The 50816-nt window shown below is 51.7% G+C and carries 50 protein-coding genes; 29 read left to right on the plus strand and 21 right to left on the minus strand.

The features are described from left to right. Nucleotides 1–159 precede the first annotated feature (159 nt). On the minus strand, nucleotides 160–1245 hold the full coding sequence (rseP, locus tag C7B82_RS23960) for an RIP metalloprotease RseP (RefSeq protein WP_106259217.1): 1086 nt from the start codon (nucleotides 1243–1245) through the stop codon (nucleotides 160–162). Nucleotides 1246–1450: 205 nt separating this feature from the next. On the opposite strand from rseP, the gene C7B82_RS23965 reads away from it, so the two are divergent. Further along, entirely contained in the window at nucleotides 1451–2890 is a 1440-nt protein-coding gene (locus C7B82_RS23965) for a serine hydrolase (protein WP_106259219.1), read from the plus strand. Nucleotides 2891–3050: 160 nt separating this feature from the next. On the opposite strand, the gene serS is transcribed toward C7B82_RS23965, so the two are convergent. The 3 genes from serS to C7B82_RS23980 form a co-directional block, all read right to left on the minus strand. Further along, nucleotides 3051–4328, minus strand: coding sequence for a serine--tRNA ligase (gene serS / locus C7B82_RS23970; protein WP_106259221.1), 1278 nt, complete (start codon nucleotides 4326–4328; stop codon nucleotides 3051–3053). Between the two features lie 182 nt (nucleotides 4329–4510). Next, entirely contained in the window at nucleotides 4511–4711 is a 201-nt protein-coding gene (locus C7B82_RS23975) for a DUF2283 domain-containing protein (RefSeq protein ID WP_106259223.1), read from the minus strand. Continuing rightward, nucleotides 4711–4971 carry a DUF4258 domain-containing protein gene (locus tag C7B82_RS23980; RefSeq protein ID WP_106259224.1) on the minus strand — a complete coding sequence of 87 codons (261 nt, stop codon included), beginning with the start codon at nucleotides 4969–4971 and terminating at the stop codon, nucleotides 4711–4713. Before C7B82_RS23980 ends, C7B82_RS23975 begins: the two co-directional genes overlap by 1 nt. A gap of 45 nt (nucleotides 4972–5016) precedes the next feature. Between C7B82_RS23980 and C7B82_RS32645 the strand changes: the two genes are divergently transcribed. Beyond that, the gene (locus tag C7B82_RS32645) at nucleotides 5017–5154 is read left to right on the plus strand and encodes a hypothetical protein (protein ID WP_181357641.1); all 138 of its coding nucleotides are present in this window, start codon (nucleotides 5017–5019) and stop codon (nucleotides 5152–5154) included. A 293-nt stretch (nucleotides 5155–5447) separates the two neighbouring features. On the opposite strand, the gene C7B82_RS23985 is transcribed toward C7B82_RS32645, so the two are convergent. Beyond that, on the minus strand, nucleotides 5448–5888 hold the full coding sequence (locus C7B82_RS23985; protein ID WP_106259226.1) for a hypothetical protein: 441 nt from the start codon (nucleotides 5886–5888) through the stop codon (nucleotides 5448–5450). A 71-nt stretch (nucleotides 5889–5959) separates the two neighbouring features. Beyond that, nucleotides 5960–6175 carry a DUF2283 domain-containing protein gene (locus C7B82_RS23990; protein WP_106259227.1) on the minus strand — a complete coding sequence of 72 codons (216 nt, stop codon included), beginning with the start codon at nucleotides 6173–6175 and terminating at the stop codon, nucleotides 5960–5962. Nucleotides 6176–6310: 135 nt separating this feature from the next. Here C7B82_RS23990 and C7B82_RS23995 point away from each other — a divergent pair, with 135 nt between their 5' ends. From C7B82_RS23995 to C7B82_RS24010, 4 genes are all read left to right on the plus strand, one after another. After that, complete coding sequence (locus C7B82_RS23995; RefSeq protein WP_106259229.1) at nucleotides 6311–6586, plus strand: hypothetical protein; 276 nt, start codon at nucleotides 6311–6313, stop codon at nucleotides 6584–6586. Beyond that, the gene (locus C7B82_RS24000) at nucleotides 6576–6881 is read left to right on the plus strand and encodes a type II toxin-antitoxin system PemK/MazF family toxin (RefSeq protein ID WP_106259231.1); all 306 of its coding nucleotides are present in this window, start codon (nucleotides 6576–6578) and stop codon (nucleotides 6879–6881) included. The genes C7B82_RS23995 and C7B82_RS24000 overlap by 11 nt, the downstream gene beginning before the upstream one ends. Before the next feature lie 192 nt (nucleotides 6882–7073). After that, nucleotides 7074–7385 carry a hypothetical protein gene (locus C7B82_RS24005; protein WP_219904666.1) on the plus strand — a complete coding sequence of 104 codons (312 nt, stop codon included), beginning with the start codon at nucleotides 7074–7076 and terminating at the stop codon, nucleotides 7383–7385. A gap of 176 nt (nucleotides 7386–7561) precedes the next feature. After that, nucleotides 7562–10849 (plus strand): HEAT repeat domain-containing protein, encoded by a 3288-nt coding sequence (locus C7B82_RS24010; RefSeq protein ID WP_106259234.1) that lies wholly within the window; start codon nucleotides 7562–7564, stop codon nucleotides 10847–10849. Nucleotides 10850–10892: 43 nt separating this feature from the next. Here the strand turns inward: C7B82_RS24010 and C7B82_RS24015 are convergent, their stop codons facing one another. Continuing rightward, nucleotides 10893–11105: a type II toxin-antitoxin system HicA family toxin gene (locus tag C7B82_RS24015; protein ID WP_106259236.1), complete on the minus strand. Its 213-nt coding sequence runs from the start codon at nucleotides 11103–11105 to the stop codon at nucleotides 10893–10895. Beyond that, nucleotides 11095–11316 carry a type II toxin-antitoxin system HicB family antitoxin gene (locus C7B82_RS24020; protein WP_106259237.1) on the minus strand — a complete coding sequence of 74 codons (222 nt, stop codon included), beginning with the start codon at nucleotides 11314–11316 and terminating at the stop codon, nucleotides 11095–11097. Before C7B82_RS24020 ends, C7B82_RS24015 begins: the two co-directional genes overlap by 11 nt. Nucleotides 11317–11458: 142 nt before the next feature. Between C7B82_RS24020 and C7B82_RS24025 the strand changes: the two genes are divergently transcribed. Next, nucleotides 11459–12370, plus strand: coding sequence for an alpha/beta fold hydrolase (locus tag C7B82_RS24025; RefSeq protein WP_106259239.1), 912 nt, complete (start codon nucleotides 11459–11461; stop codon nucleotides 12368–12370). Nucleotides 12371–12469: 99 nt separating this feature from the next. Here the strand turns inward: C7B82_RS24025 and C7B82_RS24030 are convergent, their stop codons facing one another. Further along, nucleotides 12470–13846, minus strand: a complete 1377-nt coding sequence (locus tag C7B82_RS24030; RefSeq protein ID WP_106259240.1) for a DNA double-strand break repair nuclease NurA — start codon at nucleotides 13844–13846, stop codon at nucleotides 12470–12472. 611 nt (nucleotides 13847–14457) lie between these two features. Here C7B82_RS24030 and pilM point away from each other — a divergent pair. From pilM to C7B82_RS24055, 5 genes are all read left to right on the plus strand, one after another. Then, nucleotides 14458–15573, plus strand: a complete 1116-nt coding sequence (gene pilM / locus C7B82_RS24035; RefSeq protein WP_106259242.1) for a type IV pilus assembly protein PilM — start codon at nucleotides 14458–14460, stop codon at nucleotides 15571–15573. A 1-nt stretch (nucleotide 15574) separates the two neighbouring features. Further along, nucleotides 15575–16405 carry a PilN domain-containing protein gene (locus C7B82_RS24040; protein WP_106259244.1) on the plus strand — a complete coding sequence of 277 codons (831 nt, stop codon included), beginning with the start codon at nucleotides 15575–15577 and terminating at the stop codon, nucleotides 16403–16405. Continuing rightward, a complete protein-coding gene (locus tag C7B82_RS24045) occupies nucleotides 16402–17280 on the plus strand; it encodes a potassium-transporting ATPase subunit F (protein ID WP_106259245.1) in 879 nt (292 codons plus the stop codon). Before C7B82_RS24040 ends, C7B82_RS24045 begins: the two co-directional genes overlap by 4 nt. Nucleotides 17281–17379: 99 nt before the next feature. Then, nucleotides 17380–19722 (plus strand): type IV pilus secretin family protein, encoded by a 2343-nt coding sequence (locus C7B82_RS24050; protein ID WP_245940068.1) that lies wholly within the window; start codon nucleotides 17380–17382, stop codon nucleotides 19720–19722. 140 nt (nucleotides 19723–19862) lie between these two features. Then, complete coding sequence (locus C7B82_RS24055; protein ID WP_106259247.1) at nucleotides 19863–21215, plus strand: PQQ-dependent sugar dehydrogenase; 1353 nt, start codon at nucleotides 19863–19865, stop codon at nucleotides 21213–21215. A gap of 191 nt (nucleotides 21216–21406) precedes the next feature. On the opposite strand, the gene C7B82_RS24060 is transcribed toward C7B82_RS24055, so the two are convergent. Further along, nucleotides 21407–22168: an SH3 domain-containing protein gene (locus C7B82_RS24060; protein ID WP_106259249.1), complete on the minus strand. Its 762-nt coding sequence runs from the start codon at nucleotides 22166–22168 to the stop codon at nucleotides 21407–21409. A gap of 474 nt (nucleotides 22169–22642) precedes the next feature. Here C7B82_RS24060 and C7B82_RS24065 point away from each other — a divergent pair, with 474 nt between their 5' ends. Together C7B82_RS24065 and C7B82_RS24070 are read left to right on the plus strand one after the other, a co-directional pair. Continuing rightward, entirely contained in the window at nucleotides 22643–24013 is a 1371-nt protein-coding gene (locus C7B82_RS24065; RefSeq protein ID WP_219904667.1) for a glycoside hydrolase 100 family protein, read from the plus strand. A 284-nt stretch (nucleotides 24014–24297) separates the two neighbouring features. Next, complete coding sequence (locus C7B82_RS24070; protein WP_106259285.1) at nucleotides 24298–25584, plus strand: MSMEG_0569 family flavin-dependent oxidoreductase; 1287 nt, start codon at nucleotides 24298–24300, stop codon at nucleotides 25582–25584. Nucleotides 25585–25678: 94 nt separating this feature from the next. Here the strand turns inward: C7B82_RS24070 and C7B82_RS24075 are convergent, their stop codons facing one another. From C7B82_RS24075 to C7B82_RS34405, 3 genes are all read right to left on the minus strand, one after another. Continuing rightward, on the minus strand, nucleotides 25679–26110 hold the full coding sequence (locus C7B82_RS24075) for a PIN domain-containing protein (RefSeq protein WP_479687793.1): 432 nt from the start codon (nucleotides 26108–26110) through the stop codon (nucleotides 25679–25681). 52 nt (nucleotides 26111–26162) lie between these two features. Beyond that, nucleotides 26163–26414: a UPF0175 family protein gene (locus tag C7B82_RS24080; protein ID WP_106259252.1), complete on the minus strand. Its 252-nt coding sequence runs from the start codon at nucleotides 26412–26414 to the stop codon at nucleotides 26163–26165. Nucleotides 26415–26582: 168 nt separating this feature from the next. After that, a complete protein-coding gene (locus tag C7B82_RS34405) occupies nucleotides 26583–26714 on the minus strand; it encodes a hypothetical protein (protein ID WP_281259038.1) in 132 nt (43 codons plus the stop codon). A 76-nt stretch (nucleotides 26715–26790) separates the two neighbouring features. Here C7B82_RS34405 and C7B82_RS24085 point away from each other — a divergent pair, with 76 nt between their 5' ends. Further along, entirely contained in the window at nucleotides 26791–27015 is a 225-nt protein-coding gene (locus tag C7B82_RS24085; RefSeq protein ID WP_106259254.1) for a hypothetical protein, read from the plus strand. Continuing rightward, the gene (locus tag C7B82_RS24090; protein ID WP_106259255.1) at nucleotides 27012–27296 is read left to right on the plus strand and encodes a type II toxin-antitoxin system RelE/ParE family toxin; all 285 of its coding nucleotides are present in this window, start codon (nucleotides 27012–27014) and stop codon (nucleotides 27294–27296) included. Before C7B82_RS24085 ends, C7B82_RS24090 begins: the two co-directional genes overlap by 4 nt. 12 nt (nucleotides 27297–27308) lie before the next feature. On the opposite strand, the gene C7B82_RS24095 is transcribed toward C7B82_RS24090, so the two are convergent. Continuing rightward, nucleotides 27309–31109: a tetratricopeptide repeat protein gene (locus C7B82_RS24095; protein ID WP_106259257.1), complete on the minus strand. Its 3801-nt coding sequence runs from the start codon at nucleotides 31107–31109 to the stop codon at nucleotides 27309–27311. A 167-nt stretch (nucleotides 31110–31276) separates the two neighbouring features. Here C7B82_RS24095 and C7B82_RS24100 point away from each other — a divergent pair, with 167 nt between their 5' ends. The 12 genes from C7B82_RS24100 (at nucleotide 31277) to C7B82_RS24155 (ending at nucleotide 42270) form a co-directional block, all read left to right on the plus strand. After that, nucleotides 31277–31696: a hypothetical protein gene (locus tag C7B82_RS24100; RefSeq protein WP_106259259.1), complete on the plus strand. Its 420-nt coding sequence runs from the start codon at nucleotides 31277–31279 to the stop codon at nucleotides 31694–31696. Between the two features lie 418 nt (nucleotides 31697–32114). Next, nucleotides 32115–32480 (plus strand): hypothetical protein, encoded by a 366-nt coding sequence (locus C7B82_RS24105; RefSeq protein WP_106259260.1) that lies wholly within the window; start codon nucleotides 32115–32117, stop codon nucleotides 32478–32480. A gap of 973 nt (nucleotides 32481–33453) precedes the next feature. Further along, nucleotides 33454–34815, plus strand: a complete 1362-nt coding sequence (locus tag C7B82_RS24110; RefSeq protein WP_245940070.1) for a diaminobutyrate--2-oxoglutarate transaminase — start codon at nucleotides 33454–33456, stop codon at nucleotides 34813–34815. 58 nt (nucleotides 34816–34873) lie between these two features. Continuing rightward, nucleotides 34874–36397, plus strand: a complete 1524-nt coding sequence (locus tag C7B82_RS24115; RefSeq protein ID WP_106259263.1) for a pyridoxal phosphate-dependent decarboxylase family protein — start codon at nucleotides 34874–34876, stop codon at nucleotides 36395–36397. A gap of 242 nt (nucleotides 36398–36639) precedes the next feature. Then, nucleotides 36640–37143, plus strand: a complete 504-nt coding sequence (locus C7B82_RS24120) for a MarR family winged helix-turn-helix transcriptional regulator (RefSeq protein ID WP_245940071.1) — start codon at nucleotides 36640–36642, stop codon at nucleotides 37141–37143. Nucleotides 37144–37410: 267 nt separating this feature from the next. Continuing rightward, nucleotides 37411–37743 carry a ribbon-helix-helix domain-containing protein gene (locus C7B82_RS24125; RefSeq protein ID WP_106259265.1) on the plus strand — a complete coding sequence of 111 codons (333 nt, stop codon included), beginning with the start codon at nucleotides 37411–37413 and terminating at the stop codon, nucleotides 37741–37743. Nucleotides 37744–37757: 14 nt separating this feature from the next. Continuing rightward, on the plus strand, nucleotides 37758–38489 hold the full coding sequence (locus tag C7B82_RS24130; protein WP_181357642.1) for a class I SAM-dependent methyltransferase: 732 nt from the start codon (nucleotides 37758–37760) through the stop codon (nucleotides 38487–38489). A 128-nt stretch (nucleotides 38490–38617) separates the two neighbouring features. Continuing rightward, nucleotides 38618–40249, plus strand: coding sequence for a hypothetical protein (locus tag C7B82_RS24135; RefSeq protein WP_106259269.1), 1632 nt, complete (start codon nucleotides 38618–38620; stop codon nucleotides 40247–40249). Nucleotides 40250–40590: 341 nt separating this feature from the next. Continuing rightward, entirely contained in the window at nucleotides 40591–40941 is a 351-nt protein-coding gene (locus C7B82_RS24140) for a hypothetical protein (protein WP_106259271.1), read from the plus strand. A gap of 69 nt (nucleotides 40942–41010) precedes the next feature. Continuing rightward, nucleotides 41011–41283: a hypothetical protein gene (locus C7B82_RS24145; protein ID WP_106259272.1), complete on the plus strand. Its 273-nt coding sequence runs from the start codon at nucleotides 41011–41013 to the stop codon at nucleotides 41281–41283. A gap of 72 nt (nucleotides 41284–41355) precedes the next feature. Beyond that, a complete protein-coding gene (locus tag C7B82_RS24150) occupies nucleotides 41356–41730 on the plus strand; it encodes a hypothetical protein (RefSeq protein ID WP_106259288.1) in 375 nt (124 codons plus the stop codon). 159 nt (nucleotides 41731–41889) lie between these two features. Further along, on the plus strand, nucleotides 41890–42270 hold the full coding sequence (locus C7B82_RS24155; RefSeq protein WP_181357643.1) for a hypothetical protein: 381 nt from the start codon (nucleotides 41890–41892) through the stop codon (nucleotides 42268–42270). 141 nt (nucleotides 42271–42411) lie between these two features. Here the strand turns inward: C7B82_RS24155 and C7B82_RS24160 are convergent, their stop codons facing one another. The 7 genes from C7B82_RS24160 to C7B82_RS24190 all read right to left on the minus strand — a co-directional run bounded on the left by C7B82_RS24160 (nucleotide 42412) and on the right by C7B82_RS24190 (nucleotide 49859). Further along, nucleotides 42412–43149 carry a dienelactone hydrolase family protein gene (locus C7B82_RS24160; RefSeq protein ID WP_106259274.1) on the minus strand — a complete coding sequence of 246 codons (738 nt, stop codon included), beginning with the start codon at nucleotides 43147–43149 and terminating at the stop codon, nucleotides 42412–42414. Nucleotides 43150–43198: 49 nt separating this feature from the next. After that, nucleotides 43199–43591, minus strand: a complete 393-nt coding sequence (locus tag C7B82_RS24165; protein WP_106259275.1) for a hypothetical protein — start codon at nucleotides 43589–43591, stop codon at nucleotides 43199–43201. A 115-nt stretch (nucleotides 43592–43706) separates the two neighbouring features. Beyond that, a complete protein-coding gene (locus C7B82_RS24170) occupies nucleotides 43707–44792 on the minus strand; it encodes a fatty acid desaturase (RefSeq protein WP_106259277.1) in 1086 nt (361 codons plus the stop codon). A 185-nt stretch (nucleotides 44793–44977) separates the two neighbouring features. Beyond that, entirely contained in the window at nucleotides 44978–47425 is a 2448-nt protein-coding gene (locus C7B82_RS24175; protein ID WP_219904668.1) for a glycosyltransferase, read from the minus strand. Nucleotides 47426–47755: 330 nt separating this feature from the next. Further along, entirely contained in the window at nucleotides 47756–48280 is a 525-nt protein-coding gene (locus tag C7B82_RS24180; protein ID WP_106259278.1) for a hypothetical protein, read from the minus strand. Between the two features lie 243 nt (nucleotides 48281–48523). Then, nucleotides 48524–49129: an ExbD/TolR family protein gene (locus tag C7B82_RS24185; RefSeq protein ID WP_106259280.1), complete on the minus strand. Its 606-nt coding sequence runs from the start codon at nucleotides 49127–49129 to the stop codon at nucleotides 48524–48526. Nucleotides 49130–49217: 88 nt separating this feature from the next. Next, nucleotides 49218–49859 carry a MotA/TolQ/ExbB proton channel family protein gene (locus C7B82_RS24190; RefSeq protein ID WP_106259281.1) on the minus strand — a complete coding sequence of 214 codons (642 nt, stop codon included), beginning with the start codon at nucleotides 49857–49859 and terminating at the stop codon, nucleotides 49218–49220. A 541-nt stretch (nucleotides 49860–50400) separates the two neighbouring features. Between C7B82_RS24190 and C7B82_RS24195 the strand changes: the two genes are divergently transcribed. Further along, nucleotides 50401–50709 carry a YkvA family protein gene (locus tag C7B82_RS24195; protein ID WP_106259282.1) on the plus strand — a complete coding sequence of 103 codons (309 nt, stop codon included), beginning with the start codon at nucleotides 50401–50403 and terminating at the stop codon, nucleotides 50707–50709. Nucleotides 50710–50816 lie beyond the last annotated feature (107 nt).

The following is a 50816-nucleotide window of genomic DNA, read 5'->3' on the forward strand; positions in this document are numbered from 1 at the left end:
CGTCATTCAATTGAAGGCAAGGGAATCCTTCTCAACTTTACCCCCTTGTGACCCGTCAACAATTAATTGACAGACCACTAGCTTGTCGGCGTAAAGCGCTACTCAAAACTTTCCCTCACTCCTCACCCCTCACCCCTCACTCCTCTCACCTCTCATCTTCTACCGAAACAACTTTTGTACTGACTCTAGCTGGCTGGTATCGCGGACAATCAGGAAGATGCCGAGTCCCAGGAGCAGCATTAAGCCTGTTTGCATCACACCGTCTTGAATTTTGGTTGGCAGAGGTTTGCCGCGCATCCCTTCGATGAGGAGGAACGCGAGATGACCACCATCCAACGCTGGCAAGGGCAAGATGTTGATGATTGCCAGGTTGATGCTAATGAGTGCGCCAAAGGTGAAGAGATTGAAGGCGTCCGATCGCGCCAGTTTTGCTCCTTCATCCACAATCCGCACGGGACCCGAAATCTGGTCGGCAACGGCTCCAAAATTGGTGATGAGCTGTCCAAACCCCTGCACTGTTAAGACAGTAATGCGCTGAAACTCATTGGCGGCAATTGCCAACACTTCAAGTGGATTGCCTACGCGGCGACGGTCGATCGTCACATTAGGCGACAGCTGTACGCCAATTTTGGCATTGGCATCGGGCGTGACCACCAGTTGATCAGGCAGTACCTTGCCGTCCCGCTGCACTTTGAGCGCGATCGGTTCATTCGGACGGTTCTGAATCGTCGTCATCAATATCTTGATGGCGTCTTTAGAGGCTCCCAAGTCCTTACCATCTACGGCCAGCACAATGTCGCCTGGCTTAACGCCCGCTTTTGCCGCTGCCGAACTGATCTCCGACTTCACTTCCGGCACCAGCACACCTGGTTGAAAATTGACCTCCTGCGTGCCAGCAATACCAATCTGCGTGACAAGCAGGAAGTAAGCGAACACCAAATTCGCAATGACACCTGCACTGATCACGATCGCCCGATCCAGCACCGGGCGATTCTTGAGCAGATTTGGATCGTTGGGCGGAATGGTGCTGTCTGGATCATCATCGGGAAAGCCAACAAACCCACCAAGGGGAAACGCTCTCAACGCATACTCGGTTTCCGGGCCTTGATACTTCCACAGAATCGGACCAAACCCAATGGAAAAGCGGTTGGCATAAATACCCTGAGCGCGGGCGGCTGTAAAGTGCCCTAGTTCATGAACCACAATGAGGATTGCCAAAACGGCGATCGCAGCCAAAACTGACATACCAAACTTCCAAGAAACGGTGGTTTCGCGGTTGCAACCATAGCAACGCACTTCCAACTATTCTAGAAGCTACCACTCGGTAAATGTTAATTGGCACAAAATCGCCATCGATCGCAACCATTTGCCAACAAAATAATTTCGCAGACGCATAAACTTACTGTATACCAGTACCAGTCGCGTTATCACCCTACCGTGAGTTGCAGTTGTGCGTCAGTTACTGAAACCTAAACCTGAGACCATCCAGCAGCAAAATGCAGCGCTGAAAGCAAAGCTTGCCAGAGCCGATCGCCTCATTGCACAGCTCAAAGCGGAAACGTCGCAGCTTCGCGCCCAGATTTCACAACTGCAACGTCGTTCGGCATCGCCCCAGTCAACGGCCTCCTTCAGAACGCGATCGCCTGCTGCACAAAACCGTACGGTGATCACGGGCAGCGAGACCAGGCTCAAGCACCCTCAGCAAGCATCCAGCGGTCGCTCATCACGTGCTGTAGCGCGACGGCGATCGACCGCTCGACTCAGACTACTACTGGGCACCCTGCTTTCGTTTGCGGTCGGACTGACGATCACAGCGGCCTTCAGCAGGCAGCGACAGCAACAGCCAGTGGCACCCATTCAGCCCTCTGCCACCCTTCAGCCATCAAGCCAGCCGCAACTTCAAGCATCAACTGCCGCTGCTGTGTTGCCCAAGCAGACGATCGACGAACTGGTGTACAACGCCCAGCCAGCATCCTTAGAAGCGAGTCCAGCCCTACAGGCGATCGTGGATGGGGCTGTTGCACTGGCCGCCAGCAAATCTTTAGCGACTGAACCGCTGTCGATTACGCTGATTGACCTGAAAGCCAATATGATCGCGGGGTACCAAAAAGAGAAACCCCGCTATCCTGCCAGCGTCGTCAAGCTCTTCTGGTTGGTCATTTGTGAAGCGCAGCTAGAGAACAGCATTTTGCAGCCCGATCCAGCACTGAGTGCCGATCTGACTGCCATGATCGTCCACTCTGACAATGATGCCGCGAGTCGGATTTTCGATCGCATCACCCAAACAACATCCGGGAGTCAACTCAGCGGCGAAGCCTACGCTACCTGGCTCAAGAATCGTCTGCGGATGAATCAATTCTTTCGTGCAGCTGGCTATGACGGTCTCAGCATCAGCCAGAAAAACTACCCCATTTACTCACTGAAGCTGGATGGCCCCGATGGGCGCGAACTCCAGATGCTCGACGAGCAGCAGCAACCGATTCGGAGCCTGGTTACCAGCGATCAGGCGGCAAGGCTAATGTACGAAATTTACTCCGGCAAGGCAATTTCAGCCAGCCGTAGCCAGGAAATGATCGCTCTGCTGACGCGAGACCTGAATCCAGAAAGCTGGAAGAAGCAACCGGATAACTCGATCGCTGGCTTCTTAGGCGAATCGTTACCAGCCGATCTACGCTTTGCCTCCAAAGTGGGCATGACGACCAAAGCCCGCCACGAAGTTGCCTTCATCGAATCCAAAGACGGCAAAGTCGCGTATATTCTCGCCGTGTTTGGAGCCGACCCCACCTACAGCCAGAACTCCGAAATTCTGCCTGCAATTTCTAACGCGGTCTACACCCAAATGATGGAGCGCAGTGCCCATGCTGAAGGGATGAAGAAGAGTGAGGGATGAAGTTTTGAGTAGCGCTTTGCGCCGACAAGCTAGAGAGTTTTGAGTTTGAAGAAAGGGATGAGGGATGAGGGATAAAGCTTGTTTCGGCGTTGCTGTGGGATGAGAGATGAAACTACGAGCGTTCTGAAACCTCACACCTCACACCTCACACCTCTCTTCCCTACAACACCGATCGCCCCAAAAAGGATTGCAGCACGTCTGGAATATTGACCGTTTCATCGGGTTGCTGATAGTTTTCAAGCACGGCAGCCATGGTACGACCGACGGCTAGACCAGAACCGTTCAATGTATGGACAAACTCGGTGCCTTTCTTGCCCGCTTCCTTAAAGCGAATATTGCCTCGTCGCGCCTGGAAAGCGCCGAAGTTGGAGCAGCTTGAAATTTCGCGGTAGGTTCCGGCAGAGGGTAGCCACACTTCCAGGTCGTAGCATTTGGCAGCACCAAAGCCAATGTCGCCTGTACAAAGTTCAACCACGCGGTAGGGCAGCTTGAGCGCTTGCAGAATGGCTTCAGCGTTTTGTACCAGCGCTTGATGCTCTTGCTCAGAGGTTTCGGGGCGGACAATTTTGACCAGTTCGACTTTGTTGAATTGGTGGAGTCGGATCAGCCCACGCGTATCTCGCCCATAGCTACCTGCCTCCCGTCGAAAGCAGGGCGTGTAGGCGCAGTGGTGAATGGGTAGATCGTCTGCTGATAGAATCTCATCTCGATAAAGGTTAGTGACGGGCACTTCAGCCGTGGGAATCAGCCAGAGATCATCATCCTTGCACTGGAAGCTTTCTTCGGCGAACTTGGGCAACTGATTTGTAGCGGTCATCGATTGAGTGTTAACCAAAAGCGGTGGCAACACTTCGAGGTAGCCTGCGGCAGTTTGACGATCGAGCATAAAGCTAATCAACGCCCGCTCTAATGCCGCACCCGCCCCTAAAAGCGCGACGAACCGAGCTTGAGCAATCTTGGTTGCCCGTTCCGTATTAAGAATGCCGAGCTTTTCGGCGATCTCCCAGTGCGGCAAAATCCCCGTCTGTTGAGGCTTGTACTCGTCGCCCCAGCGTCGGACTTCAACGTTTTCGGTTTCGTCTTTGCCGATCGGCGTAGTGTCGCTCGGCAAGTTCGGCAACGTCAACACCAGTGCTTCGATCTGCGCTTTCAGGTCTTTTTCCTGCGGCTCCAGGTCGCTCAGTTTGGCTTTCACCTGGTTGCCTTCATCCTTGAGCGCCTGAATTTCGGCAGCATCCGTACCGCCAGACTTCATCTTTTGCCCAACCAGCTTGCCGATTTCGTTGCTGCGCGCCTGAAGCTGCGATCGCTCCTGCTCCAGCGATCGGCGTTGTTCATCCAACTGCAGAATCGGTTGAATGTCATAACTACCGCTGCGAGTGGTCAGTTTCTCGCGCACAAGGTCAGGATTTTCTCGGATTAGCTTCAGGTCAAGCATTGTTCATGGAAATGAGTCATTCATTCATCAGGATACAAGCCTTCGAGTCAGAAGCGTGCCAATGAACAAGCCAAGCAACACCTGCCGGAATCGATCCAGGTAATTTGGAGTAGCTGAGGCGATCGCTCCTTAAAACCAAAATTTTCTGCTTCAAGCTGAAACGCTTCTGCTTTAAAGCCGCGCTAGAGCTGAATCGGCAAACTTGTTTCTCCAGGACGGATCAATTGACGTTTGGATGCATTGAGAAACTCAACGCTGACGGGTTCTCCTGCATCGTCGTAGCTGACAACAACACCACCCGGTTCTGAGATGGCATTCACAGGTGGCGTTTCTTGCAAAATCAGGATCAGAATATCGGCATCGGCACTATATTGCAGTCTCATCACGGGGTCTCCTGCCAGTAGCGGTTCACTTGATTTGTCCAATAAAGGGTCAAGAGGCGCTGAGTTGAGCCAATTTGCACGTAGGCTACACGCAGCAAGCCATTGCCTCTCCTTGATTGTGCAACAAGAACACCTTCATCGTCAGGTACAACCTGTTCCGGGTTGAGCAAAATTGTTTCGATCTCTTCGCGCGTAATACCAAACCGTTGCTCCCATTGCCGTTGCCGTTCTTCTGCATGGAATGTCCAAACAATTTCCATCGTAGTTAGAGTGTGGTTGAGACAATCGCCCCTCTAAAGAAGGTCTTGCATGACACTCTAGAAAAAGATGGGCGCTTGAAACCAAACGTTCCAGATTTAAGTTGGATCGATCGCGTTCTGAACTCGAACATTGCTTTGCAAACGCGATCGTTCTTGTTTGGCGCAACAACGATCGTGCTTTAAACTCAAACGATCGCACTTTAGATGAGACCATTGCAGTTTCAAGCGGGAACGGTGCAGTTTTAAATGGGAACGATCGCACTTCAGATGAGAATGATGTGGCTTCAAAGGGGAACGATCGCGTTCTAAGGGCAATCGTTGCAGTTCTAAACACGAAACATCGAGCTTAGAACTTAACACCTCAGCCTTTTTGCTCAAGCGGCTGAGCTTGGAAGCCGGAACTTATCGTTCTGAGCGCAAAACATTGTCCAAAAGAAGTTGCTTATCTACTTTCGTCCAGATCAACGCCGACCAATCTAAAGAGTCACATAACCATAAGAAGCTGAAACTCGTGTTAATTTGCCTTGTTTTGTTTCTAGCTGAACTGACCAAGTCTTTGTTAGAAAAAACCACGGCTTGTTGAGACCACATGCATAGAAGTCTATATCCCTAGACTCAGCACCCGTTCCACGGTAGTAGTAAGTTTCATTTTTGTAATAGCGACATTCAAAGCCATTCTGCTCCATAACGTCGCGGGCTGTTTCAATGGAACTGCCGATCGACACTTGACGAAGAATCTCTTGCTCAACCAACTGTGGTTTATCGCTAAGCCAAATTTTCTTTCCGGTTAGTATTGGCGCGATCGCGCCAATATGGCATTGTGCGAACAGGAAAAGGCAAGGAATGCTGATCAGCATCGGTATGATTAATTTTCTGGCTCTTCTCATACCTTGTTGAAGCTTTTTCCCATCTTTCACATAAATTTGAAGTTAGCACATAGCTTGTTGTGGTTAGAATGATCGCGATCGCGCACCAAAAACCTCTATTTCTAGTGGGAGATCGCGGCGGGTGTCAGAAAGCCGCTCAGTTCAAGTGCCTTTAAATCGACCTTAGACGATGCCAGGTCAATTTCTAGCCCCACAACGCCACCATCAGCATCAAAGTCAATCACAACATCCGGTGCCACTTCTTCTGACTCAGTGCTGGGTTGATCGTTAAGCCGAATGGATAGCGTATCGGTATCGGGAAAGTAGCGTATTTTCATGGCTCTAGTCCTCTCTGTAGTCTTGAGCGAAAGTTGCGATCGCAGTAAGCATTGTGGAAAGTTTCGTCATCATATCCATTCCGTCTGCCTTTGCTGAACCGATATAATCGAAGCTAAAGACTTGAGTGACCTGCAATGAGTACTCGTCAAGAATTATTGTCAGTGATTGAGCAATTACCCGATGAGCAATTGCCTTCACTACTGGAGATTGCTCAAGCTTTAAAACAGCCTGAGCAGCATGAGCCTCAGTCGGCTAGAGAGATTCGAGCTTTCCTCAAACTGCCATTGGCGGAACAGCAACGGCAACTGGAGCAGCAAGCCGCCTTGATTGCGCCCTATTTTCAACCCGGTAGTGAAGACATGGAGTGGGTTGAAGAGTACGTCGAGGATGACGACTGGAATGACGAGTAGTGAACCGCAGCGTGGCGAGATCTGGTGGGTTCAATTTAGCCCGACGATCGGGGATGAGATGCAGAAAAATCGACCCGCCATTGTGATTAGTGCCGATGATTTAACTCGGCTGAAACTTCGTCTTGTGATACCGATTACAGGCTGGAAGCCAACGTTTGCATCTGTACCGTGGTTGATTCAGCTAGAGCCTTCTACCCATAATGGTCTGACCAAAGTTTCAACCGCCAACCCTTTACAGACACGATCGATCGCTTTAGAGCGCTTTAACGTTCAGTTGGGCATGTTGGAAGCATAAAGGCTGGAAGCAGTCATTCTGGCACTGGGAGTGGTTGTGAGCTATCCGCTTGAGTAAAACCTGGCGATCGCTCCCTGATCTCTAACCTTGCAGCCCAACACTCGAAACTTACGGTTTGGCACTCGGCGATTCAAGCTCAAAACTCGAAACGTCACCCTTTGAACACGAACAATCAGGCTCAATGCTCGAAGCTTGCACTTCAAAGCTCGGAGTTTGGGGTTTCAAATAGGAACGATTCCTTCGGAAAGCTTCGCTAACGCACTTGAAGTAGGAAAGTTGCTATTTCAAGCAGGAACGATCGCACTTCAAATAGGAAACTTGCCGTTTCAAGCAGAAACGATTCCTTCGGAAAGCTTTGCTAACGCATCTGAAGTAGGAACGATTCCTTCGGAAAGCTTCGCTAACGCACTTGAAACCGGAACGATGGCACCTGAAGTAAGAACGATTCCTTCGGAAAGCTTCGCTAACGCACTTCAAGTAGGAACGATCGCTCCTGGAACTTGAAACATGGTGCGCGTGATGCCGAGAAATCGGGTTTCTGGTGAATGTGTTACGTACAAGGCAACAGCGTCTAGCTGAGAAACCCGCTTTCTGAGTCCAGCGCGATCGACGATAATGGACGAAATTCTCTGTTCAAGTCTTGTTGCTTGCAGTATCGTTTCCCTCAAAGGCACTGCCTCATGCATGGAAGCCGCTATCCTCGATCGTTCCCCCCACTCCCCACTCCCCACTCCCTACTCCCTCTTGCCTTTCTCTTCACCCTCGCCCTAACGCTCACCCTCCTCACCACTGGAGTCAGCGCTAAGGAACCCAAGCCCAAACTGCAACCGTGGCACATTCCAGGGATTGAAGCAGCACTGGAGGACGATCGCTCTAAGGTCAAAGCACAAGCACTGGATCAACTGGCTGGCTATAAATCTCAGGATATCAGACCGCTCGTGAAGCAGGAAACGGTTCAAAAGATTGGCAACCTGCTTAAAGACGAGAAGCAAGACTCCTCTATCCGTGGTAGTGCCGCAGCGGCATTGGGCAACTTCGGCAAAGATGCCAAGTCCTACATTCCAGATATTCTCAACTTTATTAAAGACGAGAAGCAAGACTCCTATGTCCGTGGCAGCGCAGCAGCGGCATTGAGCAATTTCGGTGACGCTGCCAAGTCTTACATCCCAGACATCCTCAACCTCATCAAAGACGAGAAGCAAGACTCCTATGTCCGTAGCGGTGCAGCAAAAGCATTGAGCAATTTCGGCGACGCTGCCAAGTCTTACATCCCAGACATCCTCAACCTCATCAAAGACGAGAAGCAAGACTCCTATGTCCGTAGCGGTGCAGCAGAAGCATTGAGCAATTTCGGCGACGCTGCCAAGTCTTACATCCCAGACATCCTCAACCTCATCAAAGACGAGAAGCAAGACTCCTATGTCCGTAGCAGTGCAGCAGAAGCATTGGGCAATTTTGGTGACGCGGCCAAGTCCTACATCCCAGACATCGTCAACCTGGTCAAAGACGACAAGCAAGACTCCTATGTCCGTAGCATGGTAGCAGAAGCATTGGGCAATTTTGGTGATGCGGCCAAGTCTTACATCCCAGACATCCTCAACCTCATTAAAGACGAGAAACAAGACTTCTCTGTCCGTAGCGGTGCCGCAGCGGCATTGGGCAATTCTGGTGACGCTGCCAAGTCCTACATCCCAGACATCGTCAACCTGGTCAAAGACGAGAAACAAGACTCCTCTATCCGTAGCGGTGCAGCAAAAGCATTGGGCAATTTTGGTGACGCTGCCAAGTCTTACATCCCAGATATCCTCAACTTCATTAAAGACGAGAAGCAAGACTTTTTTGCCCGTGGCAGGGTAGCAGAAGCATTGGGCAATTTTGGTGACGCGGCCAAGTCCTACATCCTAGACATCCTCAACTTCATTAAAGACGAGAAGCAAGACTCCTATGTCCGTAGCGGTGCAGCAAAAGCATTGATTCAGTTAGAGCAATTGAGCTTCGATCTGGCTGTTATCGTTCTTAGTCCAGTGTATGAAGACCAATCGGACATTGATAACTGGCGGTTTTACACCTATTTCCTCAGTGGTGGAGACGAAAAGGTCATACGCTTGCTCAAATGGGTAGGTAGACCCAAGCAGTTGCCCGATCAACTGAACTATGACGAGGGTGTTAAAACTCTGACCGTGTTCCAGAAAGCCTGGGATGGATCAAAAGACCTCCCCGCATTGCGCGATGACCTGGCGAACAAAATTGGGCTGGTTGCCAAGATGGGCAAATGGCAGACGGGCGATATTGCTCTGCTGCAACAGCATTACACCAACCTCAAAGCTGCCAACTCACCCAATGCCGATTCGGTGCAGGCAGCCATTGCAACCCTCACTGTCTGGCAATGGCTATCTAATCTCTGGACAACCATTCTGGCTCACGCTGCCTTCTGGCTTGCCCTTATTTTCGCTTATCCCAAATCGCCTCAAATCCAGGCAATCTTCTTCTGGAATCCCTGGGTTCGTACCATCCTCGGTTTCGGCTATGTCAGCTTCCTCCTCACCTGGATTCCGTTTCTGCGGCGCAAGCTGTTTGCTCCCTTTCGGTTCTCGTTGCTGGCAGATGCCGGACTCAACCACTTCCATCCCGATACCTACTTCTCGGAGTCCAATGTGAGAGAACTGGCAGCAGGGGACGAACAGCCCATCATGCAGGTCATTCCCGAAATCAAAGGGCAGGTGATTTTGGAGGGCGATTCTGGGTTGGGCAAGACGATGTTTCTGCGGCATTTGCTTCAGCAGTCGCAGCGCATTGTCGTCTATCTGCCTGCTACCAAATGCGCCGAGGGTGTGATTGAAGCGATTCAAAAAAAGCTGCACGGCGACGAAATTAAAGACACCAAGTTTTTGCAAAGCCTCATCTACAGCGGAGCCATTGACATCTGCATCGACGGACTCAACGAAGTCAACCCCGACACGCGGGCAAAAATCACCCAGTTTGTGGAGAGTCACTTTAAGGGCAACATCCTCATGACCACGCAGCCGCTAGAGTGGTTGCCGCCCTCCACTGCCAAAACCTACGTCATGCAGCCCCTTCAATCGGCGCAAATTGAACGCTATTTGCTCTCCCGCCAGCCTTCGTTACCCAAAGCGGCCCCTGTGCAGGGCACTGCCTACGAACAGGCGTGTCGCACCTTTTTGAGCACGATGCTCAGTGACCAGTCCCCAGCTACAACGCAAGCGATCGAATCCAGCGAAGTCACTGCCGAACCGCCCCCTAGCCCCCCATCTTGGGGGAACCAAACCGTTCAAAGTCCCCCAGAATATAGCCCTGATGGGCATTCAAGAAAGGGGGATTTAGGGGGCGCGAAAGACTTGAATGCAGCCAATCTCAGTAGCCTTTCCCCAGAGGAACTGAAAACCGCTCGTACTATTCTGTCGAACCCAATGGAGTTGACGCTGGCGGCGTGGATGCTGGCAGGTGGCGTACAGCCCGATTTGTTCAATCTGCGTGAGCAGCAGTACAAGCTGATGGCAGAAGAGTATCGCCGCACCTGGAACCAGGACTTCCCGCTGAAGCAATTTTCGGAAGCGGTCTATCAGCAGTGGTTGGTGGATCAGAAAGCGCTGCCAGCCGACACGTTCTACAACGAACTGCTCTGTATGGAAGACGAGAAATTCCGTATGGTGGTGAGTCGGCAGTGGAAAGATGCGAAGGGCGAGGCCAAGAAAGAATGGTACTTCCGCCACGACAAGATTGCCGAATTCTTTCTGGTGCAAACATTTCTCGGCAAAGGCACGGACGCTGAAACACGCTTGCTCGACCACATCGGCGATTCGCGCTTCCGGGGTGTTTACTTCTTGCTGGCAACACTGATGGATCTGGAGGCAGCGAAAGACCTGCGCGAAAAGCTCATCCAATACGCGGCGGACACGAAAGACCACACCGTTAGCGATACCTTTGTGCAGTTGTTGCGTTCGCGTTAGCGGCTCACGGAGCATCGCGCTAGTGGCTCTGTGATTCCTCACTTTACCGAAGCCTGTCAAATTCCTCTTCGGTGATGCCCATTTGCTTCAAAATTTCATGGAAGAGCCAACTTCCGATTTCGGCTTTTCCATGCACCGGGATCGTAGTTGCTCTACCATCAGCATGTTTCCAGCGAGCGTGGCTCCCTTTTTGCCGTACTGGCTCAAAGCCTAACTTACGGGCAACTTTGGCTAACTCGCTCGCTTTAGCTGGCATTGGCAACCAGTAACTCAACATCTTCAGGAAGCGCTTTTCCAGCTTCCATATATTCTTGCTGGATCATGTCAAAGACATTTGCCAACTCAGATCTCGCTGCGTCAGCCGTTTGTCCCCAGGCGTGACATCCCGATATTGCAGGCACGTAGGCAACAAATGTGCCGTTATCATCAGGGCGAATGACGATCGTATAGTCTTGCAGAGACTTCATCACTTGAAATTCCAGAAGTACGCTCTTGCTTTGACGTTAGCATACCGACTGTTGCAGGGCACGTTCACGCTAGTGGCTCAGAGAGCATCGTGCGCAACCACTAGAATAGAAAGAGTCTCTGTAACCAGTTGTGAACTGAAATATGACAACGTCCTTGCATTGGCGACATCGGGTAGGCAACCAGCGCGATTGGGTTTGGCGCGGTTGGCAGACTCGCTACACCTACATTCGGGCAGCGCAGTCGGGGAGTGAAACACCGTTGATTTTGCTGCATGGGTTTGGAGCCTCGATCGGGCATTGGCGCAACAATCTGGACGCATTGGCAGAACATCACATGGTATATGCGCTGGATATGTTGGGCTTTGGTGCCTCAGAGAAAGCCGCCGCTACCTATAGAACCGATCTCTGGGTAGAGCAGGTTTACGAATTTTGGCAGACCTTTATCCAAACGCCTGTGGTGCTGGTGGGCAACTCGATCGGCTCTCTGGTCTGCATGGCAATTGCCGCCGCTCATCCCGAAATGGTGGCAGGCGTTGTGATGATTAGCCTGCCTGACCTGTCGATGGAAGAAGAAGCGCTACCAAAACCGTTGCGTCCCTTAGTTGGCAGTCTCAAACGCTTGATCCTCTCACCGCTGTTGCTCAAAGCGTTGTTTCCACTAGTGCGACGACCCAACTTTGTACGAACCTGGGCATCGATCGCCTATGCCCAACCCGATTCTGTTACCGACGAGCTGATCGATATTCTGGCAGGGCCACCCCAAGACCGAGGTTCCGCACAGGCATTTGCCGCCATCTTCAGAGCCGTCACCGACTCTCGCTACAGCCCTCATATCAAAACGATCTTGCCCACCCTCACGGTGCCCATGTTGCTCATCTGGGGACAGGAAGACCGCATGATTCCCAAACAGTTTGCCCGTCCGAGTCAGTACGGCGAGTACAACCCCAACCTGAAATTGATCGAACTAGAAAACGCAGGTCACTGTCCCCACGATGAATGTCCCGATGAGGTGAATGCGGCGATTTTGGACTGGATGACTTCGTGGAAAGGATAAGGCTAAAGGCTAAAAGGGAGATGGGGGGATGGGGGGATGGAGGAGCAGTTCAAAACTCAAAACTCAAAACTTTCATCCTTCATCCTTTAGCCTTTCCCCTTACGCAATGCTGCCGCGCTTACGCGCTTCCTTGTAGGACGTGCCAACGTTTCGCAGGCCAGCGCGGATCATTTGTTGTTCCAGAAGCGCAAAGAAACGGCTACGATCGCCCCCTCTTACCACCGCCTGATTGTGCGCCTCTGCCAGCGCGACCGGGTAGCCGTAGCCTTTTTGCACTTGCGCCAACGTCAAACTAAGCGCAGTATCGAGCAAATTGGCATCTTCAGCGACCCACGCGGGAAACTCCACGCGGGCGATTTCGGTGCCGACATGGACATAGCAGAAGTAGATGTGATGATCACCGTAGAGATCCAAAATGCGGGCAGAGCTACGCCAGAGGGGGCTGCGTTGACCAGGCTGTAGTTCCATTGCCCACAACGCCGCATCCTTCAATGGCTCCAACACCTGGCAGGGCGCGTGTGCCAGCGGAAACCCTTCGCGATCGCCCAACCCAGAACAATGCGTAGGGCAATCCGGCGTGTCGTAAGGGCATGCTTGCAGTCGCAGAAAATTGAGTGCTTCCCCACTCCGCGAGGCGCTGATGTAGCCGACTAAGGGAATGCCCAGATCGCGAAGTTTGCTCCACGCGTCGAGAATAGGCGGCAAGATGCGATCGCGCGCTTCCCCTGGCAACGAGTCCAGGAACCAGTAAATGAGCGAGCCATCAACCATTGCGAGGGTGTGGGGTGTGGGGTGTGGGGTGTGGGGAAGTTTTGAGAGAGGTGAGAGGTGAGAGGTGAGAGGTGAGAGGGGTAAGAGTTTTGAGTTCTGCCTTCTACCTTCTGCTTCCTCTGCCTCCCCTGCTTCCTCCACTCCCTCTGCCTCCTGCCTGCTGCCTGCTGCCTCCTGCCTTCGGATTTCTGCCTCCTGCCTTCCCATTTCTTCCCCTAACTCCGCCAGCACCACTGCTTCCGACACCGTGCGCCGATAGCCCATCCACTCTTCGGTGCGGATGCCCCATTGGCGTGAGACGTAAAGGTCTTCGGGACGGTAAAAGACTTCAGGAAGACTGTCGAGCAAGGGTAGACGGTTTTGACCGTAATGCAGCACAATCCGTCCCACGTTGATGAGATAGCAGTAGGCAATTTCGTGATGGCTGGGGGCAATTTGTGAGCCATCGGTTGCCAAAACAGTGTGAGCAGCAGGGGGTACGGGAATGCTGACCCGCAGATTGAGCGGTTCGACAGGTGCAGCGGCGGTAAAGCTGAGGCGATCGCGCCAGGTCTGCTGCTGCTCCACCAAACGCGCTTGATGCTGATCAGCCAACTCCAAGAGCCGTTGCGCCCGCTCCAATCGCTGTCGTGTAGCGGTTGCTTCGAGCGTTAGCTGTTGACTGATGCCCTGCATTTGTTGGGCAAGCTTTGTGAGATCAAGCATGGGTGTGGGGTGTGGGGTGTGGGGTGTGGGGTGTGAGGGGAAGATAGGAAGCGCAGGGGAAGGCAGGGGAGCAGGGGGAGAGTTGAAGCTGACCGCTGACCACTGACCACTGACCGCTGAGCAGAAGTTTGAGTTCATCCTTTAGCCTTCATACCCCATGCCCCTCTGCCTCCCCTGCCCTCTTCCTTCATTTTCTTGCCATTTTCCAAAATTTTTTGATCAACTCTCCAAATTATGTGTAACATCGCTGGTGAGTAAGTAAGAACGTTACGAAGGGAGAGTCTTTTTTCTGACGATCGCTCTCTCAATCATCACGGTTTAAGCACAGTGAATAATTGTCCTCAGAACCGCGATCGATGACGCGATCGATACCCAAGAAAATAGTTGTTCAACGCAAAAGTTTTACTTTAGAGCGTTTCAACTTAACGATGACTTTTGCTCGTTTTTCTTTGTCAAAAAGCCACCAGTCAATGCTACCGTTTAAGGTCTATATCTTTGGTTCCAGAGAGATAGATTTCAACGGCAATGGGGTACCATACCCTGACATCTAGATCGTGCTTGATTAGTTCTCATCAGCCCCCCTTCAACTGTTTAAGTGAGTAGACAGCATTGTGGTTAACTCTCTGAAAAATCTGCTTCCTGGAAAGCCTAAAGGCATCGGTATCGAGTTAGCGCCCGATCGGATCAGCGTGGCTCAGCTACGTAAACAAGGCCAAGGGTTTAAACTAGGAGCGTTAGCAACCGTTCCAGTGCCAGAAGGTCTGTTTCAAGAAGGTCAGATTACTGACGTTGTGGGTATGGCTGAGCTCATTCAGTCGGTTCTAGCAGATAATAAACTCAAGGTAAAACGAGTCGCAACAGCGATAGCGGGTGGAAGGGATACTGTTACCCGCATTATTCCCATCCCAGCAGAGCTGAACGATCAAGAGCTTCGGGAGATGGTGCTCAATCAGGAAGCTGGGCTTTACTTGCCGTTTCCTCGCGAAGAGGCAGATGTTGACTATCAAAAACTAGGGCTTTTTGTTGATGAAGACGGCATCGAAAAATTTCAGGTTCTGCTAGTAGCAACTCGTAAAGAGATTACAGATTCCTACGTCCGCACCTTTCAACAGGCGGGACTCCAAATTGATGTACTGGAAATCAGCAGTTTCTCGTTGATTCGCACGATTCGAGAGCAACTCAGGCAGTTTTCACCGCAAGAAGCAGTCGCGATCGTCGATATTGAGTTTGAAAGCACCGAGATTTCGATCGCGGTTGATGGAGTGCCCCAGTTTTCTCGGACGGTGCCGATCGGTACCTATCAAATTCAAAGTGCTTTGTCTCGGGCAATGAACCTGCCGCCCTCAAGAAGCACCGAACTGCTGCAGAGCATGACGATTCCAGTGAACCCGTCGGATAGTATGAGTGGCCCTGGCAAGATGGGGGGCAGCAATCCCGGTGCGGCTGCCATGTTGCGTATTATCGGTGAACTGGCTGACGAACTGCGGCGATCGATCGACTTCTACCTCAATCAGGGCGACAACTTGGAAGTAGCCCAACTGCTGCTCGCCGGGCCTGGTGGCTCAATCGGACAGCTGGATGAGTTTTTCACACAACGGCTCAGCCTGCCAAGCAGTCAAATTGATCCCATTACCGCTCTGGGGTTAGAAGTGACCCAAGAAGTACCTTTAACGCAGCGGCCGGGGCTAGGAGTAGTGCTGGGCTTAGGATTACGGGAGGCTAGGTAAGATGTACAGTCTGGATATTAATTTCCTCAACGACCGCCCGGAATATAGACCGGAAAGCTCACGCCAAAAGACGAGAGCAGTCTCTACAGACAGTAAGCGGCCGCTCTTTATTGGTGCAGCCGTGGCTGTGGCACTGTTAGCAGCAGCTGGTGGATCGTTGCTGTTTTTGCAGGCGCAGAATGCCAGCTTGGAGCAACGCCAAGCCGAGCTAGACAGTCAGCTTGGCGACTTGACCGCAAAGCAAAAGCAAATTGCTGACATCAACAATCAAACGAAGCAGATTAAGGATGAAACAGGCGCGTTGGCAAGCGTGTTTAACCTGGTCAAACCCTGGTCTGCCATGATGCAGGAAGTGCGCGATCGCATTCCTCCTGGTGTGCAAATTTTAAACATCACCCAGTCAGTCTCTACCGGACAAGCATCGCCGCAGCCCAGTGCCAGTCCCAGTCCAGGCGGGGCTGCCCCAGCTGTCAATCCACCAGCCTCAGTGCTGCAAATTACGGGTCTTGCCAATTCGTTCAACGATGTCAACGACTTTCTGCTGGTACTGCAAAAATCCAACTTTTTGAAAGCTGAAAACACAAGGCTGATCAAAGCAACGTTGCAGAAAGATGCCCCCAAGATTGAGTCGCTGAAGCTGAAAAACACTCAACAACAGGTTCCAAATACTGATGAGTTGCCTCAATTACCGAAGCAGGTAGAATTCCAAATTGAAACAGCCTTGAGCGATGTACCAGCCTCTGATCTACTGCGTGAGCTTGATCGTAAGGGTGCCGTCGGGCTCGTGACCCGGATTGAAGATTTGCAACGTAAGGGAGTGATCAAACCATGACCGCTGGCGGTGACTTTCTTCCCAACGAACCGAACCTGGACACTGAGCCCAGTTATCCAGTGGTTTTTGGTATCGCGCTCACTCCTACAATTCTCGGCATTTTGCTTGCAGTGGGTGGTATCGCGCTGGCAGCTTACCTGTTTGTGAGTCTAGTGCAGCCTGCCTTGGAAAAATTCAATGATTTGAAACAGAAAGTAGAGGCTAAAGAAGCGCAGGTACAGCAGGCAGCAGAAATTGCCAAGCAAGTTGCCGAGGCAAATACCAACCTGGAAGCAGCAAAAAAGCAACGTACTGAAGTCTTAAATCTGTTTTCCAATGAATCAACCCTCAACACATTACTGCTCGACCTCAATCGTCAGGTTGAGACGCGTAATGCAGGCGTTGCCAAACTGGAGCAAGATCGCTTGGCGGCGTGCCCTGCCTGGGTACGCAACAATGTGCAGGCGTTGCGCAAGGATAATGACATTGAACTGGCACGAAAGGCTTCACTGAAGGACTTTACACCTGATGCTAAGGCATCGGGCATCATCGCAGACAGTGCCTATGGTTCACTGGTGAACAACAAACTGAAGCGCCAGGTTGCCAACGTCGTCTTTGAAGGCAATGTTAATCAAACACAGGCAATTTTCCGCAATATTGAGCGGCTACAGCCATTTCTGGTGTTTAAGGACGTGAAGATTGTGGTGGGTGATGGTACGCAAGCCACCAATAGCAACATCAATCGGCTGTTTGAGATTCGGAACGGCACTTTTCAGTTCTTGACTAACTGTCAGCCCGAGCAGAAACTGACCACAACCTTCAAGCTGGAAGCACTGTCACCCCTCACACCTGAAGAAGCCCCTAAACCAGCGCCAACACCAGCGCCAGCGAAGTAAAGTGACCAGCGAGAACCCCCATAGAATACACGTCCGTGCAACGCGTCTAAACCCAGCATTTGTGCAAGCAATCTAACTGATTTGAGTGAGGAAGGAATCGTGAAACAGTCTCTAGGATTTAATGGCATCGTGCTGGGTGGGGCGATCGCACTAATGGCGAGTCAGCCAACTCTGGCAGCACCGGTTCAGGTTACAGGTGTGCAGCTGAATCAGACCGCATCAGGTGTTGATGTCACGCTGCAGACAAAAGCAGGGGCACGTCCCCAGGTCTTTGCCGTGAACCGCAGCAACAGCTGGACGGCTGACCTGCCAAGCAGTCAACTGCAGCTACCAGGTGGGAAGAGTTTCCGCAAGGAGAACCCAGCACCGGGTATTGCTTTAGTGACAGTGGCTCCCCTTGATGCCACTAGTGTACGAGTGACAGTTGTGGGCAAGACGGGTGCTCCAGTGGGGCAAGTTGTCCGACCCGACCAGGGTGGCGTGAAGTTGAGCGTGAGCCCGTTTGGTACGAAACAAGCTGCGGCTACAACGACAGCATCGTTTCCAGCTCCCGCTCGATCGCTGTCTGTGTTAGCGCAACCATCGCCTGTCCCGTTCACCCCCCTGCCGTCTACATCGGCATCGCCAAGGACAACCACAACGATTACTGTCCCCACACCAACCAAGCCTCTAACGCTGGCTCAAACAACGCCCGCTCAACCGGCACCAGCGGCTAGCCCGACGCCAAGCCCCGCACCTTTACCAGGCAGACCAACCGCTGTTCCGACTAATCAAACGGCACCCTTACTGCCCAATCCAGACGTGCAGATCCAGGGTCCAGGAGTCGTGCCGCCTGGTGTTCAAAGTGTTTCCCCACGTGCAGTGCCGCCGCCAGTGGGTGATATTTCAACCGCGCAGGTGGATGCCTCTGGAACGTCGATCGACCTGGGTTCTGCAGAACGGGTGCCTCGTCTGGTGCTGCGCGATGCTCCTGCGCGAGAAGTGCTGGGACTGTTGGCACGGACAGCAGGGCTTAACCTCGCCTTTGTTAATGATCTACTAGCGCAAGGGCAAGCAGGTCAGCCACCACAAGCAGGACAGGCAACGAGCAACGATGGTCCGAAAATCACGCTCGATATTGAAAACGAGCCGGTGCAGAATGTGTTTAACTACGTGCTGCAACTTACCGGTCTAGAAGCGAATCGAGTGGGTCGCACCATCTTTGTGGGGCCAAAGTTACCTAACTCAGCGCGGAATCTGGTAGTGCGGAGTGTACGCCTCAATCAGGCATCCATTACCAGTGCCATCAATTTTCTCGTGACGTTGGGTGCCGAGAGTGCAGTCAGCCGCGATCGCCTTGTAACGAATGCGACAGCCGTACCAGTCGGTCAACTAGCAGGTGGTGGTTCGGCAATCACACAAACGCAAACCGCTACTGAATCTCGGATTGAGAACCAGCGCGTCAATTATGTAGACTCCACACCGTTGCTCCGAGGGCTGCAGATCTCTGGCGATGAGCGCACGAACCAGGTAACGCTAGTCGGTGAACCTAAAAAAGTAGGCATTGCGATCGCGCAGCTGGCCCAGCTTGATATTCGCCGACGCCAGGTAACTGTCAACGTTCGTGTCGTTGACGTAGACTTATCCAGCCTCGATCGGTTCTCTGCCAGTTCATCCTTCGGCATCGTTGATAATACGCGTGCAACACTTGATGCCGGTAATGCCGTCATTAACTTTGGTAATAGAGCCCCTGCCACTACAGGGCTTGGCAGTGGCATTAACGCAATTGGATCAGTGTTGGGTGCTGGTGGTGGCGCTCCATTCAATTTTGCGAAGAACTTCCTTCTTCAATTGCAAGCCGCGGTTACCAGTGGTAACGCCAAAATTCTGACGGATCCAACCTTGTTAGTACAGGAAGGGCAAACGGCAACGATCAACGTGACCCAGGAAGTAGTCACAAACCTGACCCAACAAACAACGGCTTCTACAAACTCAACGCAAACGACCATTACAGTTGAGAAAGGCCGCGCAGGCTTGATTTTACCGATTAAGGTCGATCGCATTGATGATAACGGCTTTATTTCTCTATCAATTGCACCGTCCGTTTCACGCATTGGCGATCAACAGTCCATCAACATTCAGGGCAGCGCTAATGTAATCAACCTCCTGACAGAGCGCCGTCTGGAATCTGGACAAGTGCGGTTGCGCGATGGGCAAACCCTCCTGCTAACAGGCATCATTCAGGACGAAGATCGGACAACGGTTACCAAGGTTCCCATCTTGGGCGACATTCCACTCCTGGGTGCGCTCTTTCGGAGTACCAGTCGCACCAATCAACGACGAGAAGTGATTGTCATTGTGACACCCCGCGTTCTGGATGACAGCCAAAATTCCACGTTTGGTTACGGTTATGCACCCAGCCCCACAGTGCAACAGGTGCTTGAAAACGGCAACAAGAAGTAAACACCTCCTTTTTGATACCCACGTGCAGCGCTTGCTCTAAGAGTCGTACGTGGGTGTTTGAGTAAGATCTTTCTTACGCCTTATGGCAACAACTGGTTACTAGGCTAGCGTAGTAACCAGTTGTTGCTTCATAGCCTGCTATGATCCGTTTGCCCTTTTTAACCCTCCTTGGGCTTGCTGTGGTTGCCTGTCGCACAGCTGACACCTCGCGCGCTGCACCAAGCATTTCGCCATCCTCGACTGGCTCAGTGCAGATCAGTGAACAAACTCAAACAAACGCAGCCCAAGCTCCAGCAGCGAAGCTGATGCCGACAGCGGTGCTTTCACCACAGCCGATCGCCATTACGCCTGCCAGCTTACCGAAACCCTACGCCAGTAGCAGCGCGTCTAAATCGCCCAATGTCATTCCCATTCCGCCCACGCCAACGCTCAAGGTTCCAACCGGCTTTGTGGTGACTATTTTCGCTGAAGGGTTAGACCGTCCTCGCTGGCTAGCACTAACGCCCACGGGTGATGTTCTGGTCACAGAAACCCGCCAGAACCGCATCCAGTTATTGCGCGATGCTAATAAAGATGGTGTGGCTGAGGTCAAAAAAACGTTTGCTAGTTCGCAAAACAGCTTGAATATTCCGTTTGGGATGTCATTCAGCAATGATGCCTTTTTCTTAGGCAATACCGCTGCTGTTTTGCGCTTTCCTTACACAAAAGGGCAGGAGCAACTTCAAGGAACTGGCACCAAAATTACCGATTTACCAGGCGGCGGCTATAACCAGCACTGGACAAGGAATGTCGTGGTCTCGCCCGATCGCACCAAGCTGTATGTGTCGATCGGCTCTCAATCGAATGCCGATGAAGAACCCTTACCACGCGCTTCAGTGCAGGTCATGAACCTGGATGGTTCCGATCGCCAAACGTTTGCCTCTGGGTTGCGTAACCCGGTGGGACTGGCTTTTCACCCGACCACACGCGATCTTTACGCGACAGTCAACGAGCGCGATGGCTTGGGCGATGACTTAGTGCCTGACTACTTCACTCGACTCCAGACAGGGCAGTTCTATGGCTGGCCTTACGCCTACATGACACCCGATCGCCTCGATCCGAACCACGTCCAAAACGGACGCAGCAGCCGTCCTGACCTGGCAGCTCAAACCCGTACGCCCGATGTGCTCTTTCAGGCACATTCCGCTGCGCTAGGACTACAGTTTTACAACGGTCAGACCTTTCCAGCCAAGTACCGCAACGGTGCCTTTGTTGCCTTTAGAGGTTCCTGGAACCGCGATCGGGGAACAGGTTATAAGATCGTCTTTGTGCCTTTTAGCGCAGAGGGGCGACCACAAGGTTATTACGAAGATTTTTTGACCGGCTTTCTCGTCAATCCGTCTGGCCCCGATACATGGGGTAGACCCGTCGGCTTATTGGCCCTTCCCGATGGCAGTTTGTTACTGACTGAAGAAGCAAATGGACGGATTTACCGGATTCAGTACAAAGGATGAGGGAAGGGGAGTGGGGAAGGGGGAAGGGGAAAGTTTTGAGTAGCGCTAGCTCCGAAGGAGCCACTTCGTGTACGCGCCGACAAGCTAGAGAGTTTTGAGTTAGAAGAGAGGAGTCAGCCTTTAGCCTTTCTCCTCCTGCCTCCCTTGCGCCCTCGGCTTCTGACTCCTGACTGATTGCTTAAATGTCCCAATTACTTCATTTGTATCGAAAAGGCGTAGCGGTAGCCTCTAAAGTTGGACTCCAGTTCAATGGCATAATCACCAGTCTGCGAAAGTTCCCCACTCCAGCTCGATCGCTTTTCGTCTTTCTCATGCCCCAGCAGCACGCTGCCATCAGGAGCAATGATCACTGGAAACGGGCCGCGATCGCGGGTAATCGTCAGTGTTTGCCCCTTGTTCACAGGAAAAAGATAGCGATGGCTACCGGTACCAATAAAGCGATCGGCGATCGGCATGGCGGTACCATCGGCACTCAGGCTGAGGCGCTCAACTTTTTGGTTGCAGCCATTGGTTGTCCGTTGTTTAGAAATCCAACCATTCAGGGGCGTCTTGATTTGGAGCCAGCCGTTTTGGTCATCGTCCACTGTCACAAAAGTGCCGTTCTTCAATTGACCAACCACATTATCGGCCTCTGTTGTCGGTGCAGAGCGGACATTCAAAGGCGGATTAGGGTCGTTGACGAGTGCCATTCTCACTACACACGACTCGATCGTCCGGTTTGCAGCAGGCGATGAACGAGGAGTGACCGCAGTTGTTTGCTTTTGTGCCGTCGTTGTTGGCGCTACGGAAGGCGACGGGCTGAGAGGCGACGGGCTGATAGAAGGCGCGATCGGTGATGGGCTGGCTATCCCTGCTGACGGTTCTGAAGACTGGGAACAGGCCACTGTCATTCCGGCAAGCGCTGCCAACGAGAGCACAGTCGCTACAGCCAGCGCAGAAGCATTAGGTTTCATGGAGATGGTTCCTGGATGATCGTTCAATCATAGCTACACATGGCTTGAAGCTTGCGACGGATAAAGCCAAACGCTCTGTGTCGCTTTTCTAAGTGCAACAGTACTAAAGTGATTTCTAACCGATTGGGACAGGTTTGATCGCAAGGTTAACGACAAGACTCTGGCAAAACCTGCCCGTACCCAACGGTCATTTTTTGCGTGACAGGCTCCTCAGATCATCGTCACATATTTTTGTTGACTAGATCCGCTCTGACTCTCCTCAAGGAAGACGTTGCGCAACGGATCATGCAGCGGCGATCGGGTGCTTATCGAAAGTTGCCGGGTACACGAATAACTCTGGGAAATGTTTAAACAGACTGTCACATCTTTGGCCAAGATTGCTACATGCTTGGCAGTGATCGCCCAGATGTGACGTCTATATTGATCGTAGTGGTTAATTATTCTGAGACGTCATAAGTGAAGAGGGATGAAGGATTGAGCGAACAGACGATTGTCGAGCAAGCATGGGAAGCCCTTGAAAAATCCGTTATTTATTACCAGGGTCAACCGATCGGCACGATCGCTGCCAGTGACCCTGAGGTGGCATCACTAAACTACGATCAGTGCTTTATCCGCGACTTTATTTCATCAGGGCTGCTGTATTTGATCAAAGGCAAGCCCGCCATTGTGCGTAATTTTTTGGAAGCAACCCTGAAGCTCCAGCCCAAAACAGGGCAACTTGATTGCTCCAAACCCAGTCGCGGGTTGATGCCTGCGAGTTTCAAAATTGCCTCGCTCAATGGGGAAGAGTACCTTAAAGCAGACTTTGGTAATCACGCGATCGGTCGGGTGGCTCCAGCCGATGCCTGCTTGTGGTGGATTATTCTCTTGCGTGCCTATGTCATTTCGACGCAAGATTTTGAGCTCGTGCAACGCGACGATTTTCAAGAAGGCATTCGCGTCAGCCTCGAACTGTGTCTGGTCACGCGCTTCGATATGTATCCAATGGTGCTCGTGCCCGACGGAGCCAGCATGATCGATCGTCGCATGGGACTTTACGGACATCCGCTCGACATTCAATCGTTGTTTTACGCTGCGCTTCGAGCCAGTTTGGAACTGTTGGTACCGAATCCAGCCAATCAAACTGTGATTCAAGCCGTGTGCAACCGTCTACCGCTCCTGCTCCGGCAACTCCGCGAAGATTACTGGCTTGATCCAGACCGTTTGAACGTGATTTACCGCTATCAAGTAGAGGAGTACGGTGAAGAAGCGCTCAATCAATTCAACATTTACTCCGATTCCATCCCGTTTTACCGACTAGCAAAATGGATACCCGAGGCGGGTGGCTATCTAGCAGGTAATCTCGGTCCTTCCCAGTTAGACTGTCGCTTCTTTTCGTTGGGCAACCTGATGGCAATTATTGCCTCCCTCACAACAGAGCTCCAATCTCACAAGATTTTGAATTTGATTGAACTGCGCTGGAGCGATCTAATCAGCCATATGCCCATGAAGCTCTGCTACCCGGCGCTAGAAGATAACGACTGGCGTACGGTCACCGGCGCTGACCCCAAAAATCGTCCCTGGTCATATCACAACGGGGGAAGCTGGCCCGTCTTGCTGTGGATGCTAGTGGCAGCGGCAAAAAAAATGAACCGCGGCGAACTGGCACACCACGCAATCGCCATTGCTGAGCGTCGCCTGGTACAAGACCAATGGCCCGAATACTATGACGGCCCCGACGGTCGTCTCATTGGTAAAGAGTCGCGAAAGTACCAGACCTGGACGATTACTGGCTATTTACTTGCCAAAGAAATCATCGCCAATCCCGACCATCTCAAACTCATGACGTTCGATCTTGATCCGTGATGACGCTTTGATGCCGCAACAGGAATTGGCAAAGCAATGTTTAGAGAACCTAGAGACAACGTCCCTAAACATTGTAAACACACCGCTAAAAGATCACAAACTGTCATCAACCTGTCGATTTAAACAGATTTTTGCAGTCAGTTGATGGCTTTTCAGGTGGCCGCGATCGCCACCCCTCGCTAGATCATCAGACTTCAACCTTCCGTATTCAGAGATACAAACCCGCTTCTCTAGCAGCACGTACGCTTGCAAACAATCCGACCAAGCAAGCGAGTAGAAAGCACATGCAAACGCACTATCCTGTCGTCATCGTGGGCGGTGGTCAAGCAGGACTATCCATGAGCTACTGCCTGAAGGCGCGAGGGTTTGATCACATTATTTTTGAGAAAAATACGATCGGCTACTCGTGGCGTTCCAAGCGATGGGATTCGTTTTGTCTGGTGACGCCCAACTGGCAATGCAAACTTCCTGGCTTCCACTATCCCGGCGATGACCCGCACGGATTTATGCAACGGGATGAAATTGTGCAGTATATCGAAGCATACGCTGCGTCCTTTGATCCACCTCTCAAGGAAGGCATTGCGGTCTCAAAGGTGCGTCGCAATGAGGCGCAGGGTGTGTTTGAAGTGTCTACTACGATCGGTGAGTACACAGCCGATCAAGTTATTATTGCCGTCGGTGGGTATCACATTCCCAAGCTACCCACGATCGCCGAACGATTGCCCGAAGCGATCGTCCAACTGCACTCTTCTGAATACCGCAACCCCGAATCGCTACCCGCCGACAAAGCAGTGTTGGTTGTCGGTACCGGACAATCCGGCTGTCAGATTGCCGAAGATCTCCACCTGGCAGGCAAGCAAGTGCATTTGTGTGTGGGCAGTGCGCCTCGATCGCCCCGTCGCTACCGTGGCAAAGATGTGGTGGATTGGCTGGATCAAATGGGCTACTACGATCTGTCGATCGACGAGCATCCCCAGAAAGAGAAAGCCCGCACCAATACCAATCACTATGTTACGGGTCGCGGTGGCGGACGCGAAATCGACCTGCGCCAGTTTGCACTCGAAGGGATGCAACTGCATGGCAGGCTCAAGACCATTCGCGACGGCAAGCTCGAATTTGCTGCTAACCTGAAGCAAAACCTCGACCAGGCCGATGCCGTAGCCGAAAACATTAAAAAAGGCATCGATAGCTTCATCGACAAAAATCACCTCCAGGCTCCCGTTGAGCTACCGTACCAACCTGCCTGGGAACCCGATCAGGCATTGCTTGAACTCGATTATGAAGCTGCAAACATCGGAGCAGTGGTTTGGTCTACAGGGTACCATTCCGACTTTAGCTGGATCGAAATTCCCGTTTTTGATGGCAAAGGCTATCCGGGGCACGATCGCGGTGTGACAGGCATACCAGGCTTCTATTTTCTAGGGCTTCCCTGGCTCTATACCTGGGGTTCCGGTCGCTTTTCAGGTGTCGCGCGGGATGCGAACTACCTGGCTGACACGATCGTCATGCGCAAAAAAGTAGCCCAACGCAACGACTGGAGCACCATCAACGAATTTCTACTAGGTTCGTAACAACTGATAACGACTCTTAGACCTCCGAGGTTTTGAAAACCTCGGAGGTCTTGGGAGCGAAAAAATTACTCAGATAAAGGAGTTGTTCACGGGTTTAGAGTTCGTTAGAGAGATCTAAGACTCGTTGATATAACTGGGAACTGAAGCGAAACCTGGCTTGATGGATCAAAGCATCCATGACGGGCTGAACTTTGGGAATGAGGTTTCTTTGTTTGGCTGTGACCAGAATGCCCAGAATGCCAATGATAGAAAGTCCAAGTTGACGAGCTTCCTGCCGTCCTAGACGTTCATCAATGAGAAGATCATCGGCTTGGAGTTCAAGCGCCAGAGCGATCGCGTTGGCTTCTCCGGCATCTAGTCCCCGATCGCGCTGAAGCTGGTTAGCGATTGTGATATCGCTGAGCGATCGAACTTGAATCCAATCAAGCTGGAGCATGGCAGGAATGGCAGGCTTATTGGCAGCCGCGAGTTCATCGGCAACGAGGGTAGGAATGATGACGGTTTGGAGATGGCTTTTAGCAACCAGAGATGGTCAATCAGGACAAGATTACAGAGGGGAGAGGTATCGCTGACAACGATCATAGCCAGCCACGATCGCGCAGGTGCTGTACGTCTTGTTCAAAGTCTTCTACATCGTAGTGAACACAGATGCCGCGATCGGCGATGAGTCTTTGGAAGTCCATCAGATCCATCCCAGCGATTTTGCTAGCGCGGCTAAGGGTAATGCGTTCTTGCTGAAAGAGGGCGATCGCAATTTCGCGCAGCCAGTCGCTTTGGTTGAAGGTGTCGGTTTGGGCAAGGCTATCGGGGAGATCGAGGGTAATTTGCATGGTGATTCCCTGGCGCTATGCGTTTATTTTAAGGTCTGGTGGGTGGCGCTGGGGGCGAGGACGATCGCCCTGAATAGTACCGCCCAGCATTGGAAGCGTTGAGACCTCGGAGGTTTTGGAAACCTCCGAGGCCTTGGAAATGCAAGGGATTTTCCCTCCACCTCATTGCTAACTGCCAAGCCGATCGAGCGCTTTGCGAACAATCGTTGCACCATATTCATCGCTAAATTCAACAAAGATTTCCAGTGCTTGCGGCAAACAGATTCTCGCTTCTGCTGGGTTGCCCTCTGTTTCTGCCAACAACCCTGGCTGACCGTAGCTGCTGGCTTGGGCGTAGCTGTGCTTTATAATGAGAGCTAGATTGTATTACCCATCTATGTCTCACCCTCCTACCCTACAAGCAGTCATTGAGTTTGTAGAAGCTCTTACAGAAGACGAGCAAGATACACTGTTTGATTTAATCCACAAACGCCGCATCGCTAAACGTCGCCAAGAAATTGCTGAGAACGCGAAGACAACCATGCAAGCGGTCAGCAATGGCACTGCTCAGAGAGGTACTGCGATCGAACTCATGGCTGATATCTTTGGACATGACGAATGAGGGTGTTGATTTTCGATGAAAGCTTTCGTCGTGCCCTTAAACGTCGTTGTAAAAATCGTCCTAAACTTCAAGCCAACGTTTTAACAGCCCTCAGCCTACTTGAAATCGATCCGTTTTCTCCCACTCTCAAAACCCATAAGTTGCAGGGCGAACTCAAAGACCTCTGGTCTTGCTCTGTGGCATACGACTTTCGGATTGTCTTCTATTTTCAGCAGCTTGAGGATGAAGAAGAAGAGGCAATCGTTTTAGTTGATATCGGCACGCACGATGAAGTCTACTAACGTCGATCCTTTCTAACTTGAAAGCCGATCGAGCGCTTCGCGAACAATATTGCCCCAATAGTCATCGCCAAACTCGATGTATCGTTCTAACGCTTGCTGATAATGTAATTTTGCTTCCGCATACTGTTCTTCCGCTTCTGCCAGTGATCCTAAGCAGTGGTAGGTGCTAGCTTGGCTGTAGCGATCGTTGAACTCGACGCAGAGTTGCAATGCCTGCTGGTAGTGGCGACGTGCCTCTTCAAACTCGCGCAACTCCTCTGCCACCCTGCCTAATTGGTGGTAGGTGCGGGCTTGGCTGTAGCGATCGTTGAACTCGACGCAGAGTTGCAATGCCTGCTGGTAGTGGCGGCGTGCCTCCTCATACTCGCGCAACTCCTCTGCCACCCTGCCTAATTGGTGGTAGGTGCGGGCTTGGCTGTAGCGATCGTTGAACTCGACTTTGAGTTGCAATGCCTGCTGGTAGTGGCGGCGTGCCTCCTCAAACTCGCGCAACTCCTGCGCCACAATGCCTAATTGGTGGTAGGTGTCCGCTTGTTCGTAGCGATCGTTGAACTCGATGAAGAGTTGCAATGCCTGCTGGTAGTGGCGGCGTGCCTCCTCATACTCGCGCAACTCCTGCGCCACAATGCCTAATTGGTGGTAGGTATTGGCTTGGCTGTAGCGATCGTTGAACTCGATTTTGAGCTGCAATGCCTGCTGGTAGTGGCGGCGTGCCTCCTCAAACTCGCGCAACGCCTCCGCCACCCTGCCTAATTCGTGGTAAGTGCGGGCTTGGCTGTAGCGATCGTTGAACTCGATCCAGATTTGCAACGCCTGCTGGTAGTGGCGGTGTGCTTCTTCAAACTCGCGCAGCTCCTGCGCCACAATGCCTAATTGGTGGTAGGTGAGGGCTTGGCTGTAGCGATCGTTGAACTCGATTTTGAGCTGCAATGCCTGCTGGCAGTGGCGGCGTGCCTCCTCAAACTCGCGCAACTCCTGCGCCAAGCTGCCTAATTGGTGGTAGGTATGGGCGATCCAACGTTGTTTTTGTTGCTCTTCCAAACTTGGTGCTGATGTCAACGCATCTAGCAATTCTTGGAAAGCTTTTCTTGCTTGTGAGTACTGCTGTGTTTCCAGGTATTTTCCTGCTCTTTGCCCAAACACAATAACGACTTGATCCGCTAACTCATTCTCTTTAAGTTCAGATGGGTAGCTCTCTAACTTCTGGGCAACAAACTCTACAAGCTGTAATCCGCTTTGGGTGTCACTGATACACTGAAAATAAGTATCCAGGCAATAAAATATATTGACCCTCTCTTGCTTCTCTAAGCAAATCTGCAAAGCGTTGTAGAGATTCTCATATTCCCATTGGCAGAAAATAATTCCCGTTTGTCGCTCCTGTGGCTCTTTCGAGTCCATCAATTGTTTGTAATATCTTGCCAATCCTCGATAGTGGGTTTTAAATCCCTCCGATAGCGCCTCACGGGTTAACCCATCGAGTTGGTTCAGCTTTGTTTTCAAGAAGTAGGGAAACACGGGCTGAATTGTCAGCAGGTGTGGATTATTGGCATCAACGGGCGACAGCAAGCCCCAATCAATGGCTTCCTGGATCGCGCCATCCAACTGCTCAAAGGGATAGTCCTGAAAGGGGGCTAATTGCTGCAACTGCTCGGCATACTGCGGCAAAACCGAACGAACCAGAAACCCACTGAAGGGAGCCAAACACACCAGCAGCTTTTGGGCATCGGCAGACAGGTTGCTGTGGGAATACTCCACGCACTTCAAAATACTTTTGGTCTTATCCTCGCTATTTCCATCGGCGATCCCATCGCCAATATCCAGCCCCGCCAATATCTCTGTCGCACTCTGCCGCCGCAGGTTGCCCAGCACCACTTCCATCGCCAGCGGATACCCCGCCAGCAGCTTCATCAGCTTCCGAAAGTCCTCGCTCTGCCGAATCTTTTCAATTTTGCGTTCATCCGGCATCCCGTTGGTCTGGATCTGGCGCGCCAAAATCTGGTCTGCCAGTGCCGTGCGTGCCTCCGCATCCAGTCCCCGCAGTTCATATACGGCTCCTTTCAGCACGCTATCCAGCCATTGCTCACGGCTCCGCGACCCCAGCACTACCTTCGTCTTGCCGCGATTGTCCCCTACCAGCCGCTGCAAAAAGTCCCGCAGCTTTGCCTGCTCCTGCGGGTTCAGCGTGTTTTGAATCGCCAGCGCCTGCCCCGTCACCGACTCCAGGTTATCCAGCATCAGGGCATAGGGCTGTGCCTTCAGCGTTGCCACCAGTTTTGCCACCTGTGCCCCCAGCGGCATCACCTGAAACTGCGCCGCCTCATAGGGGTCATACACCCGATGGGCAATGGCAAATAGGATCTGCTCCAGGGTGTACGCTCTCTGGTCATAGCCAAAATAGAACACGTCTTTCACAAACTGCGTCGTCTGCCACCATTCGCGCAAATAGTTGAGCAGCGTGGTCTTGCCCGTGCCGCCCATGCCCTGCACCAGCAGCACGTTCTGCCGCAGCAGCGATCGCTCAATCTTTAAGATCTCCAGATCCCGCCCCACAAACCCATAGGTCGGCGCTTCAAACCGATAGAGCGACTCCTGCTCCTGCCAGTAGGCGGCTTCTGCCTGGGGCGTTGGAAATGGTTGCAGCCCCAGGTTCACCTGTCCCCGTCGATACACCACGGGCAGCAGCCAGTCCTCCAGGCGAATGGTCTGGTTAAAGTACGCCCGCCGCTCTTTGCGATCGTGCAGCGCCTTCCGTCCTAGCCGGATCGCCTCATCCAACCCCTTGCCCGCAAACAGTTGCCCATACAGCGTCTGCATCAAGATCTCCGCTGCCGACACCGTGACGGAATAGCCCATCGCCAGCACCGTCTGCATCCCCGCTGCCATCAACGCCGCGCCCAGACTCGTCTCCCGCTCATCCCCGCGAATCTGCTTCGCCGACTGACACGCATTCAGAATGCACACGGGCACCTGCTTCCCGGTCAGCAGCTTTGCCAACTCCGCCGCCTCGCGTAAGTCCGATTCTCCCGGCTTGCCGCTCTCAAACGACAGAAACGCCCGCACCCCATCAAACGGCTCCAGTGCTTCCCCAAACCGAAAGGTAAAGCGATCGTGGGGTATTGACGCCAACTGCTCAAAGCTGATCACCGCCCCATGCATATCCAGGTGGACGATGTGATAGAACCCTGCGCCCTTATCATCCAGATGCGCGGTCAACGCCTCAAACGTCGCCGGACGCAGCAGATCCACCTGCACCCGCAGTTTGCTTTGCTGGATCAACTCCATCAGGGGACGGGAAATCGTGCGATGGTTCACATCATGCTCTTCCCCCGGTCGTGCCGTCACCACCAGCAGCCGAATCACCGGAGCCGGAGCGATCACCGCATTGACCGCCGTCGCTTTCACCCGCTTTCGCACCATGACGCAATCCACCGCCAGCGATCGGGGCATCTTGGGGTCGTGCAGTGCCTCCCAGTGCAACGCCTGAAACTCTGTACTGTCACCGATGATCTCAATCTGCGTGAGGACATCCCGCGTGGCTTTGTACTCGCTGTAGGCATCCACATCCCGTTTGAACACCTGCTCAAACAACGCCTCCCCATACGATCGCACACTGTCTCGCGCCCGTTCTGCCCGTGCCGTCTGGGTGAGGGGAAACACCAGCCACTGCTCAAAATACCATTCCAGCTCCGCCTCTTGTTCTGGCAGAAACGGGTTCTCTACGACGATCGGGTACTCTGTTCCCCCGTCAAAACTTAAGATCGCCTTAAACCCGGTTTCCGTCTTTTGCTGCTCGCGAATGCTAATGATAGACATGGGCAGAGATTTTGGGTGGAGAGAGGCTGGTTTCAACAACTACATCATTATTCCCTACGGTTCCAGAACGATCCGGTAAGGGCGTAGCATTAGGGCAACGCGCCTTGACGTTATCCAACCATCCGTGCCCCAATGCTACGCCCCTATGAACATCGGAGACATGCCAGATGCAACTGAGCGAAACTGAACTCTTGCAGGTACAGCAAGCCTTACGCGATTATGAACCCTCCCAGCCCGCGATCGCCACTCTGATCGATCAAGACGGCGATCTCGATGCTAGCCTGGAACTGCTGCTGCGATCGCAACAGGGAACCGCCACCTTTGGGCAGGCATCCCTCAAGCAAGTCACCCTGGACGTTTTGCGCGAGCAACTCTGCGGCGATGAAGGCTTCCGGCAAAAGCTCAAAGACTACATGAAAAATAAAGAGAGTACCCCCCTGCTCACCGGGTTAATTATCTATCTAGCCAGTCAGGTGGTCTTGCCCTTCCCCATCGATCCAGCCTTGGCTACCTTAGCCGTGCTATACATTTCTAAGCTCTCCCTGGAAATCTTTTGTCGCTATACAGAGCCTTCAAAGGATGCCTGAAGCGATCGCTTGCCCATCCTCAGCCCAGATCCCCGGCTTCTGGCAAAAACGCAGCGCCATACAGTTTCTTTTCCATAGAAGCCGGGGATCTTGACCGCCATCCAAACCCATTGACCGATCGAGCGAACGTATTGCCTCGTCGAGAACGCAAAGTAACCCATTGAGAACGCGAATCAATCCGTCGAGGACGCAAAGCCACCCATCGATCGAACGAGTTGACCGATCGAGTAAGCCAATTGACCCGTCGATCGCACGAATTGACCCGTCAAGATGAAGGAATGGTAAATCCCGCGTCTCGATCTATCCCTTTTGCTGGCATCTGTTTGAAGAGTCTTTGAAGCCTGCCTCTTGTTGATTGATCCAGGGCGGCGATCGGGCATCTTCACCTTATCCAGTTCAATCGTCAGGGAATCGAACCATGTTCACGCAAAACACCAATAACCGCCTCAGTCCCAGTATTCTGAATGCAGACCAGGACATCTACCAGGGGTTACAGACCATCACTGGCTACACCCCTCATCGTCAAGAAGCCTCCCTCCCTCAGATCGAACAAGCCCAGGCTGAAATGCTGAAATCACAGCAGCTCGAAGCCCAACTCAAAGCACAATACCGTGCGGCTCTGGATGCTGCCCGTATTGCCGAATGGGCGTTTCACAACACCATTCTGGAAGCCAAAACCGCTGTGATTGCTCAGTTTGGAGCCGATAGCAGCGAAGCCCAAACCGTCGGACGCAAGAAAAAGTCTGCTTACAAGCGTCCCGTGCGGCAGAAGAAAGCAGCGTAGGCAGGGCTTGAGCACCGTTGATCCTCTCCAGTCGTCCCCTTGTTGAACCTATCTAAGCTCAGGAAGGCATTTTTTAGGCCTTTCGCCCCTTGCCTTGCCCCGTCCTGAACTCAAGTTTGGGCTAGGAGCAGAACGTCCGTTGCAACGGACTTTGTACGATTTGCCGGTCATTCATTACAGGGCAGGCTGATGCCACTGGTGCCAGATCTGAGCGATCGCTTTTCTAGTCTGTCGGAACGGCTTGCCCTACCCTACATTTGCTTTTACTAAACAGGTGCTTTATTGCCGCGATCGCGTCCCTTGTCTGTTGATAGCCTCAAAGCTCTCTTTTAATTGCTGGCAGAGCAGGCGGGTCTCTGTCAGCTTGTTTTGCAAAGATTGGCTCATCAAACAGTTCCTCACTGTAAAGCTTTCTTAGGCAAGCCAAAGCACTGTTGTCAAACAAGGCTAACCGTGTAATTTTGTGTTAAACGTCTTTGACAGTTTTAGCGAAAACCGCTAGAACGACTCCCCAGCGACGCATCGACACAGCTTCCCTGCCCTGTTGCAAATCGAGAAAAGTAACCTGTCGAAAACGTTCTATTGTCGAGTTTTGCCTGGTTTTTCGATCGCTGTTCGTAGACTGCACTATGGACTGCTAACGACCTTCACGGCTTGTTAATCGCTTTGATGCCTTATACCATTTGCCTGAATTCTAGTTACAGATCCAGCACCCAACACTCGTGCTCCACACACGCTCCGCGAACAGCACTGACTAATCTGTAGCGCTATTTCGTAGAACTGGTATCAGTTCCAGTTAGCGATGAAGCACACAGGATCAATTCCAGCAACCTTTACTTCACGTCCCCATGCCAAACGCAAAGGGCTAAGTAAACGGCTTGCTGTTACATGAATAGAGTTTGCTGGTTGCCCTATGAAGGGCGATCGAGGGAGTCTGACAATTAATTTAATCCAGAATCCTTACGCTAAAACAATGAAAGAGCCGATCGATTACCTGAAACGTCAACAAGAACGCGAATCGAATGCACGCAGCTATCCCAGACGCATCCCAATTGCGATTAAGGAAGCAAAAGGCATTTATCTCACCGATACAAATGGTAAAACCTACTTCGACTGTTTGGCAGCGGCAGGCACGATGGCGCTTGGTCATAACCATCCGGTGGTGCTGGAGGCATTGCAAGCGGCAGTAACCAGCAATTTACCCTGGCAGACCTTAGATATCACCACTCCGATCAAAGATGAGTTTGTCGAAGAAATTTGGCAAAGTCTACCCCCAACGTTCGCACAGCGCGCAAAAATTCAATTTTGTGGACCGAGCGGTTCCGATGCCACAGAAGCCGCCATCAAACTGGTGAAAACAGCGACTGGCAGACGTGGCATGTTGTCGTTTGATGGGGCTTATCATGGCATGACCCACGGCTCGTTAGGCGTATCGGGCAATTTGTCGCCGAAGCAAGATGTGGCTTCGCTTATGCCAGATGTCCAGTTCTTACCCTATCCCTACCTCTACCGTTGCCCCTTTGGCTTAGGGGGTGAAAAAGGAAGCTGGGTGGGAAGCCACTATATTGAATCGATCCTGAATGATCCTGAAAGTGGCATTGTAAAGCCAGCTGGCATGATTCTGGAGCTGGTACAAGGCGAAGGGGGTGTCATTCCTGCACCTGATGAGTGGGTCAGGGAAATCAGACGGATGACTCAAGAGCACATGATTCCGCTGATTGTGGATGAAATTCAGACCGGGTGGGGGCGCACAGGGAAACTCTTTGCGTTTGAGCACAGTGGCATCATTCCCGATGTTTTGTTGCTTTCTAAAGCGATCGGTGGCGGTTTACCGTTGTCGGTCATTGTCTACCACGACTCTTTGGATGTGTGGCAAGCAGGGGCACACGCAGGCACGTTTCGCGGTAATCAATTAGCGATGGCAACGGGGCTGGCAACCATTCGCTATATCCGATCGCAAAAGCTGTCAGAACATGCCGCAGCGATGGGCGATCGCCTCCTGACTCATTTACAAACGATTCAAACTGACCATGCTTGCATCGGTGATGTGCGCGGACGTGGGTTAATGCTAGGTGTGGAAATTGTTAACCCTGACCAACCCTGCAACGGTCGTGGTGTGCATCCCAACGATCCGCAAATGGCACGCCAGATTCAGCAGGCCTGTCTCGATCGAGGCTTGATTTTGGAGCTGGGGGGTCGCCATAGCAGCGTGATCCGGTTCCTGTCGCCCCTCATTGTGACACCTGAACAAATTGACAGTATTGCTGAAATTTTTCATGCCGCTGTCAAGGTAGGAGCGGGTTTCGGACATCGCTCAGCGGCGCAACAGGGGTAACTGGCTTAACGCCCCTACCAGGGATTTGTCTGTCAACCAGCCTTATTACTACTTCACTATGACCTTTGACGATCGCCGTTTTGACCACTTCTTCCTGAATCCATCTGCCGATAGCATCAGTAGCTACAAAGCGGCGATCGCAGACGCAACCGAGATCCTGATTCAACACTTTGCCTTAGCCAATCAAGCCTACAGTGGCCTGCTGCCCCAGCAATGCAAGTTTCCTGAACCTGGGTTTGACTTGTGTCCTGAAGAAGGCACCCCCTTGTCAGATGTCTTGCAGCAGGTGGGAGCAATGGTGATTCAACATTCTGCCAACGTGTCTCATCCGACCTGCATTGCCCATTTGCACTGTCCGACGTTGGTGCCGTCCCTGGCGGCAGAATTGCTGATTAGTGCCACCAATCAGTCCATGGACTCCTGGGATCAGAGCCCTGCCGCTACGTTTTTGGAACAGCGCGTCATCGAAAGCTTGTGTCAACTCTTTGGCTTTGACCATCAAGCGGATGGTGTGTTTACCAGTGGCGGCACCCAATCAAACTTTATGGGCATGCTGCTAGCCCGCGATCGCTATGCCCAGAAGCACTTCCGGTGGTCGATTCAGGAGCAGGGGCTGCCGCCTCAAGCCTCCCAGTTTCGGATCTTGTGTTCTGATGTCGCCCACTTCACCATTCGCCAAGCCGCCGCACTATTAGGCTTAGGACAGCAGGCAGTCGTTCCAGTGGCAACGGATGCTGACTACCGCCTATCGCCGCACCATCTAGAGCAGCAGATCATTGCACTTAAGCAAGAAGGGTTGCTGCCGATCGCCATTGTGGCTACGGCTGGCACCACTGACTTTGGCAGCATTGATCCGCTCACTGATGTCGCTCAACTGGCTAAGGCGTATGACCTCTGGTTGCATGTTGATGCCGCTTACGGTGGGGCCTTAATTATGAGTGACACCTATCGTCACTTATTGCACGGCATTGCTGCGGCTGACTCTCTGACGATCGACTTCCACAAGCTTTTTTATCAACCCATTAGCTGTGGAGCGTTTCTCATCAAAGAACGAACCCACTTTGATCTGCTGAAATTACATGCCGATTACCTCAATCCTGAAACGAACGAGGACTTAGGTATTCTAGATTTAGTCGTCAAATCGGTGCAAACAACCCGTAGATTTGATGCACTCAAACTCTTTATTTCCATGCAATGTCTCGGACGCAAAACCTTTGCAGACATGATTGAAACAACCATCAATACTGCACGAGAAACAGCGTCTTTGCTAAAGGCTGATGATGTCTTTGAGCTTGCCAACATTCCGACCATAAACGCCGTTGTCTTTCGCTACATTCCTCAAACGCAGCATTCCAGCCTTGCGCTGGTTTCCTTCTCCAATCAGATCAATCAATCGATTCGTTTAGCGTTAATGCAAAAAGGACAAGCAATTATTGCTCAAACTCAAATCGGCGCTTTCATTTATCTGAAATTTACGTTGCTAAACCCTCGTACCACGGTTGTTCATACAAAAAGCTTGCTAGAAGACATTAGAACCATAGGGCAGGATTTAGAGGCAACATTACTGCTCTCTGCTGGTTGACTGACAAAGCTTACAGCCATTCCCTGCCCCGCCCTGCACTAGAAGTGCAGGCTAACGGAACGGAGTCCTCTTCAGAGGACTGCAAACCCGTTGAAGTCAGACTCACAAATGATTCAGGCTTTTTGCACCAGCGCCCCATACTTAGTTTGAATTAGTACTGTTTGTGTTGTAGGCTAGGGCTATGTGTACTCTCAAGTCTCAGCAGTGAGTCGATTGGGAAGCGTAGTTTTAGGGACGATACTGTGACGCAAGCAGAGATTCAGCCAACCGTTCAGCACAATACAGAATCGCAATCAGCAACACGAAAAGCCGCTAAAGAACCGTTTCTTCCGGTCATGCGAGAACTGGCGCGGACGTTTCAAGCTTTCAATGCGTACGATGATGAGCACATCCGGCAATTGGGTCTGACGGCACCACAGTTTGATGTCATTTGTACCCTGGGCAATACGCCTGGAATGACGATGGGGCAACTGGCTGAAAAAACGCTGGTCACGAAAGGTACGTTAACGGGCATCATCGATCGCCTGGAGCGCAAAGGACTGGTGCGCCGCGAAGTACCACCAGCGAACCGTCGCTGCTTCATGATTGTACTGACGACCGAGGGCGATCGCGTCTTTGAAGAGGTGTTTCCAGCTCACATTGCCTATCTCAAGCAACGTTTTAGCAAACTCAACGAACAGGAACTAGAAGAGATTCGGCTGTCGCTGCGAAAACTACGCCAGTTGTTTCAGCCGATCCAGAATTAAGGAAATTTCTAGCAAACAAAAGACCCGTACGGGCAGGTTTGAGCACAAGGCTAATGGCTAGAGGGCAAGATTCTGGCAAAACCTGCCCGTACCCAACGGCAATTTTTTGCTGGGAAAGCGCCTGAGTTAACTGGGTCAACCATGTTGGTTTAAGAAAGCTTGGGACGGGAATAGGAGAACTTGGGCAGTGACCGAGCGATCGCTTCCATAATCGGCTCGACATACTACACTTGTATTACGAACTATCGCCGATGAAGGAGTCCCGTCATGCATACACTCACCCGCACCGCTACAACCGACATGGAAGTGACCAGCATTCGCCTGGAGCGGGAGTTGAAAGAAAAGCTCAAAGAACTCTCCGGTAACCAAGGCTATCAGGCGCTCATTCGTGACGTGCTGTGGCAATACGTCCAGCAAAAGTCAGGCACCTATACTCCTCAAATTTCGCTTCCTGAAATCCGCGCGACGGTTGCTGCTACAGCACAGCAAGAAGAACGCTGTATGCTCACAGGTCAGCTCATCCAGCCAAATGAACCAATGCTCTTGGGGCTAACGATCACGGGGGGCATGGTTCCCCTTAGCACCAGCAGTTTGGCATAGGAATGGCATTCACCATGAGAACCGATCAAATTTGGCAAAACCGCACGGTTGCAGAGAATTTTTTGACCGGCGTGCGAGGCGCCATTCCTTTTGCTACGGAACAAATTAACATTGCCCTACGTGTGCTCGATCAGCTGTCGATGCCCATTCAACGTGTCGCCGATTTGGGCTGCGGTGATGGCGCGATCGCCCACGCAATCCTCACTCACTATCCAGAAGCGCATGTGACCGCGATCGACTTTTCGGAACCGATGCTGGAACAGGCAAGACAGCGTCTACAGCCGTTTGGGTCGCGGGTGTCCATTCTGCAGGCAGACCTCTATACATCCGACTGGCAGACCGCTTTAGGTTCACCGACTTCCAATGCCTTCGATGCTGTGCTGTCGGGCTACTGTATTCACCATTTACCGGACGATCGCAAGCAAGCCCTGTACCGGGAAATCTTTCACTTGCTGCGATCGGGCGGCGGCTTTCTCAATATCGAGCATGTAGCATCGGCAACGCCCTGGATCGAAGCGTTGTTTAACGAAACCTTAGTAGATGCAATTTACCAATGGCATCAGACGCAAGGTAAAGTTTTGTCACGAGAGGCGGTCGGCAAACAGTTTGTTTACCGAGAGGACAAAAAGGCGAATATCCTTGCGCCCGTTGAGCTTCAGTGCGAATGGCTGCGCGCGATCGGGTTTCAGCAGGTAGACTGTTTTTTCAAATTTTTTGAACTTTCAGTCTTTGGGGGCATCCGTTGACCGGAAAGCAATAACTGCGATTGTAGATAATCATAGCAATCTCTCTTGCTAAGGAATAGACGGTAGTAAAATTTTTTCTAGGACTACCGTCTACGCTCTACGCTCATTTACAACTCAAGGTTAATGCTATGCCCTCAGATCAGAAGCCTGCTTCAGAGCATCCTGCTGCTAGTGTTCCTACCAACGTTTCTGCAACCCCCTCAACAGTTCCCGCGAAGCCGCCTGTCCCAACTTCATCTAGCCCTGGTGTCTCTACTCAACCTCTCAGCAGTACAGCAGCAGCTCAAGCGATGCCGCTACGTGAACCAAAGGCGATCGACATTAGCCGTTTTAACGCTCTAGTCGGTGATTGGCAGGGTCAGCCTGTCACTGATCTGAAGCGACTGTTCACCAAGCAAGTCATTCTCGACGACACCACAACGTTAGAGGTTGAAACGATCACTGTGCCCGGTTACATTGGCATTACCGATGCCGTCAGCGTCACCGATCCAGCAGGCAACACGGTTTCAGGTCATGCAGATATTGCTAAATTTTTAGCCAGAGACGGCTTGTTGATTTGTACCTATCAGTGGCACAAAGAACGCTATGGGGTGCCGATCGACACGCGTAAGCCCCTGGAGCCAGAATTATTCCAAGAAGCATTTATTAAAAATGAAGGGCACCATGCGGGTGCGATCGTCCCTGCTCAGCGAGTAGACCAGACAGGAAAGCTGATCGACTCGTTCGGCACATTCAACGAGCCCAATGACTACCACCGTGGTATGTACGGTAAAGACGGCTTCGTTGCTGTGGCTCAGCGTCTCGTTTTTCCAACCTTTGTCACGCCAGAACAGGCACGGGGTTATACCAACTCCATCATTAACTGGATGGCAGTCCTCAACCCCTTTGCACAGTTTCCTAAAGACTACAACGGCGGCGATCCGACTCATGTCTCCGATCGCGTCGCGCTCAAAGAATTTCTCAAAAATGGACTACTTGCCTGTATTGGCGATCCTCGCGCTTTGACCTTCTTTAATGATCCGGCTAACAAGACCTATTGTGCCGAGTTCATGTTCATCAGCCTGAACACTCCCCTCTATCCCTTTAACCTGAAGACCATCACCAGCCTGCTGGATGGTGATAGCTTCAAAGCGAAGCAAGTGATGGGGCTGAAGCAGATGCAAAACAGTCAGCAGGCAAACCTACTCAGCCAAAAAACGAGCAACCCAGAATTCAAGGGCTTTCATATCTCCATGCCACCGGTGCCAGAAGATCTGCCGCCGCTGGATGTACTGATGGCTCAAAATCGCCAAACGATCGCGCCTAACAGCCTCCCCTTACCACCCTTCAAAATTTCGCAGGTGATTCGCCGCGCGTTCCGTACCCTTCTGCCGCGTGAAAAGTATGGTGATCACAAACTGGTGGATGCGCAGGCAAGGCTGTTCAAATTTATGAAACCAGCACTCCTCCAGCAATTGGGACTGGAAAGCCTGCCCGCCAGCGATCCAAAAGTGGTGAGCGTTGGTCAGTTTGTAGACCAGGTCAGTGATCAGCTTGACGAGTCCTACAATTCGTATGCAGAGTTCGACACGATGGTCGATGGCATTATGCAGAAGGCAGATGAAATGCTCATTGGGGCAGGCGATCGCGAATACTTCGTCCCTCCCCGTATTTACGTTGACCTCGGACAAAATGATGGTGACGACAACCTCCCTCAAGGATGGGGCTTCAAGCTAGAAACGGTCGGTGCACTGGTTGCCCGTAGCATCATCAGAGGCTAATTTGTAGACACCGTTGGGTGACCGAAGAAAGTAACAGAAGATCAGTAAAAAAGGGACAAGGGAGTTTCTCTTCCTTGTCCCTTTTTTGTCTTTTCAGCAGCACTTCCATGTAGCGAAAACTGGCAGGCTAGTGGCAGAAATCAGGTTGCTTCACAAGCTCTGTCATCATCCATATTGCGTCCAAAAAACCGGTTTCTTGCGATCGTTCGGAAAACCACACCTCGTCCTGCCAAAGCCCTCAGGTGTAATCGCTTCAAGAGGCGGTTTCCCCTCGCGATCCCTGCCCCCAAAGAGCCTATTGTTTCACTACGATCGTAGAAGACGACAGCTAGAGATTTCCAATGCAAATTGGTCGCTTCTTTTCATTCCAAAAAGGTCGAGTAGGACAGTACCTATCGCCCAGAGTGTTGGTCGTGCGATCGCCCTTTCAAGTCTCCCCCACCATTTGCTATTTCGGCTTTGATCACCTTAAGCAAGCGCAGACGTTTGCCCAAAGCTTAGCCAAAATTGGCGCCACCTTTCAAATGCGTCGTAGCCAAGTGATGCCACAAAGCTATGAAATTCAGTTGCGCGGTCATAGAGACCTTGCTCGCACCCTCGCGTATTGGGAACGACGCGGCGCACGACGAACGGCCGAAGGCACTTTAACGCCCTCCAGTATTGGTGTTTCCAAAGCTGCGATCGCAGCCTGACACCACACTTGTTACCGACTGCTAGATCCACTAAAATAGTATACATGTACTATTTTAAGTTCTTGTCTCATGACGAAGCACTACATTCTCAACCTTGATCCAGACGCGAAGTACGACTGGGATCGCCGCACCTTACGCGACCCCATCACGGCTGATCATCCCGCTTTAGCCGATTTGGTAGCTCAGGCTATAGGAGAAGCACCCGGTTCCTATCTCATTGCAGTCAACATCGAAGTCAAAGTACTGGAGAAAGCCTCTGTCGATACAACGAAACCGTTTTCTGCACCAAAGGAACTGCCTCACTCTACTCCACTGCCTCAGTTAACAGAGTTGGCTGCCTGAGTTTCGTTGAGCTTGAGCCTGACTCTGCCGATCACATTCAGTTTGCTCTTTATTGCTTTCCAGGGGTTTTTTATGAAACTTAGTCTCAGTCAATATCCCAGCGCGATCGCGCAGGCTGCTCAAGCCGTCAACGAATTTGAATATCAAATTGCAGATGTGCGCCAGCACCTTGCCCGCCTTGAAGGGAACGCCGAAATGGTCGTCGCGTTTGAAACCGCACTCAAGAATGACCATCAGCGCAAAGCACGGCGCTTTGAGGTGCTTCAGGTCAATCAAGAGTATCAGCGAGCACTGGACGCTTTGAACCGTATCTCAACTGAGAAAGCAAATGCGCTCGCCCGGTTAGAGCATTTACGCAATGAGTTTAGTGTTGCCAAGTTAGAAACACGGCTCACGATCGCCCAAAAGCTGACAGGTTTGGAATCACGAGAACTCGTTGGGCTGTAAGCGATCGCACTTGGCTTGTACACTTTCAGTGCCCTCAGGGGCTTCGACGACGCGGCGTAGAAACGCATCGATTAGGGGGCAGGGTTGCCCTAAAGAAGAAGGTGTGGTGGATTAAAGGCACGAACTGATAGGATCGTGGTCTCTGTAACCCGCCGCTGTATGACCATCACTGTGACACCGGAAGAAATCGAACAATTTCGGGCTGACCTGGCAGATTACCCCGATGCGCTGGCTGCTCTTAATGAAATTGAGGACTGTGAAGGCGATCTAGAAGATGCCTCGATCGCGCTGGCCATTCAGGTTGGGCAAGAACCTGATACCAACGATCGCTGGATTGAAGGCGTCGCCAAACAGTGGCGGCATGCTCTATGTCGTGCCGATCACAAAGAAGCGTTGGAGGATGGTTTGACCGGAAACTTGCTCCTGAGTTTGACCGAGCACACCATGCTACCGCTGAAGCTGGCAACGCCTGTCGCCATTTTTGTCATCAAGACGGGTGTGCAGGATTTTTGTCGCTCGTTTGAAGCCAAAATTCAGTAGGCGATCGCTCCGGCTGAGCTTAGGACTTGTTAAAAAATAACTGCATACGTTTGGATTAGCTATCAGCTATCAGCTTTTCTCTCATGGCTGACCGCTAACGGCTGACCGCTACAGTCCATGACGTTATTTCTTTACAGCTCCTTAGTCTAAAACCTGCTTCAAAAAGGCTGTAATCTCTGCCCATGCCGCATCCGCCGCTGCTGAGTCGTAGCGGTACCCATCGTCACGCATAAAGGTATGGTCTGCTTCATAGAGCAGAATTTTATGCGTGGTTCCAGCAGCCGTTAGTGCCTGGACGATCGCCTGTCTCCCTTCGTCGGGTACGTGAGGATCCAGCGTTCCAAAGACCATCAGCAAGTCGCCCTCGATTTCGGACATTCGCTGTAGCGTATCGGCAACGCCCTTACCGAGCTTGCCATTATGAATGCCTGTGGGATAGCAGCAGACTGCAGCCTTAATATCCGGTTGGAACGCTGCTCTAAAGGCGAGATGCCCACCAATGCAAAAGCCCATTGTGCCGATTTGTTCAGCCGAAACAGTCCCGTCTTGTTTGAGCCAAGCAATCACAGCAGGAGCATCGGCATCGTATTCGGCGATCGCCGTCCGTCTAGCAGCATCGTTTCCTCGCATGCGGCCTAAATCATCTGGCTCAATTACAGTACCGATAGGCTCAAGCCGGTGAAAGATTTCGGGAGCCGCTACCACGAAACCATAGCCTGCAAGGCGATCGACTAACCGAGTCATCGCACCACCAAGCTGATAAATGTCGCTATAGAACAAAATGCCAGGATAACGTCCCGCTGGCTTAGGAGCCGCAACATACACCCGCATGAGGCCGTCGTCTACTCGCAGTTCGACATTGCGTTTAGTAATCTGCACGCGTTGATCTCCTGGTTTTCAAGCCGATCGAGAGTCGTTGCCTCAGATCCTATTGCAGTAAACCCTGGGGTAGCAAGCGCTCTACCATCTGAGCCTGACGTTCTACAGTGGCAGCAAGGCGCGAAATGCTCTCTGCCTGCTGTTTAGCAGTGTCTGCCTGCTGTTTGGCAGTGTCTGCCTGTTCGCTAGTGATAGCTTTCAACTCTGAAAAACCAGTCGTGACAACCTCGGTCAGCGTATCAATCTTTCCTCCCAAGCGACCCATTTGTTCAGTCAGCACTTCGGCCAAGTGGCCGACTTGATCGGTCAGCACATCAAGGTGTTGAGTTTGTTGACCGACTTGATGCGTCAGTGCATCAAGATTCTGGTTTTGTTGGGCAGCTGATTGCAGTAACGCTGTGAGTAATTGCTGAGTGCTGGGTTCTGGTTGATTGGTTGCCATCGTTGATGCTGGTGTCTGCAATATGCAAGAAAGTCTACACTGCTTTTAAGTTTCATAGGCAAGGACGATCGCGTCCTCTTCAGTCAGCGATCGTCCTTGCAGCTAAGTCCTAAACTCAATGTCCTTTTGTTGAGCGCTCATTGGGGGCTTGATAATAGACTTGCAACCCAACGTTCGGTACAAAGCGACAGGTGCGATATGAGCGCACAAAACCGCTCCAGATCGATTCGTCCGATTTGCGGTAATAGGTGCCGAGAATAGGCTTAATTGCCTTCGTTGCGGCTTTCAGGTGGTAGTGGGGCATGTTGAGAAAAATGTGATGCGCCACGTGGGTACCGATATCGTGATGAATGGAGTTTAGGAAACCATAGTCACGATCGATGGTTGAAAGTGCCCCCTTTAAAAAGTACCAATCATCATCGCGATACCAGGGAATCTCTTGCTCTGTATGATGCAAAAACGTCACCAAATCGAGCCAGATCACAAAGACAATGTAAGGCCCCACATAATACTGCACCAGAAACAGCCAGCCATAGGCATAGGCAAGTCCGCCCAAAAAGGCAACCATCAGCAGCCAAAGTGACGTGCTGGTCAGCACGTCTCCTCGTTCAGACGGACGAAACAGGGCGCTGTCAGGGTGAAAGTGCGACCCTTTGCGATCAGACGATCGTTTAAATAGGTAGATCGGGTATGCCAGGAGAGGCAGATAAAAGCGAAAAAGCTTTTCATACCAGGGCATTTGCTCATACTTAGACTGGGATACGGGATACCAGCTTTCATCCGTGTCGAGGTTGCCTGTATTACTGTGGTGCGTCCGATGGCTGATCCGCCAGCCGTGGTAGGGCACCAAGATCGGCGTATGTGAGAGATGCCCAATCAGATTGTTGAGCCATTTTTGTCGCGAAAACGAGCCATGCCCACAATCGTGTCCGACGACAAAGAGCGCCCAGAACATCGTGCCTTGCAGCAGCCAAAAACAAGGGAAAAACCACCAGGCATCAATCGTGTGGGCGATCGCATAGAGGACAGCAATGATACCAAGATCGAAAAAGAAGTACGAGAGAGATTTCCAGACAGAGGGTTCAAAACAGCAAGCAGGGATACTTGCTTTCAGGTCTTGTAAGGTGAATGGTAGTGCTTCTGAACGAGGCGACGAGTCTACCGTTGCAGACTCACCAAGAGCGATGAGATTATGTGGCACGCAGTTTTCGATTTGACCTGATTTTAGACAACGGCAACCATTCTACTGCCATGTTGTTGTGATTGGGATAGGCGGGATCACTGATTAAACCAATAGATCCTACAATTGGGTGCCACTACTCTTCTGGCTAACCTTAGATCCATACAAGTACGGATCAGTCAGTACAATTTAGTACCAGAGCCACACTACCCCTTGGCAACCTCAAGTGCTCGTACATCGTGATCACGATCGAAGACTATCCGTGGCTTCAGCAAAATCCTGAACAACAGCAGTAACGACTGAAACTCTCCCGGCGTTTTGCGGCGTTTCCATTGCCCTGGGCGGCAGTACAACATCTCCACCAGGCAGCGCTGCTGCTGCAAATTCAAGTGCTCAAACATCACTCTTACAGTCGGAAAACCATCCCTCATACCGCTAAGCACTGCCACCCCTTGCAGTTTCAAGTCAGCTTCCATCACTTCTAGCGAGACCGGTAGTGTGTCTCCCGGTGCCAAGGTCGGAAAGCCCGCTTGAGTCAGAGCGATTTCGGCCCCCGCTTCAGAGATCATGGTCGTCACGCCCCAAAGAATGAGGGGTAAGGGCTTGTGAGTCTGTGGTGCAGAGAGCAGTAAAGAGCGAGGCGATGGCGCGACGAGCGTACTTGCATTGCCCCGATCCCGATCCCGCCACGATCCTATGCTCTCCCTCCCTGTGTCTCTGCATCCCTGTGCTTCTGGTTCGCGCTGTTCGTCGATCGGTGGTGAAAAACACAACCGCACCGTTCGGCGTAAGTTAAACCAGTCATTGGCATCGGGTCGTGGCACATCCAATAAAATCAATAGTGCAATACCGACCATGATCAGGTTGTAGCTACTCCAGAGCCAGCCAAGCCCAAGGCCTTTAAGTTCGGGTGTCACGTTAGCCGACCAACCAGTGACCATGCACATGCTCAGGTTGCACCACAGGCTGACGGCCGTCATGAGAAACAACACAATGAGCGGTAGTGCCAGGTTCCAGTTAAAGAAGTAGCGATCGGTAGCAGTGCCTTTTGGTGTCACGTTAAAGCCTTTCGAGAACGGGCTCAGCATGACCTGAATCACTGTGAGTGCAAGTGGAAAAGTCAGCACCAGCGAGTAAATATCTGACAACAGCGCCGATCGCGAATGGTGATTGAGCCAGGAAAAAAACATGAGCTGCACCACATAGTAGGGCAAGAAGAAATACATCAACTCATCCAGCGTGGCTCGAACGGGAATGACACCCAGAAAGGAAAAGGCCAACGGCATAATCAAATAGCCGACGCGAGAAATGCTGGTAAACCAGTGCAGCAGCCCTTCTAAATGTGCCAGACGCTGTAGGGGGCTGAGGCCGGGAATGGTCAGAGGATTTGCTTCGATAAAAAAGGCTTGAAGCGTACCGCGAGCCCACCGTAACCGCTGGGTCGCATGAGCCGACATGTTATCGGCTGCCAAACCAGCGCTCAATTTCTCATCCAGATACAGCAAACGATAACCCTGTGCTGCAAGACGAATGCCCGTAAAGTAATCTTCGCTCAGTGAATCTGTCACAAAGCCACCCGTTGCTTCAAGCGCACTGCGCCTCACCACAAACGAGGTGCCCGAACAAATGACCCCACCCGCACCATCCCGAATCGGTTGAATCTGGCGATAAAAGACTTCTTCTTCGGGTGTCAGGATGTCCTCTAAGCCCAAGTTACGGGCGATCGGATCAGGGTTATAAAAGCTCTGAGGCGTTTGTACCAGAGCCACCTGCTCATCCTGAAAGAAACCCACCGTGCGCGTCAGAAAGTTCCGGGTTGGTACAAAGTCAGCATCAAACACCACGATCAGGTCGCTCTTGGCGTAAGTGCCAGCTTCTGCAGTGAGGGCGATCGCATGGTTCAAATTTCCCGCTTTAGCATAGCGGTTGTCTGGGCGCGTCATATACTCACAACCCAATTCTGACGCTAGCTTTTGCACTTCCGGCCGCCGTGTGTCATCCAACAAATAGACTCGTTTGTATGGATAGTCCACCGCCTGACACCCCATGATTGTGCGTCGTAGAATAAACGTCGGTTCGTTGTACGTGGGTACCAGAATATCGACTGTCGGGATGAATGTTCCTTCCAGTACAGCGATCGCGTTTTGGTCTGCCTCCCGACGACGATCCTTCATCCGCAACATTAGGAAGAGCTGAATGATCCCACTTGCCAACATCAGCATTTCTAGCCCAAACAAGCCCAGGCTGAAGACGCCATTTAAAGGATCAGCAAGATTGAGTGTCGCTAGCGATCGCCATGCAATATACCGAATGGTCAGCGCTAGCAAAATACCTACCACAATCGTCCGTGACCAACGGCGCGGTTCTGGAGAAACCTTCATTACCACCAGCGCGATGAACAAAAGAATAACCGTTGGTGCCAGCAGGTATTGCACGGCGACCATTGGCACGACCAGCCAGAGCGGCGGTGACTCTTGTAGCCAATTCAATCGAGTGAAGATGTGATCAATCCGTCCCTGCCCCGTAAACCAGGCAATACACACTCCGACGGCTAATACGACAGACCCTAAAAGAACCAGTGTCGCGATGCGGGGACGAAACGTTTGCCATTTAGAGTCTTTCAGAGTTTGACGCTTGATTCGAGAAATCGCCATCAGTTGCTTCTCCAGCAGACTCGAACGGGTAATGTGTTAACGCGTAGTCTAAAGAAAATATTAATTTCATCGCTTTACACACTGTTGTACAGTATGCCAACTTGCTTAACCAAGTGTAGCGATCGTCCGTCAACGTAAAAGCGAGCAAATGCTTGCTAGTTCAAGTAATAGAAGATACGGTCGAGGATTTGACCCAGATTTGGAGGGTAGGCAGTTTGCAAAGTGTCCAATTGGCCTAGACAGCTTCAAAGTCATTTGAAAAAACAAAAAAACGACCAGGATCGATTGATCCTAGTCGTTTTTCATTAACCGTCATGGTCGAGCCACAAACTATCTGCCATCGTGATCAGCATCGCCAGGAAGCGCGCGTTCAACGCGATCCCACGCGTCACGCGTCGCGTGCTTCGCTTTTTCCCACCCTAATTTGTTGCCACCCTGCCGTGCTTCATAATTTTGGCGCAGAGTAGGTTCAGCCTGATCGTAGGTCACACCCTGGTCATGGTGGCTAGAGTAGCCTTCATAACCGGTGCGGTAAGCAGGCTCGTAGTCGGTGTAGTCGTGATCCGGCTCCACATAAGGGCGCGAAGCATAGTTCTCACGCCAATACGCCTCCTCAACTGTAGGGTTGACTCGTTCAGCCACGTTTTTACCAGCTAAACCACCACTAACAGCACCGACTACAGCACCGACTACAGCACCAACGGGACCACCGATCGCACCACCCACAGCCGCTCCCGCTGCGCCAGCACCCGCTGCGCCAACACCAGTGCCGACTGGATGAGCACCCGGTTCACCCGTAATCGGATCAGGGTTTGCATCGGGTTCATTGTTTCTTCTAACGTTCTCATTGCTCATTGCTCATTACCTCTCAGTTAGACTAACGACAAAGCTCAACTAGCTTGCCGGTATTCAAACGTTACTGATGGAACCGCAGCAAAGACGTGTACCAAGAGTAAGAAGCATGGCTCGACAAAAAGGTACAGATTGGAGACAGTGGTCAGTAGGCAGTAAGTAGTAGGGAGGAATCGACGGTCAGGATAAACTCCAGAACGCAACATCCCCAGCAGTTCTCAACTGCCTGCTACGATTGATTCCTTGCTAAGGATTAGTCCTTGGCGCAGGTGCTCCGGACGGAGCAACATTAGAGGGTTGCCCAGAGGCAGGGGGGTTCTGAAACGGTAATGAATTAGCTGGTTGACCAGAACTGGGGGTCGCAAAAATATTGAACGGGTCAGTCGTAGGGTTAGTAATAGTGGGACTAACCGTTGGGGCAGGGATGACTCCAGAGGGTTGACTGGTTTCAGCAGGTTGGGTTGCCAGCGCGACCCGATCGCCGCCCACCTGCCGCATCACATCCAGCACCTGTACGACATCGTTGTAAAATGCCGTCTGCGAAGCATTCAGCACCAATAAGCCATCAGGATTTTTTTGATGATAGTCCTGGAGCTGTTGATAAAGCTGGGCGCGATCGGCAAACTGTTTATTCACAAAAGTTTGCCCCGTAGCGCTCACGGTTACCACGAGCATTTGTCGCATCTGTGTCGCACCAGTGCTTGCCTTCGGCAAATCAATCTCAATCCCTTGCTGGCGAGTTAACTGGAGCGCTGCCAGAATAAAAAACGTCAAAATGCAAAAGATGACATCAATCAGCGGAATGATTTGAATCTGGACTTCCTCTGTCGGCGTATCAAGGTTAATTTTCATTACGGCAGTCCTTAGAAACAATCCACAGTCCCAAAAGCTTCAAGATCGGAGCGCTCTTGAAGGCGCGATCGTCGGTGATGTCTTCGTGTTAAAGCGGTTTGCTAGCTTGTTGCAACCAGTGCTGGCGGTAAAGCAATTCCAGGTCATTGCCAGCCTTGCGAAACACTTTGACCTGGTTAAACAAGAGACCCTGAAACAAGCGGTAAAAGGCCAGACTCAGAATCGCAACGACTAGGCCACTAGCGGTACTAATGAGGGCTTCACCAATACCTGTTGTCACCCCTGCTGTTGAAGCAGTGCCAATATCGCCGATGCGAATGGACTTCAGCGAAATAATTAAGCCGATCACCGTACCCAGTAGACCCAGCAAGGGAGCCAGCGCAATAACGGCCTCCAGCACCTTATCACCACGGCGCATAGAGGAAAGCTCTTCATCTGCCGTGGCTTCGAGCGCCAACCGAAACATTTCCGGATCAGCATTTTCAAGCTGCAGCGGGCTATAAAGAAACCGTCCGATCGGCTGTTCATGCGCCTGTCGAGCAATTTCCTTCGCTGTTGCCCAGTCTCTTCGTGCTGCATCCAAAACGCGATTCACGATTTCACGTTCCTTGAGCAGCACACTCGTCCAAAACCAGGCACGTTCAATGATGACGCTGAGCGCCAAAATTGAGAGAAAAAGCAAAGGTAAGATCGTGACTCCACCTTTTTGAAAGATTTCCGCAACATTCACAGTCTGTTTTACCCTCCATACGTTCCCCACCTCAGAATCCCGCTTGGCATGTCGATAAATCTGAGGCTACTCAATTTTAGAGATTTAGAACCTCATTCAAACAGACTGACGAAATTTCAGTCAAATTTAGGCAAAATGTTGCGGGTTAAGCTGAAAACTGGAGGGCAATGAGTCAACTTTCTGTAACGATCGCGTGACTTAGTAGGGTGACGCAAGAAATAGAGGTATTAATCGATACAGGTGAACGCACGATTGCTCTCAGTACAAGGTTGAGCCGTGCTAACGCAACGATGCTTGAAAAGAGTGCTTATTAAAAGCTTCAACAGTATGTGACCTTGAAGCCATTCAGTTGGTGTAGAGAAGACCTCTAATAGCCGTCTTGCTTCCAGTGCAGCATCGGTCTCACGATAGATTTGATCAGCCTGCTTCGCTCGCAGCGCCGAACCCGTACTAATGCTCTCCAAAAAGCAGGAGGATATCCACACCGGAGTTCTCTACAGTAATCTGACAAGATTTAAATGTAGTCGGAGGAGACACATCCATGAAAGATTCAATCTCAGGTTGGTATCGCAACGTCATTCGCAACCCTAAATATCGTTGGTGGATTATTGGCGGTTCGCTACTTTATCTACTCAGCCCATTCGATATTTCCCCAGACTTTATTCCCATTGTGGGCTGGATTGACGACGGTCTCATCGCCACCCTGTTGGTTGCTGAATTATCGGCTTGGGCACTTGAGCGACTCAAAGTTCGCAAGGGTGAAGAGCCTGTACAGGCAGTTGATGCGCCAACTTCAGGTTTCACATCCGAGACAAAAACCGTTGATGTCAATGCTGTATCAGCAGAATAGTCAATTAGCCAATAGACCTAAGCGAGTGAGCAGGGCGAACGCACACGTAACTTAACAATGAGTGCATGGAGAATACAGAAGACTTAGGATTCAAGGCAGTCGTGCAT

It is taken from the genome of Stenomitos frigidus ULC18, assembly GCF_003003795.1.
In the GTDB taxonomy this organism is placed as follows: Bacteria; Cyanobacteriota; Cyanobacteriia; order Leptolyngbyales; family Leptolyngbyaceae; genus Stenomitos; species Stenomitos frigidus_A.

What these genes read in the sequence shown, in the direction of transcription:
- C7B82_RS24115 (WP_106259263.1), top strand. Translation starts at nt 34,874, where the DNA reads ATGACCTTTGACGATCGCCGTTTTGACCACTTCTTCCTGAATCCATCT.
- C7B82_RS24015 (WP_106259236.1), bottom strand. Translation starts at nt 11,105, where the DNA reads ATGCCAGCTAAAGCGAGCGAGTTAGCCAAAGTTGCCCGTAAGTTAGGC.
- C7B82_RS24090 (WP_106259255.1), top strand. Translation starts at nt 27,012, where the DNA reads ATGAGGGTGTTGATTTTCGATGAAAGCTTTCGTCGTGCCCTTAAACGT.
- C7B82_RS24060 (WP_106259249.1), bottom strand. Translation starts at nt 22,168, where the DNA reads ATGAAACCTAATGCTTCTGCGCTGGCTGTAGCGACTGTGCTCTCGTTG.
- C7B82_RS24125 (WP_106259265.1), top strand. Translation starts at nt 37,411, where the DNA reads ATGCATACACTCACCCGCACCGCTACAACCGACATGGAAGTGACCAGC.
- C7B82_RS24180 (WP_106259278.1), bottom strand. Translation starts at nt 48,280, where the DNA reads ATGAGCAATGAGAACGTTAGAAGAAACAATGAACCCGATGCAAACCCT.
- C7B82_RS23990 (WP_106259227.1), bottom strand. Translation starts at nt 6,175, where the DNA reads ATGAAAATACGCTACTTTCCCGATACCGATACGCTATCCATTCGGCTT.
- C7B82_RS24070 (WP_106259285.1), top strand. Translation starts at nt 24,298, where the DNA reads ATGCAAACGCACTATCCTGTCGTCATCGTGGGCGGTGGTCAAGCAGGA.
- C7B82_RS24030 (WP_106259240.1), bottom strand. Translation starts at nt 13,846, where the DNA reads ATGCTTGATCTCACAAAGCTTGCCCAACAAATGCAGGGCATCAGTCAA.
- C7B82_RS24045 (WP_106259245.1), top strand. Translation starts at nt 16,402, where the DNA reads ATGACCGCTGGCGGTGACTTTCTTCCCAACGAACCGAACCTGGACACT.
- C7B82_RS24185 (WP_106259280.1), bottom strand. Translation starts at nt 49,129, where the DNA reads ATGAAAATTAACCTTGATACGCCGACAGAGGAAGTCCAGATTCAAATC.
- C7B82_RS24020 (WP_106259237.1), bottom strand. Translation starts at nt 11,316, where the DNA reads ATGAAGTCTCTGCAAGACTATACGATCGTCATTCGCCCTGATGATAAC.
- C7B82_RS24140 (WP_106259271.1), top strand. Translation starts at nt 40,591, where the DNA reads ATGCAAATTGGTCGCTTCTTTTCATTCCAAAAAGGTCGAGTAGGACAG.
- C7B82_RS23995 (WP_106259229.1), top strand. Translation starts at nt 6,311, where the DNA reads ATGAGTACTCGTCAAGAATTATTGTCAGTGATTGAGCAATTACCCGAT.
- C7B82_RS24000 (WP_106259231.1), top strand. Translation starts at nt 6,576, where the DNA reads ATGACGAGTAGTGAACCGCAGCGTGGCGAGATCTGGTGGGTTCAATTT.
- C7B82_RS24055 (WP_106259247.1), top strand. Translation starts at nt 19,863, where the DNA reads ATGATCCGTTTGCCCTTTTTAACCCTCCTTGGGCTTGCTGTGGTTGCC.
- C7B82_RS24025 (WP_106259239.1), top strand. Translation starts at nt 11,459, where the DNA reads ATGACAACGTCCTTGCATTGGCGACATCGGGTAGGCAACCAGCGCGAT.
- C7B82_RS24080 (WP_106259252.1), bottom strand. Translation starts at nt 26,414, where the DNA reads ATGCAAATTACCCTCGATCTCCCCGATAGCCTTGCCCAAACCGACACC.
- C7B82_RS24175 (WP_219904668.1), bottom strand. Translation starts at nt 47,425, where the DNA reads ATGGCGATTTCTCGAATCAAGCGTCAAACTCTGAAAGACTCTAAATGG.
- C7B82_RS23980 (WP_106259224.1), bottom strand. Translation starts at nt 4,971, where the DNA reads ATGGAAATTGTTTGGACATTCCATGCAGAAGAACGGCAACGGCAATGG.
- C7B82_RS24110 (WP_245940070.1), top strand. Translation starts at nt 33,454, where the DNA reads ATGAAAGAGCCGATCGATTACCTGAAACGTCAACAAGAACGCGAATCG.
- C7B82_RS24150 (WP_106259288.1), top strand. Translation starts at nt 41,356, where the DNA reads ATGAAACTTAGTCTCAGTCAATATCCCAGCGCGATCGCGCAGGCTGCT.
- C7B82_RS24105 (WP_106259260.1), top strand. Translation starts at nt 32,115, where the DNA reads ATGTTCACGCAAAACACCAATAACCGCCTCAGTCCCAGTATTCTGAAT.
- C7B82_RS24085 (WP_106259254.1), top strand. Translation starts at nt 26,791, where the DNA reads ATGTCTCACCCTCCTACCCTACAAGCAGTCATTGAGTTTGTAGAAGCT.
- C7B82_RS24135 (WP_106259269.1), top strand. Translation starts at nt 38,618, where the DNA reads ATGCCCTCAGATCAGAAGCCTGCTTCAGAGCATCCTGCTGCTAGTGTT.
- C7B82_RS24040 (WP_106259244.1), top strand. Translation starts at nt 15,575, where the DNA reads ATGTACAGTCTGGATATTAATTTCCTCAACGACCGCCCGGAATATAGA.
- C7B82_RS24100 (WP_106259259.1), top strand. Translation starts at nt 31,277, where the DNA reads ATGCAACTGAGCGAAACTGAACTCTTGCAGGTACAGCAAGCCTTACGC.
- C7B82_RS24155 (WP_181357643.1), top strand. Translation starts at nt 41,890, where the DNA reads ATGACCATCACTGTGACACCGGAAGAAATCGAACAATTTCGGGCTGAC.
- C7B82_RS24165 (WP_106259275.1), bottom strand. Translation starts at nt 43,591, where the DNA reads ATGGCAACCAATCAACCAGAACCCAGCACTCAGCAATTACTCACAGCG.
- C7B82_RS24095 (WP_106259257.1), bottom strand. Translation starts at nt 31,109, where the DNA reads ATGTCTATCATTAGCATTCGCGAGCAGCAAAAGACGGAAACCGGGTTT.
- C7B82_RS23975 (WP_106259223.1), bottom strand. Translation starts at nt 4,711, where the DNA reads ATGAGACTGCAATATAGTGCCGATGCCGATATTCTGATCCTGATTTTG.
- C7B82_RS24195 (WP_106259282.1), top strand. Translation starts at nt 50,401, where the DNA reads ATGAAAGATTCAATCTCAGGTTGGTATCGCAACGTCATTCGCAACCCT.
- C7B82_RS24130 (WP_181357642.1), top strand. Translation starts at nt 37,758, where the DNA reads ATGAGAACCGATCAAATTTGGCAAAACCGCACGGTTGCAGAGAATTTT.
- C7B82_RS24010 (WP_106259234.1), top strand. Translation starts at nt 7,562, where the DNA reads ATGCATGGAAGCCGCTATCCTCGATCGTTCCCCCCACTCCCCACTCCC.
- rseP (WP_106259217.1), bottom strand. Translation starts at nt 1,245, where the DNA reads ATGTCAGTTTTGGCTGCGATCGCCGTTTTGGCAATCCTCATTGTGGTT.
- serS (WP_106259221.1), bottom strand. Translation starts at nt 4,328, where the DNA reads ATGCTTGACCTGAAGCTAATCCGAGAAAATCCTGACCTTGTGCGCGAG.
- C7B82_RS24145 (WP_106259272.1), top strand. Translation starts at nt 41,011, where the DNA reads ATGACGAAGCACTACATTCTCAACCTTGATCCAGACGCGAAGTACGAC.